At 64.6% G+C, this 55,464-nt stretch carries 55 protein-coding genes, 1 tRNA gene and 1 riboswitch (1 of these 57 cut by a window edge); of the genes, 17 read left to right on the top strand and 39 right to left on the bottom strand.

The window, feature by feature from the left end:
• Nucleotides 1-331: 331 nt before the first annotated feature.
• Nucleotides 332-417: transfer RNA gene (locus P1U48_RS05190), tRNA-Leu, on the bottom strand.
• A gap of 169 nt (nucleotides 418-586) precedes the next feature.
• Nucleotides 587-2,224: a peptidoglycan-binding domain-containing protein gene (locus P1U48_RS05185; protein WP_301067809.1), complete on the bottom strand. Its 1,638-nt coding sequence runs from the start codon at nucleotides 2,222-2,224 to the stop codon at nucleotides 587-589.
• 30 nt (nucleotides 2,225-2,254) lie between these two features.
• On the opposite strand from P1U48_RS05185, the gene lipB reads away from it, so the two are divergent.
• On the top strand, nucleotides 2,255-2,980 hold the full coding sequence (gene lipB / locus P1U48_RS05180) for a lipoyl(octanoyl) transferase LipB (RefSeq protein WP_301067808.1): 726 nt from the start codon (nucleotides 2,255-2,257) through the stop codon (nucleotides 2,978-2,980).
• Nucleotides 2,981-2,989: 9 nt separating this feature from the next.
• On the opposite strand, the gene P1U48_RS05175 is transcribed toward lipB, so the two are convergent.
• The 3 genes from P1U48_RS05175 to ctaD form a co-directional block, all read right to left on the bottom strand.
• Complete coding sequence (locus P1U48_RS05175) at nucleotides 2,990-3,484, bottom strand: DUF2244 domain-containing protein (RefSeq protein ID WP_301067807.1); 495 nt, start codon at nucleotides 3,482-3,484, stop codon at nucleotides 2,990-2,992.
• Nucleotides 3,485-3,490: 6 nt separating this feature from the next.
• Nucleotides 3,491-4,042 carry a hypothetical protein gene (locus P1U48_RS05170; protein WP_301067806.1) on the bottom strand — a complete coding sequence of 184 codons (552 nt, stop codon included), beginning with the start codon at nucleotides 4,040-4,042 and terminating at the stop codon, nucleotides 3,491-3,493.
• A gap of 94 nt (nucleotides 4,043-4,136) precedes the next feature.
• Entirely contained in the window at nucleotides 4,137-5,807 is a 1,671-nt protein-coding gene (gene ctaD / locus P1U48_RS05165) for a cytochrome c oxidase subunit I (protein ID WP_301067805.1), read from the bottom strand.
• 380 nt (nucleotides 5,808-6,187) lie between these two features.
• Between ctaD and P1U48_RS05160 the strand changes: the two genes are divergently transcribed.
• Complete coding sequence (locus tag P1U48_RS05160; protein ID WP_301067804.1) at nucleotides 6,188-7,027, top strand: MaoC family dehydratase N-terminal domain-containing protein; 840 nt, start codon at nucleotides 6,188-6,190, stop codon at nucleotides 7,025-7,027.
• A gap of 19 nt (nucleotides 7,028-7,046) precedes the next feature.
• Here the strand turns inward: P1U48_RS05160 and P1U48_RS05155 are convergent, their stop codons facing one another.
• Nucleotides 7,047-7,514 (bottom strand): GatB/YqeY domain-containing protein, encoded by a 468-nt coding sequence (locus P1U48_RS05155; RefSeq protein ID WP_301067803.1) that lies wholly within the window; start codon nucleotides 7,512-7,514, stop codon nucleotides 7,047-7,049.
• 186 nt (nucleotides 7,515-7,700) lie between these two features.
• Between P1U48_RS05155 and carA the strand changes: the two genes are divergently transcribed.
• The gene (gene carA / locus P1U48_RS05150; RefSeq protein ID WP_301067802.1) at nucleotides 7,701-8,852 is read left to right on the top strand and encodes a glutamine-hydrolyzing carbamoyl-phosphate synthase small subunit; all 1,152 of its coding nucleotides are present in this window, start codon (nucleotides 7,701-7,703) and stop codon (nucleotides 8,850-8,852) included.
• A 159-nt stretch (nucleotides 8,853-9,011) separates the two neighbouring features.
• On the top strand, nucleotides 9,012-11,081 hold the full coding sequence (locus P1U48_RS05145; protein WP_301067801.1) for a glycosyltransferase family 2 protein: 2,070 nt from the start codon (nucleotides 9,012-9,014) through the stop codon (nucleotides 11,079-11,081).
• Here P1U48_RS05145 and P1U48_RS05140 read toward each other — a convergent pair.
• On the bottom strand, nucleotides 11,015-11,689 hold the full coding sequence (locus P1U48_RS05140; RefSeq protein WP_301067800.1) for a GntR family transcriptional regulator: 675 nt from the start codon (nucleotides 11,687-11,689) through the stop codon (nucleotides 11,015-11,017). The genes P1U48_RS05145 and P1U48_RS05140 overlap by 67 nt on opposite strands.
• A gap of 79 nt (nucleotides 11,690-11,768) precedes the next feature.
• Here P1U48_RS05140 and P1U48_RS05135 point away from each other — a divergent pair, with 79 nt between their 5' ends.
• Both P1U48_RS05135 and P1U48_RS05130 read left to right on the top strand, forming a co-directional pair.
• A complete protein-coding gene (locus P1U48_RS05135) occupies nucleotides 11,769-12,437 on the top strand; it encodes a pyrimidine 5'-nucleotidase (RefSeq protein WP_301067799.1) in 669 nt (222 codons plus the stop codon).
• Between the two features lie 71 nt (nucleotides 12,438-12,508).
• Complete coding sequence (locus P1U48_RS05130) at nucleotides 12,509-13,717, top strand: UbiH/UbiF family hydroxylase (protein ID WP_301067798.1); 1,209 nt, start codon at nucleotides 12,509-12,511, stop codon at nucleotides 13,715-13,717.
• A gap of 93 nt (nucleotides 13,718-13,810) precedes the next feature.
• On the opposite strand, the gene P1U48_RS05125 is transcribed toward P1U48_RS05130, so the two are convergent.
• Nucleotides 13,811-14,269, bottom strand: coding sequence for an Lrp/AsnC family transcriptional regulator (locus P1U48_RS05125; protein ID WP_301067797.1), 459 nt, complete (start codon nucleotides 14,267-14,269; stop codon nucleotides 13,811-13,813).
• Nucleotides 14,266-14,721 carry an Lrp/AsnC family transcriptional regulator gene (locus P1U48_RS05120; RefSeq protein ID WP_301067796.1) on the bottom strand — a complete coding sequence of 152 codons (456 nt, stop codon included), beginning with the start codon at nucleotides 14,719-14,721 and terminating at the stop codon, nucleotides 14,266-14,268. Before P1U48_RS05120 ends, P1U48_RS05125 begins: the two co-directional genes overlap by 4 nt.
• Nucleotides 14,722-14,863: 142 nt before the next feature.
• Between P1U48_RS05120 and ilvC the strand changes: the two genes are divergently transcribed.
• The gene (gene ilvC, locus P1U48_RS05115) at nucleotides 14,864-15,886 is read left to right on the top strand and encodes a ketol-acid reductoisomerase (RefSeq protein ID WP_301067795.1); all 1,023 of its coding nucleotides are present in this window, start codon (nucleotides 14,864-14,866) and stop codon (nucleotides 15,884-15,886) included.
• Nucleotides 15,887-15,984: 98 nt separating this feature from the next.
• Here ilvC and glmM read toward each other — a convergent pair whose 3' ends face one another.
• The 6 genes from glmM to P1U48_RS05085 form a co-directional block, all read right to left on the bottom strand.
• Complete coding sequence (gene glmM / locus P1U48_RS05110) at nucleotides 15,985-17,328, bottom strand: phosphoglucosamine mutase (protein WP_301067794.1); 1,344 nt, start codon at nucleotides 17,326-17,328, stop codon at nucleotides 15,985-15,987.
• The gene (gene folP / locus P1U48_RS05105; protein ID WP_301067908.1) at nucleotides 17,318-18,244 is read right to left on the bottom strand and encodes a dihydropteroate synthase; all 927 of its coding nucleotides are present in this window, start codon (nucleotides 18,242-18,244) and stop codon (nucleotides 17,318-17,320) included. Before folP ends, glmM begins: the two co-directional genes overlap by 11 nt.
• 80 nt (nucleotides 18,245-18,324) lie before the next feature.
• Entirely contained in the window at nucleotides 18,325-19,245 is a 921-nt protein-coding gene (locus P1U48_RS05100; RefSeq protein WP_301067793.1) for a dihydroneopterin aldolase, read from the bottom strand.
• A gap of 169 nt (nucleotides 19,246-19,414) precedes the next feature.
• Nucleotides 19,415-20,074, bottom strand: a complete 660-nt coding sequence (locus tag P1U48_RS05095; RefSeq protein WP_301067792.1) for a cell wall hydrolase — start codon at nucleotides 20,072-20,074, stop codon at nucleotides 19,415-19,417.
• Between the two features lie 156 nt (nucleotides 20,075-20,230).
• Nucleotides 20,231-22,813: a putative PEP-binding protein gene (locus P1U48_RS05090; protein ID WP_301067791.1), complete on the bottom strand. Its 2,583-nt coding sequence runs from the start codon at nucleotides 22,811-22,813 to the stop codon at nucleotides 20,231-20,233.
• A gap of 83 nt (nucleotides 22,814-22,896) precedes the next feature.
• Complete coding sequence (locus P1U48_RS05085) at nucleotides 22,897-24,612, bottom strand: serine protease (RefSeq protein WP_301067790.1); 1,716 nt, start codon at nucleotides 24,610-24,612, stop codon at nucleotides 22,897-22,899.
• 231 nt (nucleotides 24,613-24,843) lie between these two features.
• Here P1U48_RS05085 and P1U48_RS05080 point away from each other — a divergent pair, with 231 nt between their 5' ends.
• Genes P1U48_RS05080 through glyS form a run of 3 tightly spaced genes read left to right on the top strand, consistent with a single transcriptional unit; the run spans nucleotide 24,844 to nucleotide 28,567 of the window.
• Nucleotides 24,844-25,788: a glycine--tRNA ligase subunit alpha gene (locus tag P1U48_RS05080; protein ID WP_301067907.1), complete on the top strand. Its 945-nt coding sequence runs from the start codon at nucleotides 24,844-24,846 to the stop codon at nucleotides 25,786-25,788.
• Nucleotides 25,788-26,306 (top strand): DUF6446 family protein, encoded by a 519-nt coding sequence (locus tag P1U48_RS05075; RefSeq protein ID WP_301067789.1) that lies wholly within the window; start codon nucleotides 25,788-25,790, stop codon nucleotides 26,304-26,306. Before P1U48_RS05080 ends, P1U48_RS05075 begins: the two co-directional genes overlap by 1 nt.
• A gap of 29 nt (nucleotides 26,307-26,335) precedes the next feature.
• Complete coding sequence (gene glyS / locus P1U48_RS05070; protein WP_301067788.1) at nucleotides 26,336-28,567, top strand: glycine--tRNA ligase subunit beta; 2,232 nt, start codon at nucleotides 26,336-26,338, stop codon at nucleotides 28,565-28,567.
• Nucleotides 28,568-28,577: 10 nt separating this feature from the next.
• On the opposite strand, the gene P1U48_RS05065 is transcribed toward glyS, so the two are convergent.
• From P1U48_RS05065 to P1U48_RS05005, 13 genes are all read right to left on the bottom strand, one after another.
• Nucleotides 28,578-30,026: a TrkH family potassium uptake protein gene (locus P1U48_RS05065; protein ID WP_301067787.1), complete on the bottom strand. Its 1,449-nt coding sequence runs from the start codon at nucleotides 30,024-30,026 to the stop codon at nucleotides 28,578-28,580.
• Between the two features lie 71 nt (nucleotides 30,027-30,097).
• Nucleotides 30,098-30,724, bottom strand: a complete 627-nt coding sequence (ureG, locus tag P1U48_RS05060; protein WP_301067786.1) for an urease accessory protein UreG — start codon at nucleotides 30,722-30,724, stop codon at nucleotides 30,098-30,100.
• The gene (locus P1U48_RS05055) at nucleotides 30,721-31,113 is read right to left on the bottom strand and encodes a hypothetical protein (protein WP_301067785.1); all 393 of its coding nucleotides are present in this window, start codon (nucleotides 31,111-31,113) and stop codon (nucleotides 30,721-30,723) included. The genes ureG and P1U48_RS05055 overlap by 4 nt, the downstream gene beginning before the upstream one ends.
• Nucleotides 31,110-31,757, bottom strand: a complete 648-nt coding sequence (locus tag P1U48_RS05050) for an urease accessory UreF family protein (RefSeq protein ID WP_301067784.1) — start codon at nucleotides 31,755-31,757, stop codon at nucleotides 31,110-31,112. Before P1U48_RS05050 ends, P1U48_RS05055 begins: the two co-directional genes overlap by 4 nt.
• Nucleotides 31,741-32,280, bottom strand: a complete 540-nt coding sequence (locus P1U48_RS05045; protein WP_301067783.1) for an urease accessory protein UreE — start codon at nucleotides 32,278-32,280, stop codon at nucleotides 31,741-31,743. Before P1U48_RS05045 ends, P1U48_RS05050 begins: the two co-directional genes overlap by 17 nt.
• A 22-nt stretch (nucleotides 32,281-32,302) precedes the next feature.
• Nucleotides 32,303-32,524, bottom strand: a complete 222-nt coding sequence (locus P1U48_RS05040; RefSeq protein ID WP_301067782.1) for a hypothetical protein — start codon at nucleotides 32,522-32,524, stop codon at nucleotides 32,303-32,305.
• A gap of 126 nt (nucleotides 32,525-32,650) precedes the next feature.
• A complete protein-coding gene (gene ureC / locus P1U48_RS05035) occupies nucleotides 32,651-34,399 on the bottom strand; it encodes an urease subunit alpha (protein ID WP_301067781.1) in 1,749 nt (582 codons plus the stop codon).
• A 31-nt stretch (nucleotides 34,400-34,430) separates the two neighbouring features.
• On the bottom strand, nucleotides 34,431-34,730 hold the full coding sequence (locus P1U48_RS05030; protein ID WP_301067780.1) for a hypothetical protein: 300 nt from the start codon (nucleotides 34,728-34,730) through the stop codon (nucleotides 34,431-34,433).
• A gap of 30 nt (nucleotides 34,731-34,760) precedes the next feature.
• Nucleotides 34,761-35,066, bottom strand: coding sequence for an urease subunit beta (locus P1U48_RS05025; RefSeq protein ID WP_301067779.1), 306 nt, complete (start codon nucleotides 35,064-35,066; stop codon nucleotides 34,761-34,763).
• 127 nt (nucleotides 35,067-35,193) lie between these two features.
• Nucleotides 35,194-35,496, bottom strand: a complete 303-nt coding sequence (locus P1U48_RS05020) for an urease subunit gamma (RefSeq protein WP_301067778.1) — start codon at nucleotides 35,494-35,496, stop codon at nucleotides 35,194-35,196.
• A 1-nt stretch (nucleotide 35,497) separates the two neighbouring features.
• Complete coding sequence (locus tag P1U48_RS05015; protein WP_301067777.1) at nucleotides 35,498-36,304, bottom strand: urease accessory protein UreD; 807 nt, start codon at nucleotides 36,302-36,304, stop codon at nucleotides 35,498-35,500.
• A gap of 168 nt (nucleotides 36,305-36,472) precedes the next feature.
• A complete protein-coding gene (gene folE2 / locus P1U48_RS05010) occupies nucleotides 36,473-37,567 on the bottom strand; it encodes a GTP cyclohydrolase FolE2 (protein ID WP_301067776.1) in 1,095 nt (364 codons plus the stop codon).
• 98 nt (nucleotides 37,568-37,665) lie between these two features.
• Nucleotides 37,666-38,847, bottom strand: a complete 1,182-nt coding sequence (locus tag P1U48_RS05005) for an aminotransferase class V-fold PLP-dependent enzyme (protein WP_301067775.1) — start codon at nucleotides 38,845-38,847, stop codon at nucleotides 37,666-37,668.
• Nucleotides 38,848-38,905: 58 nt separating this feature from the next.
• A riboswitch (SAM riboswitch) is annotated at nucleotides 38,906-38,983 on the bottom strand.
• Nucleotides 38,984-39,117: 134 nt separating this feature from the next.
• Between P1U48_RS05005 and P1U48_RS05000 the strand changes: the two genes are divergently transcribed.
• Together P1U48_RS05000 and P1U48_RS04995 are read left to right on the top strand one after the other, a co-directional pair.
• Complete coding sequence (locus tag P1U48_RS05000; protein ID WP_301067774.1) at nucleotides 39,118-39,351, top strand: hypothetical protein; 234 nt, start codon at nucleotides 39,118-39,120, stop codon at nucleotides 39,349-39,351.
• Nucleotides 39,352-39,376: 25 nt separating this feature from the next.
• Complete coding sequence (locus P1U48_RS04995) at nucleotides 39,377-40,084, top strand: glutathione S-transferase N-terminal domain-containing protein (protein ID WP_301067773.1); 708 nt, start codon at nucleotides 39,377-39,379, stop codon at nucleotides 40,082-40,084.
• Between the two features lie 243 nt (nucleotides 40,085-40,327).
• On the opposite strand, the gene P1U48_RS04990 is transcribed toward P1U48_RS04995, so the two are convergent.
• The 3 genes from P1U48_RS04990 to ftsY form a co-directional block, all read right to left on the bottom strand.
• Nucleotides 40,328-40,981 carry an inner membrane-spanning protein YciB gene (locus tag P1U48_RS04990; RefSeq protein WP_301067772.1) on the bottom strand — a complete coding sequence of 218 codons (654 nt, stop codon included), beginning with the start codon at nucleotides 40,979-40,981 and terminating at the stop codon, nucleotides 40,328-40,330.
• A gap of 8 nt (nucleotides 40,982-40,989) precedes the next feature.
• The gene (locus P1U48_RS04985; RefSeq protein WP_301067771.1) at nucleotides 40,990-41,892 is read right to left on the bottom strand and encodes a DMT family transporter; all 903 of its coding nucleotides are present in this window, start codon (nucleotides 41,890-41,892) and stop codon (nucleotides 40,990-40,992) included.
• Between the two features lie 114 nt (nucleotides 41,893-42,006).
• Nucleotides 42,007-43,374 carry a signal recognition particle-docking protein FtsY gene (gene ftsY / locus P1U48_RS04980; protein ID WP_301067770.1) on the bottom strand — a complete coding sequence of 456 codons (1,368 nt, stop codon included), beginning with the start codon at nucleotides 43,372-43,374 and terminating at the stop codon, nucleotides 42,007-42,009.
• Between the two features lie 271 nt (nucleotides 43,375-43,645).
• Between ftsY and P1U48_RS04975 the strand changes: the two genes are divergently transcribed.
• Together P1U48_RS04975 and P1U48_RS04970 are read left to right on the top strand one after the other, a co-directional pair.
• The gene (locus P1U48_RS04975; RefSeq protein ID WP_301067769.1) at nucleotides 43,646-44,713 is read left to right on the top strand and encodes an alkane 1-monooxygenase; all 1,068 of its coding nucleotides are present in this window, start codon (nucleotides 43,646-43,648) and stop codon (nucleotides 44,711-44,713) included.
• A gap of 54 nt (nucleotides 44,714-44,767) precedes the next feature.
• On the top strand, nucleotides 44,768-45,196 hold the full coding sequence (locus tag P1U48_RS04970; protein ID WP_301067768.1) for a hypothetical protein: 429 nt from the start codon (nucleotides 44,768-44,770) through the stop codon (nucleotides 45,194-45,196).
• Between the two features lie 4 nt (nucleotides 45,197-45,200).
• Here the strand turns inward: P1U48_RS04970 and xseA are convergent, their stop codons facing one another.
• On the bottom strand, nucleotides 45,201-46,787 hold the full coding sequence (gene xseA / locus P1U48_RS04965; protein WP_301067767.1) for an exodeoxyribonuclease VII large subunit: 1,587 nt from the start codon (nucleotides 46,785-46,787) through the stop codon (nucleotides 45,201-45,203).
• A 240-nt stretch (nucleotides 46,788-47,027) separates the two neighbouring features.
• Here xseA and purD point away from each other — a divergent pair, with 240 nt between their 5' ends.
• A complete protein-coding gene (gene purD, locus P1U48_RS04960; RefSeq protein WP_301067765.1) occupies nucleotides 47,028-48,293 on the top strand; it encodes a phosphoribosylamine--glycine ligase in 1,266 nt (421 codons plus the stop codon).
• 2 nt (nucleotides 48,294-48,295) lie between these two features.
• Entirely contained in the window at nucleotides 48,296-48,904 is a 609-nt protein-coding gene (locus P1U48_RS04955) for a hypothetical protein (RefSeq protein ID WP_301067763.1), read from the top strand.
• A gap of 13 nt (nucleotides 48,905-48,917) precedes the next feature.
• Here P1U48_RS04955 and P1U48_RS04950 read toward each other — a convergent pair whose 3' ends face one another.
• Together P1U48_RS04950 and P1U48_RS04945 are read right to left on the bottom strand one after the other, a co-directional pair.
• On the bottom strand, nucleotides 48,918-49,676 hold the full coding sequence (locus P1U48_RS04950) for a VCBS repeat-containing protein (protein ID WP_301067761.1): 759 nt from the start codon (nucleotides 49,674-49,676) through the stop codon (nucleotides 48,918-48,920).
• Nucleotides 49,676-49,999, bottom strand: a complete 324-nt coding sequence (locus P1U48_RS04945; protein WP_301067759.1) for a 2Fe-2S iron-sulfur cluster-binding protein — start codon at nucleotides 49,997-49,999, stop codon at nucleotides 49,676-49,678. The genes P1U48_RS04950 and P1U48_RS04945 overlap by 1 nt, the downstream gene beginning before the upstream one ends.
• Nucleotides 50,000-50,222: 223 nt before the next feature.
• Here P1U48_RS04945 and P1U48_RS04940 point away from each other — a divergent pair, with 223 nt between their 5' ends.
• Nucleotides 50,223-50,807 carry a peptidoglycan-binding domain-containing protein gene (locus P1U48_RS04940; protein ID WP_301067757.1) on the top strand — a complete coding sequence of 195 codons (585 nt, stop codon included), beginning with the start codon at nucleotides 50,223-50,225 and terminating at the stop codon, nucleotides 50,805-50,807.
• Between the two features lie 285 nt (nucleotides 50,808-51,092).
• On the opposite strand, the gene P1U48_RS04935 is transcribed toward P1U48_RS04940, so the two are convergent.
• The 5 genes from P1U48_RS04935 to gor all read right to left on the bottom strand — a co-directional run.
• Nucleotides 51,093-52,481, bottom strand: a complete 1,389-nt coding sequence (locus P1U48_RS04935; RefSeq protein WP_301067906.1) for a Do family serine endopeptidase — start codon at nucleotides 52,479-52,481, stop codon at nucleotides 51,093-51,095.
• A gap of 285 nt (nucleotides 52,482-52,766) precedes the next feature.
• Entirely contained in the window at nucleotides 52,767-52,961 is a 195-nt protein-coding gene (locus P1U48_RS04930; RefSeq protein WP_301067756.1) for a DUF2065 domain-containing protein, read from the bottom strand.
• A complete protein-coding gene (locus P1U48_RS04925) occupies nucleotides 52,961-53,848 on the bottom strand; it encodes a protease modulator HflC (RefSeq protein WP_301067755.1) in 888 nt (295 codons plus the stop codon). Before P1U48_RS04925 ends, P1U48_RS04930 begins: the two co-directional genes overlap by 1 nt.
• The gene (gene hflK / locus P1U48_RS04920; RefSeq protein ID WP_301067754.1) at nucleotides 53,848-55,035 is read right to left on the bottom strand and encodes an FtsH protease activity modulator HflK; all 1,188 of its coding nucleotides are present in this window, start codon (nucleotides 55,033-55,035) and stop codon (nucleotides 53,848-53,850) included. The genes P1U48_RS04925 and hflK overlap by 1 nt, the downstream gene beginning before the upstream one ends.
• A gap of 59 nt (nucleotides 55,036-55,094) precedes the next feature.
• On the bottom strand, nucleotides 55,095-55,464 hold the 3' end of the coding sequence (gene gor, locus P1U48_RS04915; protein ID WP_301067753.1) for a glutathione-disulfide reductase. The gene runs 992 nt beyond the window's last position; 370 of the gene's 1,362 nt are visible here — the last part of the coding sequence; its start codon lies off the right edge, out of view; the stop codon is at nucleotides 55,095-55,097.

Genomic DNA, 55,464 nt, shown 5'->3' with positions numbered 1-55,464 from the left:
TTCTCAGCCATGGTCCAGATCACAGCTCTGCGCCGCGCACCAGGCCTCAACCAGTGTTCCCAGCCTGTTCTCGGCCAGCAACCTCTTCAGCTGGGCGATCTTGGCTTCCAGCGCCTTCCGCTTCTTCGCTGAAACGGCTTATCTTCATCGTCTGTCTTTTCAGTTGGAGAACAGGCTAACCTCAAACGTCGAACTCTTCGGGGGCAGAAGGCCCATAACGAGAGCCCGTTTCATTCCGAACGAAGGTTTTGCCGAACCATTGGACCCCGGGATGCGCAGACAAAGCCTTATCCCAAGGTGTTCAAGCAAAGTGGATAGGTTGTTCGATAGTTGGTGCGGTCGGAGAGACTCGAACTCTCACGGGTGTTACCCCACAGCGACCTCAACGCTGCGCGTCTACCATTCCGCCACGACCGCACGAGATCAGGCAGTGCCGGGCCGTATAGCTGCCTGTTGGTGCAATGTGAAGAGGCAAAACGTCCGGCGCGGGGCAGATTTTGCGCGACCGTCACCGGTCGGCAAATGCGCGTGCTGCACAGGTCAACGGCGGCCCCGAAAAGGGCCGCCGCTTTCTGCTTTCCCAAGCTTACTTCAACAGAAAGCTGGGCAGTGACGTCTGTTGCGGCGCATTGCCGCCCTGGGCCTTGTCGCCGACGTTCAGCGCCGCGCGAACCAGCTCGATCCGTTCCGGTTGGTTCGGCGCAAACACCGGCGCCGCGCCGCCATCCAGCGCGCTCAGCGCTTGCTGATACCAGCCGCGCGCCCGCTCCATCGACGCCTCGGCGCCAAAGCCCTGGCCAAGGTGATGCCCGACCAGTTCGGCATAGGGCTGTTGCCCGGCACCGGTGAGCAGCAGCGCGGCACCCAGGGCCACATCCAGCTTGTCACGGCGATAGCCGGTGTAGAGACAGATGGCACCGGTACTCTGCAATTGCTCGACCGTCATATTGGCGCTGAGCACAAATTTCTGCACCTGTTGCAGAACCTGCGCCGCCTCGCTGTCTTTCAGCGCCGCCACAAACGGCGCCAGGGCCGGGCCGAAGGCGTCACATTGCTGTTCGACCTGGGTGATGCTCAGCCCCTGCACCGCCTTCAGCATGTCCTCGCCACGGGCGATGGCATAGGTGCGGGTCAGGCAGAATTGTTCCGACAGGGCCAGATCGGGATCCGACATCGCGGCGGCGGTGACAAAGCCGCCGTTCGAACTGGTCAGCAGGTTCACCTTGGAACAATAGCTGGCCAGCGACGGTTGATCAGCGGGAGCGGGCGCGGCCATCGGCAACGCCATCAACCCCGAGGCCGGCGCTGGCGCCGGGGCCGCAGCGCTGACCACCGGCGGCTGCGCCGGAGTCGGAGCCGGGGCCGGGGCCGGCGCAGCAACCATCTGGGTACCGCCCTCGGCCAGCGGGTCCTTCATCGCACAGCTTGACTGGTGGCATTGGAACATCGTCGGGCTGGCGGTGTTGGTCAGTTGCGGATTGCGCTGATAGCGGAAATCGTTGCGCCGATAGCCATCCGGCTGGCTGGCAAAGACCAACACCGCGCATTGCGACTGACCGCACCAAAAGTTCGACCCGGTCACCGCCGTGTCGATCACGTAATCATTGCGCCCGTCGTTATTCAGATCAGCGAGCTGAATAAAGCCGGTGCGTTGCAGCAATTGTTCGGCCGAGGGTTCGGAACTGTCGGCAATCTCGTCAACCGCGTCTGACACCTCGATCGGCAGGCCGGCATAGCCACCGCCGCGACGTTGGCCATTGATCCCCATGCGTTCGTCGCGCCAGGTCAGCAGCAGCCCACGCACCCCTTGCGGATCGCGCTGCATCGCCTTGACCACTTCCGGGCCGCCGACCTGGGCGCGGTTGTAGGACCCGATCAGCAGATCGCGCTCCATGGTTTGCAGATGGCCTGTGCCCGGCCAGCCCATGAACACCTGGTAATTGGAGACCGCCGCGCGCGAGCGTGATCCCATCACCCCATCCGCCGATCCGGCATTGAACCCGAAATAATTCAGCGCCACCTGCGATTGCGCATGCATCTGTCGGGTCGCCGACGAGGTGGTGCTCCGATAGGTCCGCTTGCGCTGCTGCCCGGCGCCGTTCATGATCGCGCCGCCGATAATGCCGCCGACGATGGCCGCGCCCAGATCGCTGGCCAGGGCCGGAATCGGCGCGCCGCCCAACATGGCCGCAATGACGGCCAGCCTTACTGTTTTGGTGAACACCCTGATCACTCCATATATAACCTTGTCGCAATGGACCCAGTTTATACCCGAATCACGCCTGTGGCGACAAAAACGACGCGCAATAGCGCCAGCCCTCTGACGGCACCCGAATGGCGCCTGTCCGAGGGGCTGACGGATTACGCCACCGCTGTCGCCTTTATGGAGGCGCGGGCCGAGGCGATCGCAGCCGGCACCGCGCCGGAATGCATCTGGCTGCTGGAACATCCGCCGCTCTACACCGCCGGCACCTCGGCCAAGCCTGCCGATCTGACCGACCCCGACCGGTTCCCGGTGCATGTCAGCAAGCGCGGCGGCCAATACACCTATCACGGGCCGGGCCAGCGGGTAATCTATGTGATGCTGGATGTCGGCCGCCGTGGCCGCGACGTGCGTCGGTTCGTGCAACAGCTCGAGGCCTGGGTGATCGCCACCTTGGGCGAATTCAACCTGCGCGGAGAAATCCGCGATGGCCGGGTCGGGGTCTGGATCGCCCGCCCGGACAAGGCCCCCCTGCCCGATGGCTCCCCGCGCGAGGACAAGATCGCCGCCATCGGTATAAGGCTGCGCAAATGGGTCAGCTTTCACGGCATCTCGATCAATGTCGAACCGGACCTCAGCCATTTCGACGGCATCGTGCCCTGCGGGATCAGCGGCCATGGGGTGACTTCGCTGGTCGATCTTGGGCTGCCGGTGACGATGGCGGATCTGGATCTGGCGTTGCAGCGGCAATTTGTCGAGGTGTTTGGCGAGGCCTAGGCGCCCGGATCAACCCGGTGCGCCCCGGCCCTTCTGCTCCGCCAGCGCCGAGGCCAGCTCACCATAAAGCGCCCGCCGCTCGCCCTCGCTCAGAAAGGCGCCGATCTCGACCTGGCGACCATTGCCGGTCAGCGTGACGTAATTCGGAACTGGCCCGCCACGCAGATGCAGCTCGGCCCGCGCCCAATAGCTGTTGCAGGTCCAGCTCAGTTCGCTCCGGTCCGGATTCCGGCGCAGCAGCACCACCCGCTCCGGCCCGATCTCCAGTGTTTCGATGATGTCCCCGGCGCGATAGTTCAGCCGCAGCCCGAGCCAGAGTGCCGCCAGCGCGGCCAATCCGAAGGGCAGCAAGGTCCAGAGGAACACCGTGCCGATCAACGCAAACATCGGCACCATCGCCAGCACAAAGAACAACCCGATCACCACGGCGAAACCGCGCAACGGCAATGAGCGGTGCGGCCAAAGCGTCAGGCGGCGGTGACTGTTGGACCATTCATAGGGCATTGCGGCCTAACGCACCCGCCGCGCATGAAACACCACCGCAGCAATCCCGCCCAGGGCGACGGCAGCGATCCAGGGGGCAATCGGCAGGATCAGCGTCAGCGCTGCCAGCGGGTCCCCGGCGCCGCCGACGCCGGGCGCAAAAGTTTCGCTCAACAAGGTCGGGCGCGGCGCGATCATCGCCGCGTAAAACGCCACGAACAGCGCCACCAGCGGGCCGATCGGCAGCGCAATGCTCTGCAAGGCCAACCGCCGCAACCATTGCGCCAGCGTCGCGGCAATCCCGACGAGCAGCAGGGCGCGCAGGCCAAGCAGGAACACCTGCACCATGCCCGCGCCGCCACCGGGATTATGCGACAGCACCACCGGCAGGGCCATTTCGAACAGCGCCGCCGGGGCCAGCGCCGCCGCGGCCCCGAACAGCAGCGCCGAGGGCAACAAATTGCGGTCCTGCGCCCCCCACCAGAACCCGGCAACGGCGGGCACGCCAATCAGCCACAGCGTCCGGCTGAGCGGACCGGCAACCATGGCCGCATGTGGGGTGGAATGCAGAAATACCATGAAAGGAACCCAAGCTGCGCCAATCTGGCGGAAACCAAAAGGGCCCCGACGTTTCCGCCGGGGCCCGTTCTATCTGATCCGGGTCAGGCGCGGATTAATGCGCGTGGCCTTTGTCCCAGTCTTCCCGTTTGGGAAGAATCTCGAATGTATGCTCCGGCGGTGGCGAGGACAGCGTCCATTCCAGCGTGTCAGCATATTCGTTCCAGTAGTTGTTCTCGGTGACCTTGGCGCCGCGAGTCAGCGTGTAGATCACGATGCCAAAGAAGAACACGAAGGACGCAAAGGACAGGAACGCCCCCATCGACGAGACATAGTTCCAATGCGCAAACGCCTCGGGATAGTCGATATAGCGGCGCGGCATGCCCTGACGACCGAGGAAGTGCTGCGGGAAGAAGGTCAGGTTGGCACCAATGAACATCGCCCAGAAGTGCAGCTTGCCCGCCCATTCCGGATATTGCCGGCCGGTCATCTTGCCGAACCAGAAATAGATGCCGGCAAAGATCGCGAAGATCGCGCCAAGGCTCATCACATAGTGGAAATGCGCCACCACGTAATAGGTGTCGTGATAGGCCCGGTCGACCGCCGCCTGGCTGAGCACCACACCGGTGACACCGCCAACGGTGAACAGGAACAGAAAGCCAAAGGCCCAGAGCATCGGGGTTTTGAATTCAATCGACCCGCCCCACATCGTGGCGATCCAGCTGAACACCTTCACCCCCGTCGGCACCGCGATCACCATGGTGGCCAGCATGAAGTAGCTTTGCTGGCTCAGCGACAGACCCACCGTATACATGTGGTGCGCCCAGACGACAAAGCCCAGAACCCCGATCGCGATCAGCGCCAGAACCATCGGCAGATAGCCAAAGATCGGCTTTTTCGAGAAGGTGGCGATGACGTGAGAGATGATGCCAAAGCCGGGGAGGATGATGATATAGACCTCCGGATGGCCAAAGAACCACAGGATATGCTGGTAGAGGATCGGATCCCCGCCGCCTGCCGGATCAAAGAAGGTCGTTCCGAAGTTACGGTCGGTCAGCAGCATGGTGATGGCACCAGCCAGAACCGGCAGTGACAGAAGGATCAGCCAAGAGGTGATAAACACCGACCAGGCGAACAGTGGCACTTTGAACAGGGTCATCCCCGGGGCGCGCATGTTCAGGAAGGTGGTGATCATGTTGATCGCACCCAGGATCGACGAGGCACCCGAGACGTGCACCGCGAAGATCGCCAGATCCATCGACATGCCGCCTTCGTTCACTGACAGCGGCGGGTAGAGCACCCAGCCGACACCCGATCCAAGCTGCCCATCGCCTCCCGGCGCCAGCAGCGAACAGACGCCGAGTGCGGTGCCAGTCACATACATCCAGAAGGACAGGTTGTTCATCCGCGGGAACGCCATATCCGGCGCGCCGATCTGCAACGGCATGAAATAGTTGCCAAAACCGCCAAACAGCGCGGGAATGACAACAAAGAACATCATCAGCACGCCGTGGTAGGTGATCAGCACGTTCCAAAGGTGGCCGTTCGGCGTGCAGGGCGCATCCGAGGCGATGAACCGCGCGCCTTCGAGGCACATGTATTGCACCCCCGGCTGCATCAGCTCCATCCGCATGTAGACGGTGAAGAGGACCGAGACGAGGCCCACCAACGCCGAAACGACGAGGTAGAGGATCCCGATATCCTTGTGGTTCGTGGACATGAACCATCGGGTAAAGAACCCGCGATCATCATGATGGTCATGGCCGTGAATGGCTGCGTCCGCCATGCGTTGCCTCCTGTTTGCCCGTGTTCAACTGGTCCGAGAGTCAGACCAACAACTTTGCCGATGTTTTAGTCCGCCTTTGGGGCGCGGGCAATGGACGGATTTGACGCAGATCAAACTAATGTGTCGCACCCTGCCCTAGGTCCAAGCGCCGCGGCGGGGCGGGTGCCGGTCGGATCGGGTGATGGACGGGAATGGCTTTGCCGGTAACGGCCCGTTGAAAGGGCCAGTTGAATGGCCGGTGGAATGGCCGGTGGAATGGCCGGTGGAATGGCCGGTGGAATGGCCGACGAATTGCGCAGGCGCGGCGCAATTCGTCGTGTTGTGCGGCTGGTCCCGGGCCCGGAACGGCGATATCATCCACTCAGCAAGCGGAGGATAAGATGGGCGATTACGACGATTGGATCGGGCGGCAGTTCGTGCGGACAGACCGGATTACCCCGCGGATGCTGAACGAATTCCGCATTGCCCTGGCCGGAGGCCTGGCTGTTGCGCCGGGTCCGGGCGCGGTGCCGCCCGGCTATCACTGGTGCCTCACCCCCGAGGCGGTCGCGGCGCCGGACCTGGGCCGCGACGGCCACCCGCGCCCCGGGCAGTTCCTGCCTGCCTTGCCATTGCCGCGCCGAATGTGGGCCGGGGGCGAGATCGAATGGCTGGGCGCCTTTGCCGTCGATGACGAGGTCACCAAGACCTCGATCATCCGCAGCGTCTCGTTCAAAGACGGCCGCAGCGGGCCGCTTGGCTTTGTTGCCGTCGACCACGAGTATAGTGTCAGCGGAAATCTGGTGCTGCGCGAGCGTCAGGATCTGGTCTATCGTCAGGATCCCGATCCCTCCGCACCGGCGCCGCTGCCACCGCAGGCCGAATCCTGGCAGGTCCTCGCCCATTGGGAAATCACCCCGGACCCGGTGCTGCTGTTTCGCTATTCGGCGCTGACCTTCAACGGCCACCGGATCCATTACGATGCCGCCTATGCCCGCGAGGTCGAGGGCTATGACGGGCTGGTGGTGCATGGGCCGTTGCAGGCGGTCTGGCTGCAGAACCTCGCCACCGCGCAGCTTGGTGCGATTCCGCGCCGGTTCAGCTATCGCGGCCTGTCGCCGCTGATTGTCGGGCACAGCGTGCATGTCGAGGCGCGTGAGAAAGACGGCATGCTCTATCTGCGGGTGCGTCGCCTGACTGACGATGTGGTGACCATGTCAGCCCGCGCCGAGGCGGGCTGAGCCGCGGCCGTCGGCCAGATCAGCCTGCGGTGCAGAGCCGGGTCTTGATCTGCGGGCCGACCGCGCCGAAATCCATCTGACCGGTGTATTTCGACTTCAACGCCCCCATCACCCGGCCCATGTCGCGGATCGATTCCGCGCCGGTTTCGGAAATCGCGGTATCGACCGCCTTGGCGACTTCGTCATCGTTCAGCTGCCGGGGCAGGAATTCCTCGATGATGCTGATTTCCGACAATTCACGTTCGGCCAGATCGATCCGCCCGCCCTCTTCATAGGCGCGCGCACTTTCCTGGCGTTGTTTGACCATCTTGCCAAGAATCGCCAGCACCTCGTCGTCGCCGACGCCATCCTCGCGGCCATCGCCGCGCGCCTCGATATCCTTGTCCTTGATTGCGGCGCTGATCAGCCGCAGGGTGCTGAGCCTTTCGGCCGCACGTTCCTTCATCGCGACCTTGAGGGCCGCCGTGACACGAGCGCGTAGTTCCATCGGTCCCATCCCCTGGACTGAGTGACAAGCCTGCCTCATATCGAATCCCGCCACCCAAAACAACCTTTCCTGCACGGCACCGCCCGGAATGCTGCGACGCGGCGTTTGCGCCGCCAGCCAGCCCTTGACCCCCCCATGGCCCGGCACTAGGGTCGCGCGAATTTGCCAGCCCGGACGGATCCGCCCATGCCGCAGCCCCAAGCCTCGACCCCCACCGCCTGCCTCGCCCTTGCCGATGGCACGATCTTTTATGGCAAAGGTTTCGGCGCGACCGGCGAAACCCAGGCCGAGCTCTGTTTCAACACCGCGATGAGTGGCTATCAGGAGATCATGACTGATCCCTCCTATGCCGGGCAAATCGTCACCTTTACCTTTCCCCATATCGGCAATGTCGGGGTGAACCCGGATGATGACGAAACCGCCGATCCGGTTGCCGACGGCATGGTGGTGAAATGGGACCCGACCGAGCCGTCAAGCTGGCGCGCCGCCGGGGCGCTGTCGGATTGGCTGGCCGCCCGCGGCCGCATCGCCATCGGCGGCATCGACACCCGCCGCCTGACCCGCGCCATTCGCCAGCAGGGCGCGCCGCATGTGGCGCTGGCCCATGATCCTGAGGGCAAGTTCGATATTGCCGCGCTGGTGGCCCGCGCCCGGGCATTTCCCGGCTTGACCGGGCTCGACCTGGCGAAAGAGGTCACCTGTGCACAATCCTATCGCTGGGACGAAATGCGTTGGGCCTGGCCGCAGGGCTATGCCCGTCAGGACAATGCCCGCCACAAGGTGGTGGCGATCGATTTCGGCGCCAAACGCAATATCCTGCGCTGCCTCGCCTCGGCGGGCTGCGACGTCACGGTTCTGCCGGCCACGGCCACCGCCGCCGAAGTGCTGGCGCATCAGCCGGACGGGGTGTTCCTGTCCAATGGCCCCGGCGATCCGGCGGCGACCGGCACCTATGCGGTGCCGATGATCCAGACGGTTCTGGCCACCGATCTGCCGGTCTTTGGCATCTGCCTCGGCCATCAGATGCTGGCGCTGGCGCTGGGTGCGGCGACGGTGAAAATGAATCACGGCCACCATGGCGCCAACCATCCGGTTAAGGATTTGGAAACCGGGAAAGTCGAAATCACTTCGATGAACCACGGCTTTGCCGTCGACAGCCAGTCCCTGCCCGCCGGGGTGATGGAAACCCATGTGTCACTGTTCGACGGCTCCAATTGCGGCATCCGTCTGGACGGCCGCCCGGTGTTTTCGGTGCAATACCACCCCGAGGCCAGCCCCGGACCGCAGGACAGTTTCTATCTGTTCGAGCGTTTCGTCGCCCTGATGGACGCCGCCTAAAACTCAACCAGACCGGACCCGGGCAAGCCGGGCCGTCACCGCTCTCTGTGATCAATCCTTAATCGGCAAAGCCCGAATTAAGGATTTGATAACTATTTGTTAGCACTACCTTTACCTCGACCTCCCTCACTGGTTGCAGTGCTCAGCGGTGGGGGAATCGTGGCGTCCGAACTCAGATCATTTCGCAAACGCGGGCCGGGCATGGCGGCGGGGCGGCAGGTGCCGCATCGCCTGGCAGTGCAGAGCGCGCATCGTCTGGTGACGGTTTCGCCGAAATTGCCGATGCCGGAGGCGCCGCAACCCGATCAACCCGACCTCGCAGTTCCCCCCTCCGCGCCCCAGCCAATCCGCGACCGTCGTCGCAGCGCCGAACCCGGGCAAGCGCTGGCCGCGCTGAACGAGCTGTTTCGCGCCGGTGGTCTCAGCGAAGCGGCGATGCTCGACGGCGCGGCGCGCATCCTCGACCTGGACCAGGTGGCGCTGACCCTGATGCCGCCGGATCCGGCGCTGGCCGGGCTGATCGCGCCAGAGCTCTGCCTCAGACATGCTTTTCTACCGTGGCGACGGGTCGGCAGCACCTTGATATGCGCCACCGCCGAGCCGGAAACCGCCCGCAATCTGGCGGCGATTCTGCCCGCCGATATCGGACCGGCCCGCGCGGTTCTGGCCCCGCGCGCCGAGGTGCTGGGCGCCGTCACTACCCGGCACCGTGCGCATCTGATCCGCCGCATGGCCGCCCGCCCGCGCCCCGAGGACAGCTTTCGCAGCTACCGTCCCAGCCTGCGTCTGCGACTTGCGGCGCTGGCCATTCTCGGCCTTGCCGGATTTGCCGTGGCGCTGGTGCCCGGCGCGGTGTTTTCCACCTTGGTCGCCGCAGCCTTTTTCACCCTGGCCGCCCTTGTCACCCTGCGCAGCGCCGCAGCCCTGGCGCAGCTGATCGGCAGCGGACGCCAAGCGCCGCCCCAGGTTGAACCAGTGTCACCGCCCAGCGACCTGCCGACAATTTCGATCATCGTGCCGCTCTATCACGAACCCTGTATCGCCAGTCGGCTGGTGCAGCGATTGCAGCGGCTGGACTACCCGCGCGACCGTCTTGAGGTGCTGCTGGCGCTGGAGGAAACCGACGACCTGACCGCCCGGGCGCTGGGCGCTGCCGAATTGCCGAACTGGATGCAGGTGGTCACCGTGCCCGACGGCGCCCCGCGCACCAAACCAAGGGCGATGAATTACACCCTCGATTTCTGCCGGGGCGAGGTGATCGGCATCTATGACGCCGAAGATGCACCAGACCGGGATCAATTGCTGCGCGTCGCCGCCCGCTTTGCCGCCGCCCCGCCCGAGGTCGCCTGCCTGCAGGGAGCACTGGATTATTATAACCCAAGGCAAAACTGGATCGCCCGCTGTTTCACCATTGAATACAACACCTGGTTCCGCCTGCTGCTGCCCGGCATGGCCCGGCTCGGCCTGGCGGTGCCGCTGGGCGGCACCACCCTGTTCCTGCGCCGCGCCGCGCTGGAACAGGTCGGCGGCTGGGATGCCCATAATGTCACCGAAGATGCCGATCTCGGGTTCCGGCTGGCCCGCTATGGCCACCGCACCGAGGTCATCGACACCACCACCAACGAAGAGGCCAATTGCCGCCCCGTCGGCTGGATCCGTCAGCGCTCACGCTGGATCAAGGGGTATATCGTCACCTATCTGGTGCAGATGCGCCGCCCGGTCGGCCTGTATCGCGCCCTGGGCGCCTGGCGATTCTTGGGGTTCCAGCTGCATTTCACCGTCGCGGTGGCGCAGTTTCTGCTGGGGCCGGTGCTCTGGACCTTCTGGCTGGTGGCGGTCGGCCTGCCACATCCGATGACGAATTATGTGTCCAATACGGTGATCTGGCCGGTGTTCAACCTGTGCCTGCTGGCTGAGGGGCTGAACATGGTGCTCGCGGTGCTCGGCACCAGGCGGGCGATTCACCGGCATCTCTGGCCCTATGTGCCGACGATGATTCTGTATTTCCCGCTGGCGTCGCTGGCCGCCTACAAGGCGCTGTTCGAATTGCTGGTGGTGCCGTTCTATTGGGACAAGACCCCGCATGGCCATTCGCTGCCGCCGGACGCCGTGGGCCCGGACAATGAGTCACGACCCGAGTCCAGAACTTCGCCCGACACCCGCTATGCCACTGGCGCCACACCGCCAGAATCAAGCTTGAGCCGGGTGATGAACGCCTTTGATATATGATCGCGCAGCGCCTCGCCGGCGCGGCCCTCGTCGCGGGCACAGATCGCGCTGACAATCGCATCATGTTCAGCCAGGGCCGCCGCGTCGCGGCCCTGCGCCGCCAGCGAGGTCGTCGCCAGCAAGGCCATCGAGCGATGCACCAGATCCAGCTGCTGCACCAGAAACCGATTGTGCGAGGCCAGGTGGATCTGCTTGTGAAACCGCCGGTTGGCCCGGGCCAGCGCGCCCGGGTCTCCCAGCAAGGCCCGGTCGGCGGCGACCATGTCGGACAGCACCTTCATCTCTTCGGCGGTGGCATGACGCGCCGCCAGCCGCGCCGCCAGCGATTCAAGCTCGGCCCGCACCGCGTAGAGCTCAGCCAGTTGATTGTGATCGAGCGAGGCGACAATCAGCGAGCGCCCGTCGCGGGTCAGCAGCGATTGGGTTTCCAGCCGCTGCAGCGCCTCGCGGATCGGGGTGCGCGACACGCCGAAGCGTTCCGCCAGATCGCTTTCCACCAGCCGGTCGCCGGGCCGGTAATCGCCGACATCTATCGCCTCGAGGATCAGCGCATAGGCGTCAGCCGGGGCCGGTTTCGCCGGGCGGGGTTTTGCGGATGTCTCTTTCATCGCGCGACCCTAGCCGCGCCCGCCCCTGGCGGGCAAGTGGCGGCTTGTCCCACCCCGACGCGCCACTTAGATTGGCGGGATGAACACCGCTTCCAATCTCGACGACCTCGGCCCCGGATTCGCACATGTGCGCAGCTGGGTGTTCGACCTCGACAACACACTCTACCCGCCCTCGGCTCGGCTGTTCGCCCAGATCGAAGTCAAGATGAGCGAATACGTGATGCAGGCGCTGGGGGTGGATCTGGACGAGGCCAATTTCCTGCGCCGCAGCTATTGGCGCGATCACGGCACCACCCTGGCCGGGCTGATGCGCCTGCATGACGTCGACCCGGGCCCCTACCTGACCCATGTGCATGAAATCGACCTCAGCCATCTTCAGACGGATGCGGTGCTCGCCGCACGGATCCGGGCGCTGCCGGGGCGCAAGATCGTCTATACCAATGGCACGGCACCCTATGCCGAACGGGTGGTGACGGCGCGCGGGCTGAACGGGGTGTTCGATGCGATCTACGGGGTTGAGGAGGCCGGGTTTCATCCCAAACCCGACCGCGCCGCCTTTGACACGGTCTTTGCCCGCGACGGGCTCAACCCGGCGCAGGCCGCGATGTTCGAGGATGATCCCCGCAACCTGGCCGCCCCACACGCGATGGGAATGCGCACCGTTCATGTCGCCGACCAGCCGGAACCGGCCGCGCATATCCATCACCACACCGACGATCTGAACGGCTTTCTGGCGCGGCTGCTGTAACCCAGGCGGGACCGAATGCCGCTTGGACGCCGGGCCGCGGATGACCTAGCAAAGGCCGAAAGGGGCGGAACATGGCGCGCGATTTCGACTATGACATGGTGATTTCCGGCGGCGGTGTCGCCGGGTTGACCGCCGCCTGCCTGCTGGGCAACGAAGGCTTCAAGGTGCTTTGCGTTGATCCGGCACCGCCGATCACCGATTCCGAGGCGGACGGCGCGGATATGCGCACCACCGCCTTTCTGCAACCGGCCCGGGAGCTGCTGGCGGACGCCGGTCTTTGGGCGACGCTGGAACCGCATGCGGCAGCGCTGCGGATCATGCGTATCGTCGATGCCGGCGGGCCGGATCCGGTCGCCCGGCAACAGCGTGATTTCGACAGCACCGAGATCGGCGATCTGCCCTTTGGCTGGAACCTGCCGAACTGGCTGCTCCGCCGCGAAATGGTGGCCCGAATCGCGGCGTTGGACACTGTCGAGTTTCGCCCCGGCACCGGCACCACCGCCCTGTTCACCCGGCTGAACGAGGCGCGGGTCAGCCTGAGTGATGGCACCAGGGTCCGCACGAAACTGGTGATCGCGGCGGACGGGCGCGACTCAGCGATGCGCAGGGCGGCGGGGATCGGCGTCAAGGTGACGCGCTATGGGCAAAAGGCGCTGGCCTTTGCCGTGACGCATCCGGTGCCACATGAAAACGTCTCGACCGAAATCCACCGCTCCGGCGGGCCCTTTACCCTGGTGCCGCTGCCGGATCGCGATGGCCTGCCCTGCTCGGGGGTGGTCTGGATGGAGGACGGGCCCCGCGCGATGGAGCTGGCGGCAATGCCGGTCGCGGATTTCGAAGCCGAGATGCTGCGCCGCTCCTGCGGGCTGTTCGGACCGCTGACCCTGGCGACCCGGCGCGCCGTCTGGCCGATCATCACCCAGGTGGCCGAACGGATGGCCGGCCAACGGCTGGCGCTGCTGGCCGAAGCGGCGCATGTGGTGCCGCCGATCGGGGCGCAGGGGCTGAACATGAGCCTTGGCGATCTGCGCGCCCTGCGCGATCTGGCGCTGGCGCATCGCGACGATCCAGGCCGCGCTGAGGTGCTGGAGGCCTATCACAAGGCCCGTCATGGCGAGGTGCGAATCCGCGCCGCCGGCATCGACGCGCTGAACCGGGCCAGCCAGATCCAGGCGCAGCCGATGCGCGATCTGCGCGCTGCCGGGTTGTCGGCGCTCTATGGTGCGGCGCCGGTGCGCAAGCTGCTGATGCAGATGGGGCTGGGCGCAAGGACGGGCTAAGGTCACGCCGGGTTTTCGGCTCGGAACGAGGGGGCTTTGCCCCCTCGCGCTCCCCCAGGATATTTTCGACCAGAGGAAACTGCAGAGGCGGGATCAGCCGAGGGGGCCAGGCAGGCGTTCCTCGGAGAGCATCACATTGGCATCGACATTGGCCACCCCGGGCAGGGTCATGATCCGGCGTCGCAGCACCCGTTCGAAATCGGCAATGTCGCGCGCGGTGACCCGCAACCGGTAGTCGTAAAGGCCAAGGATGTGCTCGACCGACTGCACCTCGGGGATGGCGCTGACGGCGCGTTCGAAATCCTCGACGCTGAGCCGGCCCCTGGTGGTGATCTTGACCCCGAGAAAGACGGTGACGCCAAAGCCGAGCTGCGCCAGATCGAGGTCGAGCCGGTGCCCGGCCAGCACGCCGCTGTCCTGCAAACGTTTGATCCGCCGCCAGGCCGCCGGTTGCGACAGCCCGACCCTGCGTCCCAGCGCCCCGGCCCCCTGCCCCGAATCCTCGACCAGCAGGCGCAGCAAACGGCGGTCGATGTCATCCAGAGCGATCATATCGGCAGCGCCATATCGGATTTCACCCGGGCGAGATGCATCAGGGCCTGCACATCGATGATATGCGGCAGGGTCAGGATGCGGTCGCGGTAGATATCCCTGTAATGCCCCATATCGCGGGCGATCAGCCCGAGGCGGACATCGACCTGGCCAAGGAAGGTCTGAATTTCGAGCACTTCCGGCACCTGCCTTGCGGCGATGAGGAAGTCGTCAAAGGCGCGCGGCGCGGTCTTGTCGAGGGTGATGCGCAGGCTTACCTCGACCTCCCAGCCCAGGGCCCGCCAGTCGATCACCGCACCGGTGCCACGAATCACCCCGCTCTCACGCAGCTTTTCCAGCCGCCGCCAGCAGGTCGCGGCATTGAGTCCGGCACGGTCGGCCAGCTCGGCCGCGCTGGCGGCCGGGTCGGCCTGCAGCTGACGCAGGATACGACGATCGGTATCGGTAAGCATGAATTTTACGGATTCGTTGTGAATAGAGAATGAATATCCGATAAAGTGAGTGAAATCAGCAAGAGATGCAATCCAATTCGAGGCCCGAGGTCTATGCTGCGCCCAGAACCGCCGGTGACCGGCCTGCAAGGAAGGAAGAAATATGCGCGTATATTATGACCGCGATTGCGACATCAATCTGATCAAGGACATGAAAGTGGCCATCCTCGGCTATGGCTCCCAGGGCCATGCCCACGCGCTGAACCTGCGCGATTCCGGCGCCAAGAACCTGGTCGTCGCCCTGCGCGAAGGCTCGGCCAGCGCCAAGAAGGCCGAAGGCGAAGGCCTGAAGGTGATGGGCATCGCCGAGGCCGCCGCCTGGTGTGACCTGATCATGTTCACCATGCCCGACGAATTGCAGGCCGAAACCTACAAGACATACGTCCACGACAACCTGCGCGACGGCGCCGCGATTGCCTTTGCCCACGGCTTGAACGTGCATTTCGGCCTGATCGAGCCGAAGCCCAGCGTTGACGTGATCATGATGGCCCCCAAGGGCCCCGGCCACACGGTGCGCGGCGAATATTCCAAAGGCGGCGGCGTGCCCTGCCTTGTCGCCGTTGACAACGACGCCTCTGGCAAGGCGCTGGAAATCGGCCTGTCCTATTGTTCAGCCATCGGTGGCGGGCGTTCCGGCATCATCGAGACCAACTTCCGCGAAGAATGCGAAACCGACCTCTTCGGTGAGCAGGCGGTGCTGTGTGGTGGCCTGGTCGAGCTGATCCGCATGGGCTTTGAAACCCTGGTCGAGGCCGGTTACGCGCCGGAAATGGCCTATTTCGAATGCCTGCACGAGGTGAAGCTGATCGTCGATCTGATCTATGAGGGCGGCATCGCCAACATGAACTACTCGATCTCCAATACCGCCGAATATGGCGAATATGTCTCGGGTCCCCGGATCCTGCCCTATGACGAGACCAAGGCGAAGATGAAGGCGGTTCTGCGCGACATCCAGACCGGCAAATTCGTGCGCGATTTCATGCAGGAAAACATCGCCGGTCAGCCGTTCTTCAAGGGCACCCGCCGGTTGAACGACGAACACCAGATCGAACAGGTCGGCGAGAAACTGCGGGCGATGATGCCGTGGATTTCCGCGGGCAAGATGGTCGACAAGTCGAAGAACTGATCGGGGCGCTGTCCTGAGAATCGGAAAGGGCGCCCATTGGGCGCCCTTTTTTCGTTCAATTCGCGGAAGTTCCCGGCCAGCCTGCGCCAGTGCCGCGATCAAACCGCCTGTTGCACCGCGCCGATCACATTGTCGACGGCGGCCTTCATCCGGTCTTCGTCCTCGCATTCGGCCATCACCCGGATCAGCGGCTCGGTCCCGGATTTGCGGATCACCAGGCGGCCGCTGGTGCCCAACCTTGCCTTGGCGCTGGCGATCGCCTGTTGCACCTCGGCATCCGACAGCGGATCGGTGCCGGTCTTGTAGGAGACGTTCTTCAGCAATTGCGGCACCTGTTCGAACTGCGCCGCCAGGGCCGAGGCCGGCAGGCCGCTGCCAACCATTGCCGCGATGAATTGCAGCCCGGCCATCAACCCGTCGCCGGTGGTGGCGAAATCGGTCATCACGATATGGCCAGATTGTTCACCACCCAGGTTGAACCCGCCCTGGCGCATCCGTTCGACCACATAGCGGTCGCCGACATTGGTGCGTTCCAGCCGCAGCCCCCGGGCGCGCAGGTAATATTCCAGCCCGAGGTTCGACATGATCGTCGCCACCAGCGCCCCGCCCTTCAGGCGGCCCTCTTCGGACCAGCGCGAGGCCAGCAGCGCCATCACCTGATCGCCATCGGCGATCTTGCCGGTTTCATCGATCAGGATCACCCGGTCAGCGTCCCCGTCCAGGCAGATGCCGAGGTCAGCGTGATGCGCCACCACCGCCGCCGCTGCCACGTCGGGATGGGTCGAGCCGCAGTTTTCATTGATGTTATAGCCATTCGGCGAGGTGGCGATCGGGATCACCTCGGCCCCCAGTTCCCACAGCAGATCGGGGGCGGTGCGATGCGCGGCGCCATTGGCGCAATCGACCACCACCTTGAGCCCGGCCAGGCGGATCCCGGCGGGCAGCGTGGTTTTCAGCCGCTCCATGTAACGGAACCGGCCCTCGTCAATCCGCCGGGCGCGACCGATATTGCTCGCCTGCGCTGCTTCGACACCTTCGGCGACCATCGCCTCGATCTCGGCTTCGGCGGTATCCGACAGCTTGAACCCGTCGGGGCCAAAGAACTTGATGCCATTGTCTTCGGCCTGATTGTGGCTGGCCGAGATCATCACCCCCAGATCAGCCCGCATCGACACGGTCAGCAGCCCGACTGCCGGCGTCGGCACCGGGCCGAGCAACAGCACATTCATCCCGGTCGAGGTCAGGCCGGCGGTCAGAGCGTTTTCGAACATATAGCCAGAGCGCCGGGTGTCCTTGCCGATCACCACCCGGTGGTCGCGGCTATGGTCCTTGCGGAAATAGCGCCCGACAGCCGCACCGACCCGAACGGCGGTTTCCACCGTCATTGGTTCGGTATTGGCCCGGCCCCGGATGCCGTCGGTTCCAAACAGCTTACGTCCCATTTTCGTTCTGTCCCTCGTTGCCTGCCAATGCTTCCCACAACAGAAGCGCCTGCCGCGTTTCAGCGGTGTCGTGAACTCTCAGGATATGTATCCCCTGCGCGGCGCCATGCAAAGCAACGGCGAGCGATCCCGGCATCCTGTCGTCCGCCGCCTCGGCGCCACCGATACTGCCGATAAAGCGCTTGCGCGAGGCACCCAGCAGCACCGGCACACCCAAAGCGTGCAACAGGCCAAGCCCTTGCAGGAGTTTGATGTTGTGGTCTTCGGTCTTGCCAAAGCCGATGCCGGGATCGACGATCATCCTGGCGCGGTCGATGCCCGCCGCCTCGGCCACATCCATACGTTCGGCCAGATGGTCATAAACCTCGCTCAGCACATCGCGATAGTCGGCGTGATCCTGCATGGTTTCCGGATCGGCCACCGAATGCATCAGGCAGATGGGCACCGCCCGATCCGCAACCAGCGCTGCCATATCGGGGTCAAAGCGCAGGGCGGTGACGTCATTCACCATATCCGCCCCGGCATCCAGCGCCGCCGCCGCCACCGCCGCCTTGCGGGTATCGATCGAGATCGGCGTGGTGAGTCCCGCCCTGCGAAGGGCGCGGATCACCGGGGCGGTGCGGGCGATTTCCTCGGCCGCCGGCACTTCGCGGGCGCCGGGCCGGGTGCTTTCGCCGCCAATGTCGAGGATATCCACATCCACCGCCATTGCCATCGCCCGTGCCACCGCATCACTCAGGGCGAAATGCTGGCCGCCGTCGGAAAAGCTGTCCGGGGTCACGTTGAGGATGCCCATGATCCGCGGGCGATCCATCGACATATGGCAGATATCCGGACGCGGCGCGCTGAGCCGGTCGATCTGATCGGCGCGCAGGGCCGCCTCGGTGCCCAACCGGGCATCTGGCGCGGCGTCCAGCGCTCTTGACCAGCGCAGAGTCCGGCTGCCGGCCAGGGCATGCTGACCAAAGCGTTCGGCAAGGGGCAACGGATAGCCGGTCAAATCGCCGCCTCGGGATGCATCCGGCGCACCGGCATCGCCGCCTGCGGCGCCTCGGCACCGATCACCAGCAATTCGCGCGCCTCCATCAGCGCCGCGAACCAGGCCACCAGCCCGGTGGCGTCGCGCGGTTCGACACCCGGGCCATCGACCGCGTCGAGCACGATCTTTGAGGGCGCCCAAACCGAGATCTGGCCATGTTTCATCGCCCAGTCGAGTTCGGTCCGGGTGTTCACCACCACGCAGCGGCGGTCGCGCCCGGCCAGCACCCAGGCGCTCTGTTCAATCGCCAGCAGGTCGATCCGCCGCTGCGCCAACCTTGCGGCGCTGCGCGGTGTCGGCAGCTCAGAAACGCCGACCGTCAGGATCACCGGTGTCGCCGCGGCTGCCCAGCTGTCCAGCCAGCCCGACAGTTGCGGCGAGGCGATCGCCGCTTCCCCCAGATACACCACCAGCGGATGCAACCCGGCCTCAACCGGTACCTCGGCGGCCAGCGGCGCATCATCGCGCGAGCGGACAATCTCGACCCCCAGCGCCCCGGCGCCACGATCCAGCTTTTCGATGCGCACATAGACCCGTACCGCAAGCGGTTCGTGCAGGATGCGAAGCGCGATCCGTTCGGCCAGAGTTTCCAGCAGGTTCAACCGCTCGGCGTGCAATTCGGCGGCAATTGCTTCGGTGACCCGGTCATAGGACAGGATCCGGTCAACATCATCCTCGGGCGGGGCATCGGCGCGGGCGACCTCGACCACCACGTTGAAGCGCAGCCGCTGGCTGCTGCCGCGTTCGGCCTGAAACGCGCCGATATCGACCTCGGCGACATGGTCGCGCAGCGAAATCCGATCCAGCGGATCCTCACCCGACAGGGCGATGGCACGGGCCAGCGGATGGCCAAAGGCCTGACTGATCTGATCGCTCATTCCTGCCCCGCTGGCACTGTCGCATCCGTCCCTGACATGTGATGCCATTTCGCCCCGGGGGTATCAGCCCGAAACCCGGCAAACCAGTACAGATTTGCGACGCCAGACCGTGCGGCGCCTGAAATCAGCAGGACCGAGATCAGGACGGCGGAGATCAGAATAACTGGGATCAGTTCGATGACACGCGGACGTGGCGGCGATAGAAATAATGCACCCCAATCGAGGCGGTGCGGGCAAAGCGGCGAGCCCATGACGGCGAAACCTGCTTGGCGTGGTAATAGGTGGCACCATCGGTCAGGGCGCGCGGGGCGCCGGACAGCATCACCGCGGCGACCTTGCCCACCCGCTGATAGGCCCGGGGTTCGTTGATCACCTCGGCATGGCCATCACAGGTATAGGTGAACTGGCAAGCGTAAAGCTTGCCGGTGCCCTGATGGATCACCCCGCAGACCGAATTCGGAAACAGCGGGCTGTCGACCCGGTTCAGGATCACCTCGGCCACCGCAAACTGACCCTCGACGGTTTCGCCGCGCGCTTCGAAATACAGCGCCTCGGCCAGGCAGGCCCATTGATCGTCACCGCTGGCGCGCGGTTGGCTGGCCACCCAGCCCCGGCTGTATTCGACAACCGGACGGCCCAGGGTCAGCTTGCTGCTATCGGTGCGCTGCAACAGCGCCTTCAGCGAACCGCCGGGCAAGGCTTTGAGCGCCCTGCGCTCCTGGTTCAGCGTCGCAGCAAAGGGCGATTCCGCCCGGCTGGATGTGGCCGAACCCGCCACAAATCCACACGCGCAGACAGCAGCAATCAGCAAGGCAAAAAGGATACGCATGGCAGCAATAGACCCGTTTCCGAAGCCTTCCCCAAGGCAATTGGTACGTTGCGCTAGCCGAAAAAGCCAAATGGGTCCAGCCTGACGCCGATCTTTGAGCGGGACTTGGCCCGTCAGTCGGTGGGCGTATCAAGCTTATAGAGTTGAATCTAAACTTTAATCTTTGGATTTCGGCCCGGGATCACGTAACGCCAACTGCGCGGCTGCCAGCCGGGCGACCGGCACCCGGAACGGCGAACAGGACACATAATCAAACCCGGCCTGACGGCAAAAGGCAATTGATTCGGGGTTGCCGCCATGCTCGCCGCAGATCGACAAGACAAGGTCCGGTCGCGCGGCCCGTCCGCGGGCGGCACCGATTTGCAACAGCTCACCGACCCCGTCGACATCGAGCATATGGAACGGGTCTTCGGGGAACACGCCCTGCTGCACATAATCCGACATGAATCGCCCGGCATCATCGCGCGACAAGCCATAGGTCATCTGCGTCAGGTCATTGGTGCCAAAGCTGAGGAAGGCCGCGAAAGGCGCGATTTCACCGGCACGCAGGGCGGCGCGCGGGGTTTCGACCATCACCCCCAACTTGAACTCAAAGGCGCGTCCGGTTTCGCGGCGCACCGCCGCCGCAACCGCGTCGATCCGGGTCTTGACCAGTTCGACCTCACGCATCGCGCTGACCAGCGGGATCATGATTTCGGGGATCACCGCCGCGCCCTTGCGCCCGGCGGCCACCGCCGCCTCGAATATCGCGCGGGCCTGCATCTCATAGATCTCGGGCACCGTGATCCCGAGGCGCACACCACGCATCCCCAGCATCGGGTTGTATTCGCTCAGCGCCTCAATCCGGTGTTCGACATCCGAACGCGGCAGATCCAGCGCCTCGGCCAATTCCCGGATCCCGGCCTTGTCGGAGGGCAGGAATTCATGCAGCGGTGGATCGAACAGACGGATACAGACCGGGCGGCCCTCCATGATCCGGAACAGGTCGATGAAATCGGCACGCTGCATCGGCAGCAGGCGATCCAGCGCCGCGCGCCGGTCCTCGGCGCCATCGGCAAAGATCATCTCGCGCATCACCGTCAGGCGGCTTTCCTCAAAGAACATGTGTTCGGTGCGGCAGAGGCCAATGCCTTCGGCCTGGAAATTGCGGGCGGTCTGGGCATCGGCGGGGGTGTCGGCATTGGCCCGCACCCCGATGTCGCGCACCGCATCGGCCCAGCCCATCAGGCTCTGGAACACATCGTCCTGGATCGCCTCGATCATCGGCGCCTCACCGGCCAGAACCTGGCCTGAGGTCCCATCAACGGTGATCATGTCCCCGGCCTTCAGCTGCCGCCCGCCCGCGGCCATGATCCGCTCGCCGCGCAGCGAGAACTTGATATCCGAAGCGCCCACCACACAGGGCAGACCCAGCCCGCGTCCGATCACCGCCGCATGGCTGGTGATGCCGCCGCGTTCGGTCAGCACCGCCACCGCCGCATGCATGCCGCGAATATCCTCGGGCGCGGTTTCGCGGCGCACCAGAATACAGGCCTCGCCCCGCGCCGCGCTGGCCTGGGCGGCGGCTGCGGAAAACACGATCCGGCCACTGGCGGCGCCAGGGCTGGCAGCAATGCCGCGTGCGATCACGTCGCGCGGTGCGCCCGGGTCGATCTGCCGGTGCAGCAATTCGTTCAGCGCCCGCGGTTCGATCCGCAGCAGCGCCTCTTCCTTGGGGATGATTCCATCCTCGGCCAGCTTGACCGCGATCCGTACCGCCGCCCGCGACGAACGCCGCACCGGCACCCCGTCAAGGACATGCACCCGGCCATTGTCGATGCTGAATTCGGTCTGCATCTCTTCACGCAGACGTTCGCGCATCAGCCTGGTGTAGGCGATCAGCGCCTCAAACGCCTCGGGCGCCTGATCCTCGAGCGAGGGGCCACGGCTGTCGCGCTCCAGATAGACCGCCCCCGCCTCATCGCTCAGCGCCTCGCGGCCCTGGCTCTGGCTGCGGTAACGACCAGTGACCCGGGGCAATCCGGTGGCCGAGCTGACCAGTTGAATAACGCCTGAGCCGCTTTCGCCCGGCCCCAGCCCCAGTGCCATCTCCTGGACCACCAGCCCCAGGCCGGCATCTGCGGGCGCGCCCTTGGCCTGGCGCAGCAATCGGGCGGTGGTGCCCTCCCAGGCCCGGGCCATCGAGCGCAGCACTGCGGCCAGTTGCACCCCGGGGTCTTGGGGAAACGGCTCATCCGTCTCGGCCTCATAGGCGGCCAGTGCCGCCGACAGCCCATCCCGGCCGTTTAGCGCCAGATCGTCGAACATATCCGGATCCAGCCGGGCAACATGGATCGAATAGGATTGCACGAACCGCAGGTAAAGCTGCGTCGCCGCCTCGGATCCGATCGTTTCACACAGGTCGATATAGGCCGCATCGTTCAGCCCGATGTTCAGGATCGCGCCGGGGCCGCCCCAGTCGGAGACCTCGGACGAGGGGCGCACACAGAGCAGCGGCAGCTCGCCGAAATGCGACAGCAGCAGATCAGCGTCGAGCTTGTCGCCATGGGCAATGCCACGCACCGCCCGGAACGACAGCGCCACGGTGCGCGGCACCGGCAGATCGAGGCGCACCAGACGCTGCAGGCATTTCGCCCGCCCGCCATGGGTCTGCGTCGTCACCGGCGCGGTTGGGGTAATCAGGGTGAGGTCGGCTTCGCTATGCTGCACTGCGGCACCTTTCGGGAATTGCGGCAGCATAATCCCCCGGTCTCACCACGCAAGTTATGATTTTGTCTTTGCAGGGCGCAGCCCCGGCAGATGCCGGGCGCGCCCTGCGCGGATCATTCCCAGCAACTGACCAGAACGGTCATCTGTTGCCCGATCTTGGTCAGGTCCTCGGGCGCCAACAGGCCGCCGGTGCCACCGCGTGTCGCCGCGACACCCGCCGATTCCAGCGCCGCCAGCACCGCGTCGGTATCGGCAATAAAACTGACACCCTGCGGCAGCTTCCGGCTGCCCTGCGTCGCCGGAAGCAGCACGCCCAGGACCGCGCCCGCCTGATCCAGCACCGGGCCACCGGCATCGCCAGCACGGCCCACCAGGTCCAGCCGCCAGCGGTCGGATTCCCCGTCGAGCCCGCGGAATTCGGCCAATTGGCCAAAGGTCAACGTCGGTGCGCCCAAGACCCCCTCATAGGGATAGCCCGACACCGCGACATCGGAATTCAGCCGTGGCACAGCCGAGGCAAAGCGCGCCGATCCGATTGGCGCCACCGCGCTGGTCGGCCGCAGAATCGCCAAACCGGTGCTGGCATCAATCGCCGCCACCTGCGCCTCGGTGCCCTGATCCAGGGTGATCCGGCCACAGGATTGCACCGCTTCGGCCACCGTCACCACCGTTCCGGATTGATCCGCATAAAAGCCAGAGCGTGACAGCCGCGGCTTGCGCACCTCAAGGCCCGAGACCAGATCGATGCGTTGATCCTCGCCCAGCCCGGCAGAAGCCTCGAGCACCCCGGCCAGCGGCTGGAACGAGCCGCGCATTTCGCTGAGCAGGCGCAGTCGGCGTTCTTCATCCCCGGCGGGCCAGACCAGGGTGAATCCCTTGATCTGGCCATTTTCCAGTGCCGCCTCGGTATAAGACACCATACGGGCGTCTTCACCGATCAGGGTAAAGGCCGTGTCCTTGCGTTCTCGGGGGCCATTTTCCGGCACGATTTCAAGCGTCTGCATGATCTCGTAGAGGCCGGCCAGGGTCGCCGCATCGCCCTCTTGCGAAATCAGCACCACCTGGGCGGGAATATCGCCGGTCGGGCTGAAATGGGCGAACGGCGCCTGATAGCTGTCGTGTTTCACCACAGCGGTCGGCAGCAGCATATCGATCCCGGCGCGGTCGTCACGCACCCGGCGCAGCCCCAGCCCGTCGAGCACGGAATTATATTGTTTCAGCAATTCGGCACGCTGCATCGTGGTCAGGATGCCGGTCGGCTCATGGCCATTGGCGCGTTGCCATTCGGCCATCGAGCGACGGGTGCCGGAGCCAAAGGCACCGTCGATCCCGGCATTGTAATAGCCGGCCCACTTCAGCATGACCTGCAATTCCATCCGCTCTTCGCGGCTCAATTGCGCCTCGCTGCGGCGGGCCTCGGCGGGGGATTCATCCGGCAGGGCCACCGGCTGTGGATCAGCGGCAGTGGATGGTTCCGAGGTGGCCTGGTCGGGTTGCGTTGGCTCTGGCGGCACGGCGGCGGCACTGCCGGTGCTGGCCCCGACCGGATAGAACTGCTGCTGAAACGCCGACGCAAAGGCGATATAGCTGTCGCGCGGGATCGCGCCCTCATTGCGCAGCACGAACAGCACCCGCCCGGCATCGTCACGGGTATAGGGGCCAAGCGCCACCGCATACCAGCCGCCGCCAAGCGAAAATCCGTTCACATCCTGCAACCGGGCTGCGTAGTTGCGAATGCTGGCCTGCGCATCCGCCAGGGTTGGCTGGGCCTCGATCTGAACCCAGACCAGCTCTTGCTGGGCGACGGCGGGTCGCGCCAGAAACGTCATCGCCAGAATAACTGCTGTGAAAAACCGGGTCGCCGTAAAAAATCGAGTCAGTGCCAAATATCGAGTCATTGCCAAATACAGCCTCTTGCAGACGTCTTTTATTGCTCGGGTTCCCCGTCTTAACAAATCTCTCGGCGGGCGCACCCAAAATCTGCGCGAGCGGCGCGGCATTTGTTGACCCTTATCGCCCATCGGCATAGGCAGGGCGCCGGAATGGCAGGTGAGGCAACGATGGCCGAGGCAACGACACGACCGAAAAGTTTTCAGGAGGTCATCCTGCGGCTGCAGGCCTATTGGGCCGCCCGCGGATGCGCGATCCTGCAACCCTATGACATGGAGGTCGGGGCGGGCACCTTTCACCCGGCGACCACCCTGCGCGCACTTGGCTCCAACCCCTGGGCGGCGGCCTATGTGCAGCCCTCGCGCCGCCCCACCGATGGCCGCTACGGCGAGAACCCGAACCGGCTCCAGCATTATTACCAGTACCAGGTGCTGATCAAACCCAGCCCGCCGGATCTGCAAGAGCTTTACCTCGGCTCGCTGCAGGCAATCGGGATCGACATGGACCTGCATGACATCCGCTTTGTCGAGGATGACTGGGAAAGCCCGACTCTCGGCGCCTGGGGGCTGGGCTGGGAGGTCTGGTGCGACGGCATGGAAGTCAGCCAGTTCACCTATTTCCAGCAGGTCGGCGGCCATGATTGCCACCCGGTCTCGGGCGAGCTGACCTATGGGCTGGAGCGCCTGGCGATGTATGTGCTGGGCGTCGACCACGTGATGGAGATGCCCTATAACGATCCGCAATCGCCGATCCCGCTCAGCTATGGCGATGTGTTCCGGCAGACCGAACAGGAATATTCGCGCTGGAATTTCGATGTCGCCGACACCGAGGTGCTGCTGCGCCACTTTGAAGAAGCCGAGGCCGAATGCGCCGCGATTCTCGCCGAACCCTTTGCGGATCCCAAGACCGGCAAGCGCATCGTGATGGCGCATCCGGCCTATGACCAATGCATCAAGGCCAGCCACATCTTTAACCTGCTCGACGCGCGCGGGGTGATCTCGGTCACCGAACGCCAGGCCTATATCGGCCGGGTGCGGACCCTGGCCAAGGCCTGCGCCGATGCCTTTGTGCAGACCGAGGCCGGGGGCTGGCAGCCTGCGGACAGCGCCGCATAATGGGCCGCATCCTGGCCATCGTGATCATTGTCGCCGCGCTCGCCACCGGTGCCGCAGTCTATTATCTGCAGGTCTATGCCTTTTACGAAGAGATCGCCGCCAGCGGACCCGGTGACGTGGTGCTGACCCCGATCACCGGCGGGGCGCCGGTCGCCATCCCGGTGCGCGGCTTCCGCGCCATCGATTCCGACAGCTCGCCGATCCGCTATCGCGCCTGTTTCACCAGCGATCTGAGCGCCGAGGCGCTGAAGGCCTATGCACCCTACCCCGGCGCCGAGCCGCGCAATGCACCAGGCTGGTTCGATTGCTTTGACGCCGACGCGATTGGCGCGGCGCTGGCTGACGGACAGGCGCAGGCGTTTCTGGCGATCGAGAACATCCATTACGGCATCGACCGGGTCATCGCCATTCTGCCCGACGGACGCGGCTATGCCTGGCACGAGATCAACTCTTGCGGCGAGGTGGTGTTTGACGGACAACCCGCGCCCGAGGGCTGCCCGCCCGCGCCTGCCAATTGACCTGACCACGACCCGCTGAAAGCGAAACCATGCCCGACCTTCTGATCGAACTTTTCTCCGAAGAAATCCCGGCCCGGATGCAGGCCGGTGCCGCCGAGGCGTTGAAGAAACGGATGACCGACGGTTTGGTCGAGGCCGGGCTGACCTATGGCCATGCCGGGGTCTTTCACACCCCGCGCCGCCTGACCCTGGCGATCGAGGGGCTGCTCGCCGAAAGCCCGACCCAGCGCGAGGAACGCCGCGGCCCCCGCGCCGACGCCCCCGCCAAGGCGATCGAGGGGTTTCTGCGTGGCGCCGGGCTGACCCGCGACCAGGTCGAGGAACGCAGCGACAAGAAGGGCAGCTTTCTGTTCGCGGTGATCGAAAAGCCGGGCCGCCCGGCGGCCGAGATCGTCGCCGAGGTGCTGACCGACACGATCCAGAATTTCCCCTGGCCGAAGTCGATGCGCTGGGGGGCGGGCAACCTGCGTTGGGTGCGGCCGCTGCATTCGATCCTGGCGATCCTGACCACCGAGGCCGGGACCATCGTGGTGCCCTTCACCCTCGAAGGGCTGGAGGCTGGCACCAAGACCAGGGGGCATCGTTTCATGGCGCCGGACGCGTTTTCTGTTTCCTCGTTCGAGGATTACGCGGCCAAGCTCAAGCGCGCCTTCGTGGTTCTTGACCCGCAGGAACGCGCCGATCACATCTGGAACGACGCCACCAATGCCGCCTTTGCCGCCGGGCTGGAGGTGGTCGAAGACCCCGGCCTGTTGGCCGAAGTCGCCGGATTGGTCGAATGGCCGGTGGTGCTGATGGGCGAAATCGGCGAGGACTTCCTTGAGCTGCCGCCCGAAGTTCTGCGCACTTCAATGAAAGAACATCAGAAATTCTTTTCGGTGAAAAACCCGAAAACCGGGCGCATCGAACGCTTTGTCACCGTCGCCAACCGCGAGACCGCCGACCAGGGCGCCACCGTTCTGGCGGGTAATCAAAAGGTGCTGACGGCCCGGCTGTCAGATGCAAAATTCTTTTGGGAGAATGACTTGCGGGTCGCAACCAAGGCGCAGATGCAACCTTGGCTGGATCAGTTGGCGCAGGTGACCTTTCACGCCCGGCTCGGGTCACAGGCCGAACGGATCGCCCGGATCACCGCGCTGGCCCGCGATGTCGCGCCGCTGATCGGTGCCGAGGTGACGCTGGCCGAAACCGCCGCCTCGGTGGCCAAGGCCGATCTTTCCTCGGAAATGGTCTATGAATTCCCGGAACTACAGGGACTTATGGGGCGGTATTACGCCAAGGCCGCGGGCCTGCCCGAGGCCGTCGCCGCCGCCTGCGAAGAGCATTACGCGCCACTCGGCCCCTCCGACGCGGTGCCGATGGCCCCGGTCAGCCAGGCGGTGGCGCTGGCCGACAAGATCGACACCCTCACCGGCTTCTGGGCGATGGACGAGAAACCGACCGGGTCGAAAGACCCCTACGCCCTGCGCCGCGCCGCGCTGGGGGTGATCCGGATTCTGCTGGACAGCGGTCACCGGGTGAATCTCGACCGGTTGTTTGATGCGCAATTGTTGCGGCATCGGGTGAAGATCGACTCAGATGATGCTGATACCGATGAGATTTCCGCGCTTGATGATATCCTGGATGAAATCGCCGATCACGGGGTGTTCGGCGCCGCGATCCGCACTGTGATCGAACGGCTGGGGGGCGATCTGCCCTTCCTCAATCGGTTGGTGAGCGAGGTGCCCGATGCCTCGACCGACCTGCTCGGGTTCTTTCATGACCGCCTCAAGGTGCATCTGCGTCAGGACGGGATGCGCCATGACGTGATCGACGCTTGCCTGGCGATGCCGGGCAATGACGATCTGGTGCTGCTGGTGCGCCGCGCCACCGCCCTGTCCGCCTTCCTCGCCTCGCAGGAGGGCGACAATCTGTTGCAGGGCTTCAAACGGGCCAACAACCTTCTGAGCCAGGCCGAGGCGCAGGACGGCGTCGCCTATGAATATGGCGCCGATCCGAAATTCGCCGAGACCGAGGAAGAGCGCGCGCTGTTCACCGCGCTGGCCGCCGCCCGCCCAAAAATCGACACCGCCCTGCAGGCCGAGGATTTCGCGACGGCGATGGAGGCGATGGCCGATCTGCGGCCGTTCATCGACGGGTTCTTTGAAGCGGTTCAGGTCAATGCCGACAGTGCAATTGTGCGGCGTAACCGTCTGAACATGCTGCATACGATCCGCGAAACCTGCCTCAAGGTCGCCGATCTGACCCGGCTGGAAGGCTAAGCCCGCCGCCCTAGCTGCGCCAGAAATTCACCGTCAGGATCGCGTAGACGGTCATCAGCTCCAGCCGTCCGACCAGCATCGCAAAGGCCAGAATCCATTTTGCGGTGTCGTTCAGCGGCGCGAAATTGCCCGCCGGGCCGATGGTATCCCCCAGCCCGGGGCCGATATTGCCAATCGCCGTCGCAGCGCCGCTGAGCGCGGTGACGAAATCCAGACCGGTCAGCGCCAGCGCCACCGAAAACAGCCCCAGCGACACCACAAAAAACACGAAGAAGGTCATCACCGAGCTGATCACGTCTTCGGAAATCGGCCGCCGGTCATAGCGCGGGATGATCACCGCATGCGGCGCATGGATCCGCTTGATCTGGGCGCTGATCGAGGAAAACAGGATCTGATAGCGAAAAATCTTGACCGAACAGGCGGTTGACCCGGCACAGCCGCCAATCAACCCGATGAAAAAGAACATGGTGATCAGCAGCGGGCCCCAGGTCATGTAATCGACACTGGCAAATCCGGTGCCGGAAATGATCGAAGTGATGTTGAACAAGGCCTCGCGCAGGCTCTTTTCCCAATGGTGCGGAAAGATGTTCAGCAACAGCACAAACGACCCCATCACCAGCACCAGGATCGTGTAAAGAAACACCCGCGCCTGCCCGTCATGGAACAGGGCCAGCGATTTGCCGTTCAGCATCTGCACGTAGCGCACGAAGGGCAGCGCGGCGAGGATCATGTAGAAAGACGCGGCGTATTCCATTGGCCCGGAGAACGCTCCGAAAGAGGCGTCCTTGGTCGAAAACCCCCCGGTCGAGACCGTGGTCAGCGCATGCACCGTGGCATCGAAAAGCCCCATCCCCAGGGCAATATAGGTCAGCGCACAGGCCAGGGTCAGCCCAACATAGATCACCGAGATCTGTGCTGCCATCGCAGTGGCACGCGGCAGGATTTTCCCCATGGTTTCAAAGGATTCCGAGCGAAAAATCTGCATCCCCCCGACCCGCAGTTCCGGCAGGAACACCATCGCCACCACAATGATGCCGATGCCGCCCAGCCATTGCAGGATGCCGCGCCACAGCAAGATACCGCGCGGCAACTCGTCAAGGCCGGAAAACACGGTCGATCCGGTGGTGGTCAGGCCCGACATCGCCTCGAAAACCCCGTCCACCACCCGCGCCTCGGTCTCCCCAAGGATGAACGGCAAGGCGCCAAAGACCGGCAGCACCACCCAGACCAGGGTGGTCAGCAGAAAGGTCTGCTGGATCGTCAGCCCTTCTTTGCGGCCATTCTGACAGGAAATCGCGGTCACGGTGCCGACCAGGATGGTGATCAGCGCGCTTTCCAGGAACACTGGCCAATGACCGCGCCCCTCGGCCAGATCGACCAGCAGCGGCGGCACCATGGTGACGCCCAACACCGCGGTCAGCAGGCCGATCACATAACCGATAGGGCGCATATCAAACATGAGGCGCAGGCTTGGCTTGGGCGATGAGCACTGTCAAGGCGTGGCAAACGGCGGGGTCGCGGCGCAAGGTCTCAGGCCGGGACCGGCAACCCGCCGATGGCCTCGATCAGCCGCAGGATTTCGGCCACGCCCTCGGATTTTTTCAGGTTGGCAAAGACAAAGGGCCGGCCCTGGCGCTGTGCGGTGGCGTCGCGTTCCATCACCGACAGATCGGCGCCGACATAGGGGGCAAGGTCGATCTTGTTGATCACCAGGATGTCGGAACGGGTGATCGCTGGCCCCCCCTTGCGCGGGATCTCTTCGCCCGCCGCCACGTCGATGACATAGATCGTCAGATCGACCAGCTCTGGCGAAAATGTCGCCGACAGGTTGTCGCCGCCTGATTCCACGAACACCACATCGAGATCGGGATACCGCGCCGTCAGCCTGGCGATGGCATCCAGGTTGATCGAGGCATCCTCGCGGATCGCGGTATGCGGGCAGCCGCCGGTTTCCACGCCAAGGATCCGGTCCGAGGGCAGCGCCTGCATCCGCACCAGCGCCTCGGCGTCCTCCTGGGTGTAGATGTCATTGGTCACCACCGCCACCGACAGGTGATCGCGCAGTGCCCGGGCCAGCGCCGCGGTCAACGTGGTCTTGCCGGCACCAACCGGGCCGCCAAGCCCGATCCGCAGCGGGCCATGTGGGGAATGGGTCATCTCACCTCTCCGATGCGGTTGCCCAGCCTGACCAGCAGATGGCTGGGCGCTATATCAACTTCGGCCAGTCGCCAGACACCTTTGCAGCGCCCGGCGGCGGTATCGTCACGCCCGTCCGGCAGCACCTGACGCACCCAGACCACCACATCGGGGATCAGCGCGGCGCACCAGGCCTCGTGTTCATGCGCCATCCACCAGGCGGCGCCGCCCTCGCTCTCCAGCCCGGTGAAGGTCGGGCCAAGTGGCGCCTGCCAGTCAAACGCCCCCGCCTCCCGGTCCGGCAGGATCGGGATCGGCTCGGTGCCCAGCACCGCCAGCGTCTTGCTGTTCACACCACGGGCGAACCACGACCCCCGGGTCAGGTGCGTGAGTTTGAAGAATTCGGTCATGACCGGAATAGCCGTGTCCTCTGCCGTTCGTGCCGCATCGAGGCGAGGTCAATCGTCAAGGCCGCGCCACCAATCGCGTCAAGATCACCTGACTTGGCCTCAATCGCAAGGTTTTCGATCACCGGCGCCAGCGCGGCCAGGACTTTCTGGCCATCGGTCTGGCCCAGCGGCACCAGCCGCACCGCCGCCGAAACCAGGTTTCCGGCAAAGGCCTGAAGGAACAGCCGCAGGGTCAGCCCCAGCGGCAGCTGCATCCGGCCTGCCGCCTGCCCGACCACCAGCGGATAGGCCATCGGTGACAGGTCGAGCCCGTGCAACGCATTGATTGTGGTGGCAAAGGCGCGCCCCTGGGCCATGGTTTCCTCACGCCGCTCGGCGCTCGGTGCCAGCGCCTCGGCCAGATCCGCCAGATCGCGCGGCAAATCGGCAGCCCCACGATGCGCCGCCGCCAGCAGGATCGCATCATTGCGCCCCGACCCTTGGGTCAGGCAGATGTCGAGCCAGGAAAGCACCGCCGCCGCGTCGGGCAAGCGTCCCGCGGCGACCTCGGATTCCATTCCATGTGAATAGGCAAACGCGCCCACCGGAAAGGCGGGGGACAGCCATTGATGCAGGGTCAGCGCCGGATCAATGGCCGTGGTCATGCGATTTAGCGCTGTTGTCGTGGCTATGGCTATGGCTGTGCTGATGCGGACCACCCTCGGCCTCGCCATGGCTGTGGCCATGGGTGCGCCCGACGCCATAGGCACCACCTTCGGGGCGGAACGGGGCAGTAACGTCGGTGAGGGCCGCGCCCAGTCGGGACAGCATATCCGCCATCACCTTGTCCCTGCGAATACGCAGGACATCGCCGTCGATTTCACAGGGCGTATGGCGGTTTCCGATGTGCCAGGCCAGCCGCACCAGGTCATCACCGCGCAGCTCGGTCAGCGCCTCGGCCGCGGCGGTGATCGCAATCACCCGACCGTCGGCCGTGAGCAGAGCATCGCCATCGTCGAGCGACATGGTCTGATCGAGATCAACCAGCACCCGCAACCCGGCCTCGGTGGTCAGCACCTTGCGGCGCAGAAATCGGCCATCGTAATCCAGGGCCACGCGGTCAGCGACGGCGCGGCCATGTCCGGCCCGCAGGACCTGACGGGCGGCGATCGGGGCGGCGGCGCTCATCGCGCCGCCCCCGCTGTTTGGCTCAGATGTAAAGCAGGTCGCGGAACACGTAGGCGGCAATGCCGTCGCGGGTCAGGCCCAGTTTTTTCAGTTCTGCATCCGACAATTCGTTGAGCCGGTGGATCTGATGCACGCGCGAGCGGCTTTCCACATAGGTGTTGAAGCCCTGGCCGATCCCGGCAAAGAAATTGTCGAGCCGGGCGCGGATGCCGGATTTGCTGTCGATAGCGGCGATATGTGCCATTGGAAACCTCATCAAAGTTTGTGTTGGGTTTCCTCCCCTGCCTCTGAAAATAGGTCAGGACCGGTGTCTCTACTAGCGCCAAAGGCTCAACCCCGTCATGCAAATGCTGCAACGCAGAAACCCCCATCAGAACAGGAAATAGCGCTGCGCCATCGGCAGCACCTCGGCGGGTTCGCAGGTCAGCAATTCGCCGTCAGCGCGGACCTCATAGGTTTCCGGGTTCACCTCTATATGCGGCAACGTGTCGTTCAGGATCAGGTCCTTCTTGCCGATGGTGCGGGTGCTGCGCACCGCCACTGTCTGCTTCGCCAGCCCCAGGGTCGCGCCGATGCCTTCGGCCTGCGCTGCGGCCGAGACAAAGGTGACGGCCGAGTTTTCCAGCGCCCGTCCAAAGGCACCAAACATCGGCCGCGAATAGACCGGTTGCGGTGTCGGGATCGAGGCATTGGGATCGCCCATCTGCGCGCAGACGATCGAGCCGCCGATCAGCACCATTTCCGGTTTCACCCCGAAAAACGCCGGGTTCCACAGCACCAGATCGGCGCGCTTGCCCTCGGCGATCGAGCCGATCTCGTGGCTGATTCCATGCGCGATGGCCGGGTTGATGGTGTATTTGGCGATATAGCGGCGGACCCGGAAATTGTCGTTGTCGCCAGTCTCTTCCGGCAGGCGCCCGCGCTGTTTGCGCATCTTGTCGGCGGTCTGCCAGGTGCGGATCAGCACCTCACCGACCCGGCCCATCGCCTGGGAATCCGACGCGATAATGCTAAAGGCGCCGATATCGTGCAAAATGTCTTCGGCAGCAATGGTTTCGCGGCGGATCCTCGACTCGGCAAAGGCCACATCCTCGGGGATAGATTTGTCGAGATGGTGACAAACCATAAGCATATCAAGATGTTCATCGATGGTGTTCACAGTGAACGGCCGGGTCGGGTTTGTCGATGAAGGCAATACATGAGCTTCGCCGCATATCTTTATGATATCAGGGGCATGTCCACCGCCTGCACCTTCGGTATGAAAGGCATGAATGGTGCGGCCCTTCATCGCCTTCACGGTGTTCTCGACAAAGCCGGATTCGTTCAGCGTGTCGGTGTGGATCATCACCTGCACGTCGTAATCGTCAGCCACCGACAGGCAGCAGTCAATCGCCGCCGGGGTGGTGCCCCAATCCTCATGCAGCTTCAGGCTACAGGCCCCCGCCTTGATCTGCTCTTCCAGCGCCGCGGGCAGCGAGGCATTGCCCTTGCCGGCAAAGGCCAGGTTCATCGGGAAGGCATCCGCCGCCTGCAACATCCGCCCCAGATGCCAAGGGCCGGGGGTAACGGTGGTCGCCAGGGTGCCATGCGCCGGGCCGGTGCCGCCGCCCAGCATTGTGGTCAGGCCGGAATGCAGCGCATCCTCGATCTGCTGCGGACAGATAAAATGGATGTGGCTGTCAAAGCCACCAGCGGTGAGGATCTTGCCCTCACCGGCGATGACCTCGCTGCCGGGGCCGACGATGATATCGACGCCGGGCTGGGTGTCGGGATTGCCGGCCTTGCCGATCTTGTGGATGCGCCCGTCGCGCAACCCCACGTCGGCCTTGTAGATACCGGAATGATCGACGATCAGCGCATTGGTGATCACCGTGTCAACCGCACCATCGGCGCGGGTGACCTGGCTCTGCCCCATGCCGTCGCGGATCACCTTGCCGCCGCCGAATTTCACCTCTTCGCCATAAAGCAGCGCCTTGCCACCGCTCTCCATCGCGGCACGTTCGGCGGTGAGATCACGCTCGACCTCGATGATCAGATCGGTGTCAGCCAGACGCAGCCGATCACCGGTCGTGGGTCCAAACATGGCGGCATAATCAGCGCGGGAAATCTGGGTCGGCATTCTGGGCGGTCTCCTTGCGGCGGGGGTCAGGTCAGACGGGCAATGGCGGTGGCGATGCGGGCTGACGTCGAGAGCCTTTGGATCCCGGGGCCGCTTTCGTTGACGGTTTCGACCGGGCCGGGGGTGAGTCCGGCGCCGGGGTCGGGATCTCGGTCAGCACATTGAGTGTCTGCATTTCTGCAAGAGCCAGCAGAAACGGGTTGGCCGAGAAAACGGCGCGCCGTGCCTCGGTCATCAGGCGAAGCTGCCGTTCAGCCAGCGCCCCGGTGAATTGAATATAGCGGACCGGCATCGCGATCATCGCGCCGGGATCGAACTGTGGTGAAAACATCTTATTAGTCCTCCAATTTTGCAAAGCGGGTCAGAGATCGCCCATCACCGCCTGGTTGAAACCAAAGATCTGCCGCCCGCCGGAAAACGGGATCAGATTGACCTCGCGGCGCTGCCCCGGCTCAAACCGCACCGCCGTGCCCGCCGCAATGTCGAGCCGGGTGCCGCGTGCTGCCACGCGGTCGAACTCAAGCGCCGGATTGGCCTCGGCAAAATGATAATGCGATCCGACCTGCACCGGCCGGTCGCCCGTGTTGGCGACCATCAGGGTGATCGCCTGACGGTCCGCATTCAGGGTCAGCATGCCCGCAGCGGGCAGCAATTCACCGGGGATCATGGCGCGGCGCCCTGAATTGGGCCGGAACCCGGATCGGCACCGGCGGCGGCGACGGGATCAACCCGATTGATTCGGCAAATTTTCTAATTTTCTCAAGCATGATAAATGCCTTTCCTCATTCAGAGCATCAACGAATAGGATCGTGCACGGTGACCAGCTTTGTTCCGTCGGGAAAGGTCGCCTCGACCTGCACCTCGTGGATCATCTCCGGCACCCCCTCCATACATTGCTCGACCCGGACCACCTGGGCCCCGGCCTGCATCATATCGGCCACCGAACGGCCATCGCGGGCGCCCTCGACCACCGCATCGGTGATCAGCGCAATCGCTTCGGGGTAGTTCAGCTTGACCCCCCGTGCCAGCCGTTTTCGCGCCACTTCGGCGGCCATCGCGATCAGCAGTTTGTCTTTTTCCCGAGGTGTCAGTTGCATGTCATAGCATCCATGGTCTTGGAATTTCGCCGCCCGACAACAGGCGGATGGCAGGAATCAGGCTTTGCCGAAGTGCAAAGCCATCGCGGGCAAGGATCCGGGCGAACAACACGCCGGGACGGATTGCGCTGCAGGCACCGCACCCTGCCAGGAGCGTGTTGAGCCGCGCCGCGAGGTCTTCGGCGTGTGGCGCGACCAACAGCAGCGCCGCCATTGCCCCGGCCCCGCCCGCGACGCCGGGGGATTGCAAAATTGCATGGACATCGCCGTGCAGCCGCAGCGTATCGGCAAAAATCAGACGCCCGTCGCGGCGCACCCGCCAGCGGTCGGTCAACCGGGCGTCGCGCACGGTTTCGCCCATCGCCACGCGCCCGATGATCAGCGGCTCGACCGCCAGCAGACAGCCGTCTGCCGCCACCTCGGCGTCAAGACGCCGATCCAGCGCGCCGCCGTCGAACAGGATGGTTTCCTGCGGCAACCAGTCGATCCGGCCCCCGGCCCCGACCTGCAACCGCGTTGCGACCTGCCCGATCTCGTCGGGTTGGGCGCGGTAGATGCGTTCGGCGGCCTGGCTGGTCAGACACAACGCCGCGCCGGCCTCGGCCTCGGCCTGCAGGGTCAGTTGATCGCCGCCAGTGACCCCGCCCGAGGTGTTCAGGAACACCGCCTGCAGCGCCGCCTGCCGCGCTTGCGGAAACAGCGCCTTGAGCGCACCCTGCTGGCGCAATTCGCCAATCCGGCTGCGCCCGCCGCGCAGCCGCGCCGACAGCAGCAGCGACCCTCGGGTGCGGGGCTGGGCCGACAGCACCGGGCGCGGCGCAGGGATCAGATCAGGGGCAGCGGCGTTGATGAGCGAATCCTCCGTTGCCCGAGGGTAGGAGGATTCCCCCGGCGAATGGAACGAATTCAGACGCTGACGCGCGCAAAGCTGGCACCTCGCCAGTCAAAAGCCCAATTTATGAGCGACTTCAGAACCTCAGCCGGTGTGATGCAGGCTGGCGAAATAGCGTGGATCAATGCTCTGCGCGGCAAAGGTCGGCCCCTCGGTCAGCACCGAGACCGCGTCATGGCTGTGCAGACTTTCCTGGTGGCTGGCGACCACGCGGTAATCACCGACCCGTGGATCATCCTCCAGCTGTTCGGCAAACAGCCGCGCCGCATCCTCGACGAAAATCGGGTTGGCGGCGTTCATTTCGGCAAAGGCCTGTTCGTCCTCGCGTTTCACCATCACCTGGGTTTCGGTCGGCACCGCGATCCGGGCCATGTCGATCAAATCCTCGAACCAGAGCGTGGCATCGCCATCCAGCACCACCGATATCCGCGCCACCGAGCGTTGCGAATGCGGCGTCGCCAGTTGCTGGCGGCTCCGGCGCGCATGTTCGGCCAGCTCCAGCGAGCAGGGGCAGGTCGAGGAATAGACATAGTCGAGATGGATGATCCTTTCCCGTTCCCCGGCCTGTTCGACCAGTTCCAGTGCAATATCGTAATATTGATAACCCGTCAGACCCGAGCGCAGGGATTGCCGCTTCACCGGGTAGGAAAACCGCATCAGGATGCGGGCGTCAAAGCTTTCCAGATTGGTTTTGTAATCATCAAGCGCGTCTTCGATCACGCTGAAACTAAATGCCTTTTCGGAATGGGCGTAAAAGCTGCGCATGATGCGCGACATGTTGATGCCCTTCTTCTCCGCCTCAAGGCTGACAGTGCCGGTGACCGCGCTTTCCAGCGTCATCTCGGCGCCATCGCGGGTATGAAACCGGATCGGCAGACGGAAATTCGAGATGCCGACATGCTGCAGCATCCGCCTTGCGCCGCGGATCAGGCTGGCCGGGCCATTCTGCAGATCCGGCAGGGTGGCACGGTAGTCGGCATCGGCGACAAACCCCTCCGGATAGTCACGCGACAGAACCGGCGGCTCCGCCGCGTCGTTCAGCAACCGTCCAAGCGCCGGATCAAGCGCCAGAATATCCGCATCCGACGCGGTTTCGGCCCAGAGTCGCAACCGGGCCAATGCCGCGCGCGCCTCGTCCTGATCCGGTCGTTTGGCCATGTCCTTGGGATGAATGTTCATCAGCCGCCCTTTCGCCGTCCCGGACCGAATATAGGCGGTCCGGAGTCATATTTCCAATCCTCAGGTGAAATACGCAGCTATGTGGGCGTTGGATCACCTTAAATCGCGGCCAGCGCCCCGGTCAGATCCGCGATCAGATCGCCGACATCCTCTAGCCCGACCGACAGCCGCACCAGCCCCGGAGAGATGCCAAGCAGGTCTTTTTGCTGTTGCGGCAGGCGGTGGTGGGTGGTGGTCGCCGGATGGGTAACAATGGATTTCGAATCCGCGAAATTGTTGGAAATCGTAAATATCTCTAGGGCGTTGAGGAACTTGAAACAGGCCTCCTTGCCGCCCTTCACGTCAAAGGCGATGACGGTGCCGCCGGATTCGGCCTGGCGCATCGCCACCGCGTTTTGCGGATGGCTGGGCAGTTGCGGATAACGCACGGCGTTCAACTTCGGATGACCTTCCAGCGTCTCGGCGATCTGCAGTGTCGCCGCGGCCTGCGCGCGCACCCGCAGGTCCAGCGTGTCGAGCGATTTCAGATGCACCCAGGCGGTGAACGGATTCATCGCCCCGCCGGTGTGTTTGAGATAGGTTTCGATCGGTCCCCGGATCAGATCGCGGTTGCCGCAGATCATCCCGCCCAGCATCCGGCCCTGCCCGTCCACATGTTTGGTGGTCGAAATCACGCAGAGATCGACGCCGCAGGCCTTGGAATAGGAAAACACCGGCGTCGACATCGCATCATCGGCCACCACCACAGCGCCGTTGCGGTGGGCGGTGTCACAGACATGCGCCAGATCGACCACCTCGAGCGTCGGGTTCGAGATGCTTTCGAGAAACACCAACCTTGTATCGGGGCGGATCGCCGCATCCCAGGCGGCATTGTCGGTGCCGTCGACCAAGCTGATCTCGACCCCGAAACGTCCCAGCACCTCTTCCAGCACATAGAGGCAGGATCCGAACAGCGCCCGCGCCGCGACCACATGATCGCCAGCCTTCAGCAGCGCCATCATCGCCCCGTTCACCGCCGCCATGCCGCTGGCACAGGCAAACCCATCCTCATAGCCGACCAGGCCCGACAGTCGGTCTTCGAACATCCGCACGGTGGGGTTGCCATAGCGGGCGTAGATGAATTCATCCGGCCCGGCTTTCAGGAACCGCGCCTCGGCGGCCTCGGCGGTTTCATAGACAAAGCCCTGGGTCAGGTACAGTGTCTCACTCACCTCGCCATAATGCGACCGTTTGGTGCCGCCATGCACCATCTGGGTGCGCTTGTTCCACGTGTTGCTCATGTCAGCCTCCTGGGCGTCTTTGCCCATAAAATAACCCCCGACGCAGGCCAAGCGAAGGGGGTCCCATTCGATGACCTCTTTAGCGGAATGTTTAACGTGGCCCGCAATCAGGTAACAAATCGCCACGCCCGTCCAATACGACCGCCCCGCCAAAGCGTCAAGATGTATCCAGATGCTGTAACGAATCCTCCGGTGAAAGCGTTGTGGCGTCACGATTATGTCGCCGTGTCTTCACCCAGATTTTGCAGATCGATGCCAGGCGTTCACCAGATGAACCAATACCACCGGGGGCTGGGGAATGGCGCTCATCAGGGTGACCGCAGCGCCCAAGGGGCTGGTCTGGCACAGGTCGCAAGCTGGCCGCGCGGCCTGAACCTCACCGCCGATGAGGCGCCGCCTGCCCTGACCCTGCCCGCCTCGACCGTGCCGATTGACCCGGCCCCGATGACAGCCATGCGAAGGAATGCCCTGCCCGGTTCCCTGTCCGCCCGATTTGCGCAATGATCGCCGCAAACCCGGGAGATGACAGATGAGCAAACCGATCGAACTCAACTACTGGCCGACGCCGAATGGCTGGAAAATATCCATCGCCCTCGAAGAGATGGGCCTGCCCTACACGGTCAAGCTGATCAATATCGGCAAGGGCGAACAATTCGCCCCGGAATTCCTCAAGATTTCGCCAAACAACCGGATGCCCGCCATCGTCGACCCCGAGGGCCCGGACGGCGCGCCGATTGCGATCTTTGAATCCGGCGCCATCCTGCTCTACCTGGCCCGCAAGACCGGTCAGTTTTACGGCAGCAGCGAACGCGACCGCATCGCGGTCGAGCAATGGCTGATGTGGCAGATGGGTGGCCTCGGTCCGATGGCCGGCCAGGCGCATCATTTCCTGGCCTATGCACCGACCATGGATCCGCCCAATGACCTGCCCTATGCCAAGGACCGGTATCGCAACGAAGTCAATCGCTTGTACGGGGTGCTGGACAAACAGCTTGGGCAGAATGAATTTGTCGCCGGGGATTTCTATTCGATTGCCGATATGGCGGTCTGGCCCTGGGCCAGTCTCTGGCAAAAGCAGGAACAGAACCTCAGCGACAAACCCAATCTGCAACGCTGGCTGGCGGCGGTTGGCGCGCGTCCTGCGGTGCGCGCTGGACAGGCGTTGCATCTGGACAAACGCGCAACGACTGCGACCAGCAGCGACGCGCAAAAGGTGCTGTTCGGTCAAAAAGGCTGAGGCGCCATCGGCCAGCGTGGTTTTGCTGATCCGGCGCGGGCGGCGTTGTGTTCGCTGTTCCCGCGACTGGCCGATATCCTGACCCAGGGATATCCTGACCCCGGACAGCCCGAGCCGCATTGTTCGGTCGATGGGGCGGCCGGTCCGCAGCGCCGCCACCCTGCCGCTGCCGCCTGATCCGTTGTGACCGCCCAGCGCGCCCCTGCGGCGTGTAACCGCCTGAGCCCTGCGATCAGCGCCAGGTTATCGGGGCAGGTTATCGGGGCGCTCAGGCCCCTCGCCATCGGCGTCGCAATCGTCCTTGTCCGGCTCGACCGCATGGGCGGAAAACAACCGTCCCTGCAACAGAAAGAACCCGAACACCGCGGCGGTCAGGCCAAAGGTCTTGAACCAGACCCAGGTGTCGGTGCTCTGGGTGCGCCAGATCACCTCGTTCAGCAGCGCCAGGGCAAAGAAGAACAGGGTCAGACGCCGGGTCAGCTTCATCCAGCCCTCGTGATCCAGTGGCACCGCCTCTTCCATCACATGGCGCAGCCAGCTTTCGCCGCGCAGCAGGCCAAAGCCGAGGGTGCCACCGAACAGCAGGTAGATCAGCGTCGGTTTCATCTTGAAGAACCGGTCGTCGTTCAGCCAGACCGAGAGCCCGCCAAAGACGGTGATCAGCACCGCCGTGGCAATCTGCATTTTCGACAGCCGCCCGGTCAACCGCCAGAGCAGAAAGGTCGACAGCAGGATCAGCGGCACGAACCCGGCAGTGACCAGGATAAAGCCCTCATACTCGCGCCCGGCGATCTGAAAACTGCGGTCACGGACCAGCAGATAGGCAACAAAGAAAGCCAGGATCGGGCCCAGCTCCAGTGCCGGTTTCACCCAGCCGGCGGGTTTTGTATTCGACATGCGGCCCCCTAGCCTGCAACTTCCACAATCACCGCGCCCAGCGCGATCAGCACCATCAGCGCAATGCGCCGTGGCCCCACGGTTTCCTTCAGCACCAGCCAGCCGATCAGTGCCGCAAACACCGGCGAGGTTTCGCGCAGCACCGCCGCCTCGCCCACCTTGTCGATCCTTGTGGCCAGCATCACCAGCCCGAAGGAGCCATAGGCGACAAGCGCCCCGACAAAGCCAACCCGCAGCACCAGTCCCAGCGGCGGGCGGCTGTGCAGCCGCCGCCAATGGACCAGTGCAATCCAGGGAAAGTCCAGCGCCGAGATGACATAGAACCAGGCCAGAAAGGTGAACGGGTTCGGCGTGGCACGGATCGCATAGGCGTCATAGGTGGTGTATAGCGCCACCATCATCCCCGTCGCCACCGCCAGCCACAGCGCCGGCACCAGAGTCTCGCGCGCCACCTTCACATGGATCAGGTTATAGGCGGCCAACCCGAAGATCCCCGCCAGCAGCACCGCGACACCAAGCCATTGCAGCGGGCTGAACACCTCGCCAAAGATGATATAGGCGCCGAAGACGGTGAACACCGGGCCGGTGCCGCGCACCACCGGATAGACCACCGTATAGGCGGCACGCGAATAGGACAGCGCCACCCCGAGCTTATAGACGAAATGGATCGGCAGCACCCCGGCGATCAGCAGCCATTGGCTGCCCTCAGGCCACGGCACCAGGAACAGCGCCACCGGCAGGGTCAGCACAAAGAGCCAGAAATCAATCGCGCCGCGCGACAACCAGGGGTCGATTTTTCCCTTTTGCAGGGCGCCAAAGACCGCATGCAGAAAGGCCGCGCCCAGCGCCAACCAGGGCGCCAGGGCGGCCCCTTCGGCGGTGCCGTCGAGCCCGGCAAACCACTCACCCATGAGTCACCTCTCCCTGCGCCACCCCCGGCGTCGGACGGCGGCGGTCAGAGCCGGGTCGTCGGCACGCCCGAAGGGTGTTGCAACCAGAAGAAGCGATGATCTCGGTGCGGGCGATCATGCCAGGTCTTCGGCCCCGGTCAGGGCGCGGGCGAAATCCTGCGGATCAAAGGCGGCGAGGTCGTCGATCTGCTCGCCCACCCCGATGGCATGGATTGGCAGGCCGAACCGATCGGCCAGCGCCACCAGCACCCCGCCCTTGGCGGTGCCGTCCAGCTTGGTCATCACCAGCCCGGTGACATCGGCAAGTTTCTGAAAGATCTCGACCTGGCTCAGCGCGTTCTGGCCGGTGGTGGCATCCAGCACCAGCAAGGTGTTGTGCGGCGCCTCCGGGTCTTTCTTGCGGATCACCCGGACGATCTTGGCCAGTTCCTCCATCAGATCGGCGCGGTTCTGCAGCCGTCCGGCGGTATCGATCATCAACAGATCGGCGCCCTCGGCCTCGGCCCTTGTCATCGCGTCAAAGGCCAGGCTGGCCGGGTCGCTGCCCTGCGCCGCCTTCATCACCGGCACCCCGGCCCGGTCGCCCCAGACCTGCAACTGTTCGACAGCCGCGGCGCGGAAGGTGTCACCCGCGGCGATGATCACCTTTTTGCCCGCCGCGTTGAACTGGCTGGCCAGCTTGCCGATGGTGGTGGTCTTGCCAGAGCCATTGACCCCGACCACCAGAACCACCTGCGGTTTCTTGGGATAGAGTGGCATCGGGCGGGCAACCGGATCCATGATCCGGGTGATCTCATCCGCCAGCAGGCGCTTGATCTCGGCGGTCGACAATTTGCGCCCCATCCGCCCCTCGGCCAGGTTGGCAGTGACCCGCAGCGCGGTGTCGACGCCCATGTCCGAGGCGATCAGCAGATCCTCGAGGCTTTCCAGCATCGCGTCGTCAAGCGCCCGACGCAGCACCGGGGCGGCGGATTTTCCAGTGGGCGCATCGCGGCTGAACAGCCGCCCGAGGAACCCGGCGCGCGGGGCAGCGGCACCCGAGTCAGGAGTCGCGCTTGCGGCGGGCGGCGTTTCGACCGGGATTTCGACTGGCGCTTCGACGGGAGTCTCGGCCGGGGCCGGAGCCGGGATTTCAACTGGTGGAGCAGGCACCTCATCCGGGGCCTGAGGCACTTCGTCCGGCACCGATACCGGCGCGGGTTCAGGATCGGCGGGGCGTTCGACGGGCGTTTCAACAGGCACTTCCGCCGGTGTCGGCGCTGTCGGGGCAGGTTCCTCTGCCGGGAGTTCGACCGGTGCCGGCTCTGGCGTCGGTTCCGAGTCCGGTTCCGGCATTTCGGCGGGCGGCATCTCGACCGGCGGGGCCGGTTCGACAGGCTCTGGTGTGGTGTCGCCACCCTCCTCGACGATCGCATCCAGCCCCTCTTCCAGTTTGGAAGAGGATTTGAAGAGGCGGTCCTTGAGTTTAGAAAAGAAGGCCATGCCCAGCTGCTCCGCTCATTCCGTGGTTTCCACCTAATGCGGATCGCTCAGGGATGGAAGGGCAGCCCCGACCGACATCCCCCCAAGAGGCCCCGACAATGCCCACCAATCAGACCCGGCACCGACCGCGCGGGAACCCGCGCCAGGCGAAACGGCTTTGTCCTGCCGCAATTGCCGCGATAAGATCCGAATTGTGCCCGAAATTGCGCAGATTTCACCGCCATATGGACGCTTAGAAACAACCAAAAAAATCGGGCAGAAAGGTCAGCACATGGCTGCATTCACCTTCGCGACGCTGCTTCCCCTGCCACTGCTGCTGCTTGCGGCAGCCCTGGGCGGGACGTTCAGCTGGATCGCGCTGATCTATTTGACGGTGCTGATGCGGGTCCTCGACCTGCTGCTGCCGAAAAACTGGCGCAACCGCAACCCGCAGGCCGAATTCCCGGCCAGCAAGGGGCTGAGCCAGGTTCTGGGTATTGCCCATCTCTGGACGATGATCGCCGCAATCTTCTGGATCGGCGGACCGGCGGGCGCCGATGGCTTTGACGCGGCGATCACCGCCCTGGCCTTTGGCCTCTGGTTCGGCCAGATCAGCCACCCCAATGCGCATGAGCTGATCCATCGTTCCGACCGCCAGGCCCGGCAATTGGGGCGGCTGGTCTATATCTCGATGCTGTTTGGCCATCACGCCTCGTCACATCCCAAGGTGCATCACATCTATGTCGCCACGCCGCAGGACCCAAGTTCGGCCCGCCTTGGCGAAGGGTTCTGGCGCTTTGCACTCAGGGCTTGGTCGGGCTCGTTCTGGGCCGGGCTCAAGGCCGAACATGCCGACCTGCGCCGCGCCGGTAAATCGCTGTTCCTGAACCCCTATTTCGCCTATATCGGCGGTGCCGCGCTGATGCTGCTGATCGCCTATGCGCTGGCGGGAAAAAGTGGGCTGGCAGTGTTCCTGGGCCTGTCGCTGTTCGCACATCTGCAAATCCTGCTGTCGGACTATGTCCAGCATTACGGGCTGGACCGCGCCGTCCGCGCCGATGGCCGCTATGAACCGGTCGGGCCACAGCATTCCTGGAATTCGCCGCATGCGGCCTCGGGCGCAATGATGCTGAACGCGCCGCGCCATTCCGATCACCACATGAATCCGATGCGCCCCTACCCGGCCCTGCAACTGGATCGTGAGACGATGCCGATCCTGCCTTACAGCCTGCCGTCGATGGCGATGATCGCGCTGGTCCCGGGCTGGTGGCGGCGGGTGATGGACGACCGTATCGGCTATGTCGAAGAGTTCAGCGACGACTTTGATTTTGAGGATTTTGGCGGCGAAAGCACCGCCTGATCGCCATCGTTACCGCCGCCCTAAACAGCTTTGTCATTGGCATGCGCCCCGCGGATGCGCCATGATCGTGGCATGAAAAAGCTGCTGCGCCTCGCCCCGCTCCTTGCCCCGCTGCTCGCCCAGGCGGCGCTTGCCGCCGACGTGCCGATGAGCGCGGATGATTTCGACGCGCTGACCCTTGGCAAAACCTATTATTATGGCGCCGATGGCCGCGCTTACGGGGTCGAAGAATATCTGCCCGATCATCGGGTGCGCTGGTCATTCCTGGATGGCAAATGCCAGGACGGGCATTGGTATGAGGATCATGGGCTGATCTGTTTCGTCTATGACACCAGCCCCGATGACCCGCAATGCTGGAGCTTTTTTCACGGCCCCGGCGGGCTGGTCGCCCGGTTCGCCAACAATCCGCAAAGCACCGCGCTCTACGAGGTGGAAAACAGCACCGAGCCGATGATGTGCCTGGGTCCGGAGGTTGGCGTCTGAGGGATCAGAACAGGCTGCCCTGATCTGGCGGCGGGTCACCCGGTTTGCGCCCGGCGCGCGATGTCGGCTTTGCAGCCGCGCCAGCGCCGGATGGCCCACCACCTGCGCCACCGACCTCAAGCCGCCCATCCGAAAACTCGATCTCCAGCGCCGCCGCCTGGCTGGCCGCCGCCCTGCGGGTCAGCACCAGACCGGTCCCATCGCGCACCACCGCATAGCCCCGAACCAGCGTCGCCTCATAGCCCAGCGTCTGGCGCAGCCGCTCCACCGCGTCGAGCCGTTCTTTCATCTGTGCCAGCCGCAGTTCCCAACCGCTTTGCAACCGCTCAGCGCCGCGCCCCAGGTCCTGCCGCTTGCGGGCCACATCCGCACGGATCGGCTCGACCCGCAGCCGCGCCGCCCGGGCCGCCAGCGCCTCGCGCCGCCGGGTCACGCCCTGGGTCAGACCGGGGTCCAGCCGCGCCGCCCAATCGTCCAGCCGTCCCCGCGCCGCCTGCAACCGCCCGCGCAGCAGCCCGGGCCGCAATGTGCCGGCGATCTCTGACAGCGCCACCCGGCGCCGCTGCACCCCGCCGGTCAGCGCGGCAGGCAGCCGGTCCGCCCATTGATCAAAGCGCTGGCGCGGCCCGTCCAGCAGGTTGTCGCGGCGCGGCAATGCCCGGGCCAGATCGCGCAGCCGCTGGCCGCGCTGGCTCAGGCTCTGGGTCTCGGCCCGCACCAGGCGGCCGCCGAGACTGTCGAGCGCGCCGATCAGCTCGACCCGCACCGGCACCGCCCGCTCGGCGGCGCCGGTCGGGGTCGGGGCCCGGTAATCGCTGACATAGTCGATCAGGGTGGTGTCGGTCTCATGGCCAACCGCCGAGATCAGCGGGATCTCTGATGCCGCCGCCGCCCGGGCCACGATCTCCTCGTTGAACCCCCAGAGATCCTCGATCGAGCCACCGCCGCGCGCCACGATGATCAGATCGGGGCGTGGCAGGGCACCGCCGGGGGTCAGCGCATTGAACCCCTCGATCGCCCGCACCACTTCGGGCGCGCAATTCTGCCCCTGCACCGCGACCGGCCAGATCAGCACCTTGCGCGGAAACCGGTCGCGCAGCCGGTGCAGGATGTCGCGGATCACCGCGCCACTCGGGCTGGTGACCACGCCGATGACCTCGGGCAGGAACGGCAGCGGCCGCTTGCGCTCCACCGCGAACAGCCCCTCGGCCTCCAGCTTTTTCTTGCGCGCCTCCAGCATCGCCATCAGCGCCCCGGCCCCTGCCGGTTCGACGCTCTCGACATTCAGCTGGTATTTCGACTGCGGGCCAAAGGTGGTCATCCGCCCGGTGACGATCACCTCCATCCCCTCTTCGGGCTGGTGGCGGAACTTGGCGACCTGACCTTTCCAGGACACACAGGCGATCACCGAACGATCGTCCTTCAGATCGAAATACATATGCCCGGTGCGCGCCACCATCACCCGCCCGACCTCGCCCCGCACCCGGACATGGCCGAATTCGCCCTCGATCAGACGCTTCACCGCGCCGGTGAGGTCACTGACGCTGAATTCCGGCGTGTTGCCTTGCGGGTCTTCGAAAAGCTCGTCCATATGCTCCTGCCTCTGCGCCTCAGGTCTACCCCGAAGCCGACCGCGCCGACAATCCCACCTGGCCTGCCCAGCTGCTTCCTCTGGTTCAAAATATCCTCGGGGGGGCGCCCGCAGGGCGCGGGGGGCAGACAGCCCCCCCTCTGGCCTCCTCTCCCCCTTTGGCCCCCTCCCGGCGCCAAACCTTGCCCTCGCCCGCGCCGCCGCCTAGAACCGCCGCAAACCTCAGGCGGAACGGCAGATATGAACATCCTCATCCTCGGCGGCGGTGGCCGCGAACATGCGCTGGCCTGGGCCACCTTGCAGAATCCGAAATGCGACAAGCTGATCGTCGCGCCGGGCAATGCCGGCATCGCGGCGATTGCCGAATGCGCCAGCCTCGACATCCTGAACGGCAGCGCCGTCATCGGCTTTGCCGAAGAGAACGCCATCGACCTGATCATTATCGGCCCCGAGGCGCCGCTGGCCGCCGGGGTCGCCGACGATCTGCGCGCCGCCGGGCTGATCGTCTTTGGCCCGTCCCGGGCCGCTGCGCAGCTTGAGGCCTCCAAGGCCTTCACCAAGGCAATCTGCGACGCCGCGGGCGCCCCCACTGCCGCCTATGCCCGCTTTGGCGAAGCCGCGCCCGCCCGCGCCTATATCGCCGAAAAAGGCGCACCGATCGTGGTCAAGGCCGATGGGCTGGCCGCTGGCAAAGGGGTGATCGTGGCGATGACCGAGGCCGAGGCGCTGGAGGCCATCGACGACATGTTCTCGGGCGAATTCGGCGAAGCCGGGGCCGAGGTGGTGATCGAGGACTTCCTGACCGGTGAAGAGGCCTCGTTCTTTGTCCTCTGTGACGGCGAGACCGCCCTGCCAATCGGCACCGCCCAGGATCACAAACGCGCCTTTGACAACGATGAGGGCCCGAACACCGGCGGTATGGGCGCCTATTCCCCGGCGCCGGTGCTCTCGGATGCGGTGGTGCAAAAGACCATGCAGCAGATCATCCATCCGACCCTGGCCGAAATGGCCCGGCGTGGCACCCCCTATCAGGGCATCCTCTATGCCGGGTTGATGATCGAAAATGGCGAACCGCAGCTGATCGAATACAATTGCCGCTTTGGCGACCCCGAATGCCAGGTGCTGATGATGCGGCTCGGGGCGCAAGCGCTCGATCTGATCCAGGCCACCGCCGAAGGCCGGCTCGCCGAAATGCAGGTCAACTGGGCCGAGGATCACGCGATCACCGTGGTGATGGCGACCCGGGGCTATCCCGGCGATTACCCCAAGGGCAGCGAAATTCGCGGCCTCGAGGCGCTGCCGGAAACCTCGTTCGAGATGTGCTTTCATGCCGGAACCCGCCAGGAGCGCGGCTCGCTCCTCGCCAATGGCGGCCGGGTGCTGAACGCCACCGCCCGCGGCGCCAACCTGGCCGAGGCCCGCGACCGCGCCTATGCCATGATCGACGCCATCGACTGGCCCGAGGGCTTTTGCCGCCGCGACATCGGCTGGCGAGTCCTCGGCTGACGATGGAACGGCGTCGGTTCCGCTGGAAGCCCGCCCTCCTGCGCCAGGCCTGGGAGGTCGAGGTCGACGCGACCGGCATCACAAAGCTGGGCACCAAGGGCTGGCGGATCGCCTTTGCCGACGTGACCCGGCTGGCCTTCACCCGCGAAACCCTGCGCGGCACGCTGTTCAGGCGGCTGCAGATCCACGCCGGTGGCCGCCGGTATCAACTTGGTATCAATACCGGGACACTCGGCTATCGCTCCGATCCCGACGCACAGGCGCATTTCGCAATGATCCGCGCCATCGCTGCCGGCCTTGCCAGCGCCGTGCCAGAGGTGCCGGTGGACCTGGGTCGGCAGGGCGGCGCGCGCTGGGCGATGTTCCTGGTCGGGCTCCTTGGTGTGCTGGCCAGCGTCGGCTTTGTCGCCGCAGCGGCCAGCTTGCGCCGGGGCGGGTTGTCGGTTGAGGCCGGGTTGCCGATTCTGCTGCTGTCACTGATCGGCGGCCTTTACGCCTGGAGCAACCGGCCCTGGACGCAACCGCCGCGAATTGTCGCCGCCGACTTCCCCGCCAGGCTCGACATCCTGGCGCAAACGGGTCCGGGCAGCGAAACCGACCTGCCGGATTGACGGGATCCATCGCTCATCGGCAGGCCAGCGCCGCCTGTTCTGCAGCCTTGGAATAGGCGCCCGCGTCGCGCGCAATCAGGCGAGCGCCCTGAAGCCGGGTCAGGATCAGCCGGGTGCGGCTGGCATTCGCGGTCACGATCTCGGCCTGCCCGCTGCAGTCACGGATACCGCCGGAAATCGCGGTTTCGCCGAACCGGTGATTGGTCAGCCCGGCCAGATCAGCGACATGCTCAAGCCGTCCGTCGCGAAACCGCCAGACCCGCAGCACCTTGGCCAGATGCGGGCGGTCGATATAGGCGATCTCGACATGGCCGTCGCCGTCCAGATCCGCAGCCCCCAGCTGCGCCAGCCAGCGGTGACTCTGGCCGATATAGGGGGTCGTCGTCAGCCGCGCGGCGCTCACCCCGGTCTGGCGGTAGATGGCCAGCCGCGCGCCCTTGTCGCGGTGGCTTTCGACGGTCAGGATTTCAGGCACCCCGTCGCCGGTCAGATCGGCAAGGATCGGTTTCACATCCTCAAACACCAGCGTGTTGGGCAGGACCACATGACTCGCCGCCGATCCGGCCCGGCAGGGCGGCGTCAAGGTGACAAAGACCGTCAGCGCCGCCCATTCATAGGGATCGCCCAATGCGCCATGCGGATAGCGGTCGGTTGGGGTGTTGTAGATCGCATCGCGCAACGGTCCGACGCATTCGGTCGGCACCGCCCGCGCCGCCGCCGGGCTCAGCGACAGGCCCAGCAGCAGGGCCAGCGCCAGCGCCGCGCGCGGCATCAAATCTGGCGTTCGGGCATCTGCACGATCAGCCCGTCCAGCGCATCGCTGACCTTCAGCTGACAGGTCAGACGCGACCGGGCCGGATCGGGCTCAAAGGCGAAATCCAACATATCCTCTTCCATGTCGCCCTTGCTGGGCAGCTTATCGACCCAGGCCGGGTCGACATAGACATGGCAGGTGGAACAGGCACAGGCGCCGCCGCAATCGGCCTCGATTCCCGGAATGCCGTTGTCGCGTGCGCCTTCCATCACGGTCATGCCGTTGGCAACCTCAACGACATGCTCGGTGCCGTTGTGCTCGATATAAGTGATTTTCGCCATGGTGCTCCCTTCCTGTGGGCCCCGGTCTAGCCGGGCGCGGCGGGTCATTCCAGAGCATTTTCCGCCCCCCCGGGACAAGGCGGCGTGATCCGACCCGCGCCGCTCCGCCAGCCCGCCCGCGCGGCAAGGCTTCCGCGACGCGGGAAAACCGGTTAAACTGCCGCAAAACCAGCGGCCCAAGCCGCGCGACGCAGAGCAGAGACCGAGCAGCAAAGGCACATAGATGCGCGACATCCGACCCCGTTCGGTCCGGCTCAGGCAATTGGGCGCGGCGATCCTTTGCGCGCCGCTCGTCGGCTGCGGCGCGACAGAGCTGGCGGTTCAGTCACTGGGCGAACCCGAGGTCACCCAGATCCGCGCCAATGCGCCGCCGGGTGCCGCGCCAGGCACCTGCTGGGGCCGCGACGCCACCCCGGCGGTGATCGAAACCATGACCGAACAGATCCTGATGCAGCCGCCACAGATCCATACCGATGGCAGCGTCCTGCAACCGGCGGTCTACAAGACCGAAACCCAGCAGCGCATTGTGCAGGAGCGTCGCGAGGTCTGGTTCCGCACCCCCTGCCTGCCCGAGCTGACACCCGAATTCGTCGCCTCGCTGCAACGCGCACTCGAGGCGCGTGGCCATTACAGCGGGCCAATCACCGGGATGCTGGACGAACACACCCGCCGCGCGGTGCGCGCCTATCAAAAACCGCAGGGACTCGACAGCGGCATCCTGTCCCTGGCCGCGGCCCGCAAGCTCGGCCTGGCGGTGGTGGAAACCCCCGGCGCCGGGGCCGAAACATTGCCGGTCAAACCCGGCTGAACCGCCCCTGCCCCTCCCGCTGCAATCGTCCCGATCTTCCTCTGGTCAAAAATATCCTGGGGGAGCGTGAGGGGGCAAAGCCCCCTCGCCCCAATCAGCCAAAGAAATGCGCCGCAGGCGCGCAATCTGGTCAGGTCCCCGGGGTCAGCCCGAAGTCTGAGCCCCAAGTCTGGCCCCCAAGTCTGGGCCTGGTCAGGTTGAACCCCGCGCGCAAACGAAAACGGCCCCGGGACTCCCCGGGGCCGCCTGCAAACACTTGCGACAGGCGTCACGCCCAATCCTGCGTCACTCGGCCTCGTCCACCGGCAGCGCAACAAAGCGCGGGTCACCGGCCCGGCGCACCAGCAGCAGGATCGACTTGCGGCCGGCATCGCGGGCGTCGCTGACCCGCTCTTCCAGATCGCTCAGGCTGGCGATTTTCTGCTGCCCGGCCTCGGTGATCAGATCGCCGGCCCGCAGCCCCTTGTCATAGGCTTGCGAAGTCTCGTCGACATCGACCACCACCAGACCTTCGGCATTGTCGCCCAGTTCCAGCTGGGTCGACAGTTCCGGGGTCACCGGGCTCAGCGTCATGCCCATCATGTCCTGCTGTTTCGGTGCCATCTCTTCCTCACCCCCCGGCTGGGCGGCGGGCACGGCGGTTTCTGCCTGCTCACGGCGACCCAGCGTGACCTTCAGCACCTCTTCGGCACTGCCGCGCCAGACAATCACCCGGACCGTCTTGCCGACCTCGGTGTTGCCGACCTGGCGCACCAGGCTGCGGGTGTCATCGACCTTGCGCCCGTCGAATTCCAGGATCACGTCACCGGCCTGCATGCCGGAGTCACGCGCCGGGCCTTCGGGCACATCGGTGACCAGGGCGCCGCGCGCCTCTTTCAGATCCATGGCTTCGGCCATATCCGGGGTGACGTCCTGAATCCGCACCCCGAGCCAACCGCGGCGGGTCTCGCCAAAGTCTTTCAGCTGCAGCACCACCCGCTTGACCACATTCGAGGCCATCGAAAAGCCGATGCCGATCGAACCGCCGTTGGGCGACAGGATCGCGGTGTTCACCCCGACAACTTCACCGTCCAGATTGAACAGCGGCCCGCCGGAATTGCCCCGGTTGATCGCCGCGTCGGTCTGGATGTAATCGTCATAGCTGCCCGAAAGCTCGCGGTTGCGCGCCGAAACGATCCCGGCAGAGACCGAGAACCCCTGGCCCAGAGGGTTGCCCATCGCCAGCACCCAGTCACCGACCCGTGCGGTGTCGCTGTCGCCGAAATTGACAAAAGGCAACGGCTTGTCGGCTTCGACCTTCAGCAGCGCGATATCGGTTTTCGGGTCCGTCCCGACGACCTTGGCCTTGTGCACGCCGCCGTCAAAGAACTCGATGCTGATCTCATCCGCCGACTCGATGACATGGTTGTTGGTCACCACATAACCGTCTTCGGAAATCACAAAACCCGAACCCAGGGCCGAGGATTTGCGCGGCCGCTGCTGATCCTTGTTGCGATCACGGAATTCCTTGAAGAAATCCTCGAAGGGTGAACCTTCGGGGACCACCGGATTGGCGCCTGCATTGCCCGCGACCGTGGTCGAGGTGGTGATATTCACCACTGCGGGGCTGAATTTTTCGGCCAGATCGGCAAAACTCGATGGCCGGGACTGCGCGGCGGCGGATTGCGCCAGCATCACCAGTATCACGACGATACCGGTGACCAGCGCCCTGAATGACCAGAGCGCCGCCGCGTCCTGATCCTTGGCTTGGATGGCATAGGCCCGATGTCTCACACCCGTTCTCCTCTTTGGTGAAACGCCCTGACCGCCGTGGCGCGGCCTTGGGCGACGTATTTTGTGGGGCACGATAACAGCGTCCCTGATGATGTTATCCAATGTAGGCGAGTCTGCGCGCAACTCAAAGCCTGTCGCGCCGCGTCAACTGCGCGTGAAGCCCGCGTGACGGCCACGCCCCGCCACTCACATGCAGACCCCGCGCCCCAGCCAGACCAGCACCACCCCGAGGGCCAGCGCCAGCAGGCCCAGGTTGCGGCGCGCGGCTTCCGGCAGGGTTTGCAGCGCCTCCAGCATGCGTTCGACAAGCGAAGGGGCCAGCGCATAGGCCAGCCCCTCGACGATCAGCACCAGCCCAAGGGCCAGAAACAGGATCTGCATCACTCAGCCGCGGTCGCGACAGCGCCCTCGGACGACCGCATAAAATTAAAGAATTCGCTGTCCGGGGACAGAACCATGGTCGAATTCTCGCCTTTCAGCGCTTTCTCATAGGCGTTGAGCGACCGATAGAATTCAAAGAATTCCGGATCGGCGCCAAAGGCTTCGGCATAGATCGCGTTCCGCAGCGCATCCGCCTCACCCCGGGCGATTTCTGATTGGCGCTTGGCATCCGAGACGATTTCGACCTGGGTGCGATCCGATTGGGCGCGAATCCGCTGCGCCGCCTCGTTGCCCCGGGCGATTTCATCCGCCGCTTCACGTTCTCGTTCAGCCCGCATCCGGCCAAAGGTCGAGTCGAGGTTTGCGCTTGGCAGGTCGGTGCGTTTCAGCCGCACGTCGATGATTTCCAGCCCCAGATTGCGGGCCTCGCCAATCGCGCCATTTCGAATCCGCAGCATCAGGGTTGCCCGATCGGCGCTGAGAATGTCGTTGGAGCTGACCGAGCCGAGGATCTCGCGGGTTTGCGAGCGCAGGATCGAATCCAGACGGGTTTCCGCCGCCGCGATCCCGCCCACGCCAACGGCCTGACGGAACTGGTTCACATCGACGATCCGGTAGCGCGCAAAGGCATCGACCACCAGGCGGCGATCGTCCAGCGGTGTCACTTCAAGCGGGTCGATGTCACGCGACAGGATCCGGTCGTCATAGCGCACGACCTCCTGGATCAGCGGGATCTTGAACGCCAGCCCCGGTTCCTCCTTGACCGAGACAACGCGCCCGAATTGCAGGATCAGCGCCTTTTCACGCTCATCCACGATAAAGATCGACGACAGCAGCAGGACGACTGCCGCGACCAGAATGACAAGTAGTGCCGGTCCCTTACGCATCAGTTGGTCCCCCCATCGGTGCCGGATCGGCGCAATTCATTCAACGGCAGGTAAGGCACCACGCCCGATCCGCCCGCATTGTCGTCGAGGATGATCTTGTCGACATCGCCCAACACTCTTTCCATGGTCTCCAGATAGAGCCGCTTGCGCGTCACCTCTGGTGCCTTTTTGTATTCCGCCAGAACCGCGCTAAAGCGGCTGGCCTCACCCTTGGCCTCGTTCACCACCTGAGCGCGATAGCCTTCGGCCTCTTCCAGAACCTGCGCGGCTTCACCGCGGGCACCGGCAAGCACCGTGTTGGCATATCTGTCCGCCTCTTTTTCCAGCCGGTCGCGCTGCTGCTCGGCCGCCTGCACTTCGCGGAAGGCGTCGATCACCTGCTCGGGCGGGTCAGCCTTGTCAAAGGTCACCCGCACCACGTTCAGCCCGCTGTCATAGCTGTCGAGGGTCTGCTGGACCAAGTCCCGCAGCCGGCTGGCAATCGACCCCCGGTCACGGTTCAGGATCGGTGCCAGTTCCGATTGCGCGATGATCTCGCGCATGGCGGATTCTGCGACCGAACGGATGGTCATCCGCGGATCGCGCAGGTTGAACAGGTATTTCGCCGGATCATTGATGTTCCAGACCACCTGGAAATCAATGTCGACGATGTTTTCATCGCCGGTCAGCATCAGCCCGGCATCACTGCCGCGCCCGCCGACGCCGATCTCTTCGGTCTGTTCGCGGGTGACTGGAATCACCTCGTAGGTGACCACTGGCCAGGGTGCGAAATTCAGCCCCGGACCGCCGGTCGAGGAATATTTGCCAAACAGCAGCTCGACCGATTGTTCTTCGGGTTTGACCGTGTAGAAACTGGCCACGCCCCACAGAACCACCGCAACCACCGCAGCAATGCCAATGGTGCCACGGGTCAGAGCCGGACCGCCGCCGCCGCCACCACCGGCGCCGTTGGGCTGGCGAGGGCCGCCACCGCGTCCGCCCATCAGCACCTTGAGCTGGTCCTGACCTTTGCGCACAAGATCGTCGATATCGGGAATCTGCGGGCCTTCACCCGGGCGTTTGCCGCCGTTCGCGGGCCGCCGTCCGCCATTGCCATTGCCATTCTGGCCATTCCCATTCTGACCGTCGCCGCGATTTCCGTCATCGCCGCCACCGCCGCCCCATGGGCCGCCGGATTGTCCAGACATGTTGTTCCTTCCCTAACTTAAATGGAGTCCTGCACTACCTGTGCAGGAAATGCGAAATTTCAAGACGTCCGCACCGGTTCGCGCATCGTCACCAGTTCTTCGGACATGGTGGGATGCACCGCCACGGTGCGGTCAAAATCTTCTTTGGTGGCGCCCATCTTGACCGCAATACCGGCCAGTTGGATCATCTCACCCGCCTGCGGCGCCACAATGTGGCACCCCAGAATCTTGCGCGTGGCCTGACTGACCACGAGCTTCATCAGAACCCGGTCAGAGCGCCCGGCAAAGCTTTGCTGCATTGGCTTGAACGAGGTGCAATAGACCTCGATCGCTTCCTGTTCGCGCGCGTCCTCCTCGCTCAGCCCGACGGTGCCAAGCTCGGGCTGGGTGAACACCGCCGAGGGGATCAAGTCGTGATCCACCGGCGTC

Origin of the sequence: Pseudooceanicola sp. (genome assembly GCF_029213205.1) — a bacterium.
Taxonomy (GTDB): Bacteria; Pseudomonadota; Alphaproteobacteria; order Rhodobacterales; family Rhodobacteraceae; genus Pseudooceanicola.
The sequence above is the reverse complement of the archived record's forward strand: the minus strand, read 5'-3'. Positions and strand labels throughout refer to the sequence as shown.

Bases quoted from the DNA above. Each gene is read 5' to 3' on its own strand.
- ctaD (WP_301067805.1), bottom strand. From the start codon at position 5,807: ATGGCGGACGCAGCCATTCACGGCCATGACCATCATGATGATCGCGGG.
- P1U48_RS05125 (WP_301067797.1), bottom strand. From the start codon at position 14,269: ATGATCGCTCTGGATGACATCGACCGCCGTTTGCTGCGCCTGCTGGTC.
- ftsY (WP_301067770.1), bottom strand. From the start codon at position 43,374: ATGGCCTTCTTTTCTAAACTCAAGGACCGCCTCTTCAAATCCTCTTCC.
- glmM (WP_301067794.1), bottom strand. From the start codon at position 17,328: ATGGGACGTAAGCTGTTTGGAACCGACGGCATCCGGGGCCGGGCCAAT.
- P1U48_RS04970 (WP_301067768.1), top strand. From the start codon at position 44,768: ATGCGCCATGATCGTGGCATGAAAAAGCTGCTGCGCCTCGCCCCGCTC.
- hflK (WP_301067754.1), bottom strand. From the start codon at position 55,035: ATGTCTGGACAATCCGGCGGCCCATGGGGCGGCGGTGGCGGCGATGAC.
- ureG (WP_301067786.1), bottom strand. From the start codon at position 30,724: ATGACCCATTCCCCACATGGCCCGCTGCGGATCGGGCTTGGCGGCCCG.
- P1U48_RS04950 (WP_301067761.1), bottom strand. From the start codon at position 49,676: ATGCCGCGCGCGGCGCTGGCGCTGGCCCTGCTGCTGGGCCTGTCGCTG.
- ureC (WP_301067781.1), bottom strand. From the start codon at position 34,399: ATGCCGACCCAGATTTCCCGCGCTGATTATGCCGCCATGTTTGGACCC.
- P1U48_RS05055 (WP_301067785.1), bottom strand. From the start codon at position 31,113: ATGACCGAATTCTTCAAACTCACGCACCTGACCCGGGGGTCGTGGTTC.
- P1U48_RS05020 (WP_301067778.1), bottom strand. From the start codon at position 35,496: ATGCAACTGACACCTCGGGAAAAAGACAAACTGCTGATCGCGATGGCC.
- P1U48_RS04935 (WP_301067906.1), bottom strand. From the start codon at position 52,481: ATGCTGGCGCAATCCGCCGCCGCGCAGTCCCGGCCATCGAGTTTTGCC.
- purD (WP_301067765.1), top strand. From the start codon at position 47,028: ATGAACATCCTCATCCTCGGCGGCGGTGGCCGCGAACATGCGCTGGCC.
- P1U48_RS05030 (WP_301067780.1), bottom strand. From the start codon at position 34,730: ATGTTTTCACCACAGTTCGATCCCGGCGCGATGATCGCGATGCCGGTC.
- P1U48_RS04995 (WP_301067773.1), top strand. From the start codon at position 39,377: ATGAGCAAACCGATCGAACTCAACTACTGGCCGACGCCGAATGGCTGG.
- P1U48_RS05140 (WP_301067800.1), bottom strand. From the start codon at position 11,689: ATGAAAGAGACATCCGCAAAACCCCGCCCGGCGAAACCGGCCCCGGCT.
- P1U48_RS05065 (WP_301067787.1), bottom strand. From the start codon at position 30,026: ATGTTTGATATGCGCCCTATCGGTTATGTGATCGGCCTGCTGACCGCG.
- P1U48_RS05090 (WP_301067791.1), bottom strand. From the start codon at position 22,813: ATGCTGCCGCAATTCCCGAAAGGTGCCGCAGTGCAGCATAGCGAAGCC.
- folE2 (WP_301067776.1), bottom strand. From the start codon at position 37,567: ATGAACATTCATCCCAAGGACATGGCCAAACGACCGGATCAGGACGAG.
- glyS (WP_301067788.1), top strand. From the start codon at position 26,336: ATGCCCGACCTTCTGATCGAACTTTTCTCCGAAGAAATCCCGGCCCGG.
- P1U48_RS05080 (WP_301067907.1), top strand. From the start codon at position 24,844: ATGGCCGAGGCAACGACACGACCGAAAAGTTTTCAGGAGGTCATCCTG.
- P1U48_RS05025 (WP_301067779.1), bottom strand. From the start codon at position 35,066: ATGATCCCCGGTGAATTGCTGCCCGCTGCGGGCATGCTGACCCTGAAT.
- xseA (WP_301067767.1), bottom strand. From the start codon at position 46,787: ATGGACGAGCTTTTCGAAGACCCGCAAGGCAACACGCCGGAATTCAGC.
- P1U48_RS04975 (WP_301067769.1), top strand. From the start codon at position 43,646: ATGGCTGCATTCACCTTCGCGACGCTGCTTCCCCTGCCACTGCTGCTG.
- P1U48_RS05175 (WP_301067807.1), bottom strand. From the start codon at position 3,484: ATGCCCTATGAATGGTCCAACAGTCACCGCCGCCTGACGCTTTGGCCG.
- P1U48_RS04945 (WP_301067759.1), bottom strand. From the start codon at position 49,999: ATGGCGAAAATCACTTATATCGAGCACAACGGCACCGAGCATGTCGTT.
- P1U48_RS04930 (WP_301067756.1), bottom strand. From the start codon at position 52,961: ATGCAGATCCTGTTTCTGGCCCTTGGGCTGGTGCTGATCGTCGAGGGG.
- P1U48_RS05000 (WP_301067774.1), top strand. From the start codon at position 39,118: ATGAACCAATACCACCGGGGGCTGGGGAATGGCGCTCATCAGGGTGAC.
- P1U48_RS04940 (WP_301067757.1), top strand. From the start codon at position 50,223: ATGCGCGACATCCGACCCCGTTCGGTCCGGCTCAGGCAATTGGGCGCG.
- P1U48_RS05075 (WP_301067789.1), top strand. From the start codon at position 25,788: ATGGGCCGCATCCTGGCCATCGTGATCATTGTCGCCGCGCTCGCCACC.
- P1U48_RS04985 (WP_301067771.1), bottom strand. From the start codon at position 41,892: ATGGGTGAGTGGTTTGCCGGGCTCGACGGCACCGCCGAAGGGGCCGCC.
- P1U48_RS05045 (WP_301067783.1), bottom strand. From the start codon at position 32,280: ATGAGCGCCGCCGCCCCGATCGCCGCCCGTCAGGTCCTGCGGGCCGGA.
- ilvC (WP_301067795.1), top strand. From the start codon at position 14,864: ATGCGCGTATATTATGACCGCGATTGCGACATCAATCTGATCAAGGAC.
- P1U48_RS05160 (WP_301067804.1), top strand. From the start codon at position 6,188: ATGGGCGATTACGACGATTGGATCGGGCGGCAGTTCGTGCGGACAGAC.
- P1U48_RS05120 (WP_301067796.1), bottom strand. From the start codon at position 14,721: ATGCTTACCGATACCGATCGTCGTATCCTGCGTCAGCTGCAGGCCGAC.
- P1U48_RS05005 (WP_301067775.1), bottom strand. From the start codon at position 38,847: ATGAGCAACACGTGGAACAAGCGCACCCAGATGGTGCATGGCGGCACC.
- P1U48_RS05130 (WP_301067798.1), top strand. From the start codon at position 12,509: ATGGCGCGCGATTTCGACTATGACATGGTGATTTCCGGCGGCGGTGTC.
- P1U48_RS05050 (WP_301067784.1), bottom strand. From the start codon at position 31,757: ATGACCACGGCCATTGATCCGGCGCTGACCCTGCATCAATGGCTGTCC.
- P1U48_RS05135 (WP_301067799.1), top strand. From the start codon at position 11,769: ATGAACACCGCTTCCAATCTCGACGACCTCGGCCCCGGATTCGCACAT.
- P1U48_RS04925 (WP_301067755.1), bottom strand. From the start codon at position 53,848: ATGCGTAAGGGACCGGCACTACTTGTCATTCTGGTCGCGGCAGTCGTC.
- P1U48_RS05095 (WP_301067792.1), bottom strand. From the start codon at position 20,074: ATGCGTATCCTTTTTGCCTTGCTGATTGCTGCTGTCTGCGCGTGTGGA.
- lipB (WP_301067808.1), top strand. From the start codon at position 2,255: ATGGACCCAGTTTATACCCGAATCACGCCTGTGGCGACAAAAACGACG.
- P1U48_RS05040 (WP_301067782.1), bottom strand. From the start codon at position 32,524: ATGGCACATATCGCCGCTATCGACAGCAAATCCGGCATCCGCGCCCGG.
- P1U48_RS05100 (WP_301067793.1), bottom strand. From the start codon at position 19,245: ATGAGCGATCAGATCAGTCAGGCCTTTGGCCATCCGCTGGCCCGTGCC.
- carA (WP_301067802.1), top strand. From the start codon at position 7,701: ATGCCGCAGCCCCAAGCCTCGACCCCCACCGCCTGCCTCGCCCTTGCC.
- P1U48_RS04955 (WP_301067763.1), top strand. From the start codon at position 48,296: ATGGAACGGCGTCGGTTCCGCTGGAAGCCCGCCCTCCTGCGCCAGGCC.
- P1U48_RS04990 (WP_301067772.1), bottom strand. From the start codon at position 40,981: ATGTCGAATACAAAACCCGCCGGCTGGGTGAAACCGGCACTGGAGCTG.
- P1U48_RS05170 (WP_301067806.1), bottom strand. From the start codon at position 4,042: ATGGTATTTCTGCATTCCACCCCACATGCGGCCATGGTTGCCGGTCCG.
- P1U48_RS05155 (WP_301067803.1), bottom strand. From the start codon at position 7,514: ATGGAACTACGCGCTCGTGTCACGGCGGCCCTCAAGGTCGCGATGAAG.
- P1U48_RS05085 (WP_301067790.1), bottom strand. From the start codon at position 24,612: ATGACGTTTCTGGCGCGACCCGCCGTCGCCCAGCAAGAGCTGGTCTGG.